The 50,998-nt window shown below is 70.9% G+C and carries 59 protein-coding genes and 1 tRNA gene; 24 read left to right on the forward strand and 36 right to left on the reverse strand.

Annotated elements, in window-relative coordinates; genetic code table 11:
• The 4 genes from VK611_19415 to VK611_19430 form a co-directional block, all read right to left on the reverse strand.
• Positions 1-524: hypothetical protein (locus VK611_19415; protein ID HMG43508.1), on the reverse strand; the 524-nt coding region annotated here is incomplete at its 3' end.
• Positions 511-999: a sigma-70 family RNA polymerase sigma factor gene (locus VK611_19420; protein HMG43509.1), complete on the reverse strand. Its 489-nt coding sequence runs from the start codon at positions 997-999 to the stop codon at positions 511-513. The genes VK611_19415 and VK611_19420, both read right to left, overlap by 14 nt.
• Positions 1,000-1,138: 139 nt before the next feature.
• On the reverse strand, positions 1,139-2,062 hold the full coding sequence (locus VK611_19425; GenBank protein HMG43510.1) for an EamA family transporter: 924 nt from the start codon (positions 2,060-2,062) through the stop codon (positions 1,139-1,141).
• The gene (locus VK611_19430) at positions 2,059-2,205 is read right to left on the reverse strand and encodes a hypothetical protein (GenBank protein HMG43511.1); all 147 of its coding nucleotides are present in this window, start codon (positions 2,203-2,205) and stop codon (positions 2,059-2,061) included. The genes VK611_19425 and VK611_19430 overlap by 4 nt, the downstream gene beginning before the upstream one ends.
• A gap of 81 nt (positions 2,206-2,286) precedes the next feature.
• On the opposite strand from VK611_19430, the gene VK611_19435 reads away from it, so the two are divergent.
• Positions 2,287-3,708: a PLP-dependent aminotransferase family protein gene (locus tag VK611_19435; GenBank protein HMG43512.1), complete on the forward strand. Its 1,422-nt coding sequence runs from the start codon at positions 2,287-2,289 to the stop codon at positions 3,706-3,708.
• A gap of 25 nt (positions 3,709-3,733) precedes the next feature.
• Here the strand turns inward: VK611_19435 and VK611_19440 are convergent, their stop codons facing one another.
• Together VK611_19440 and VK611_19445 are read right to left on the reverse strand one after the other, a co-directional pair.
• Entirely contained in the window at positions 3,734-4,390 is a 657-nt protein-coding gene (locus VK611_19440; protein HMG43513.1) for a sulfur transferase domain-containing protein, read from the reverse strand.
• 70 nt (positions 4,391-4,460) lie between these two features.
• Positions 4,461-4,913, reverse strand: a complete 453-nt coding sequence (locus VK611_19445; protein HMG43514.1) for a hypothetical protein — start codon at positions 4,911-4,913, stop codon at positions 4,461-4,463.
• 221 nt (positions 4,914-5,134) lie between these two features.
• On the opposite strand from VK611_19445, the gene VK611_19450 reads away from it, so the two are divergent.
• Both VK611_19450 and VK611_19455 read left to right on the forward strand, forming a co-directional pair.
• Entirely contained in the window at positions 5,135-5,770 is a 636-nt protein-coding gene (locus VK611_19450; protein HMG43515.1) for a hypothetical protein, read from the forward strand.
• A 138-nt stretch (positions 5,771-5,908) separates the two neighbouring features.
• Positions 5,909-7,741, forward strand: a complete 1,833-nt coding sequence (locus VK611_19455) for a glycosyl hydrolase family 18 protein (GenBank protein HMG43516.1) — start codon at positions 5,909-5,911, stop codon at positions 7,739-7,741.
• On the opposite strand, the gene VK611_19460 is transcribed toward VK611_19455, so the two are convergent.
• A complete protein-coding gene (locus tag VK611_19460; GenBank protein HMG43517.1) occupies positions 7,713-8,372 on the reverse strand; it encodes a zf-HC2 domain-containing protein in 660 nt (219 codons plus the stop codon). The genes VK611_19455 and VK611_19460 overlap by 29 nt on opposite strands.
• A gap of 433 nt (positions 8,373-8,805) precedes the next feature.
• Here VK611_19460 and VK611_19465 point away from each other — a divergent pair, with 433 nt between their 5' ends.
• The 3 genes from VK611_19465 (at position 8,806) to VK611_19475 (ending at position 11,321) form a co-directional block, all read left to right on the forward strand.
• Positions 8,806-9,255, forward strand: coding sequence for a hypothetical protein (locus tag VK611_19465; protein HMG43518.1), 450 nt, complete (start codon positions 8,806-8,808; stop codon positions 9,253-9,255).
• Between the two features lie 420 nt (positions 9,256-9,675).
• The gene (locus VK611_19470) at positions 9,676-10,329 is read left to right on the forward strand and encodes a hypothetical protein (GenBank protein ID HMG43519.1); all 654 of its coding nucleotides are present in this window, start codon (positions 9,676-9,678) and stop codon (positions 10,327-10,329) included.
• Positions 10,326-11,321 carry a hypothetical protein gene (locus VK611_19475; GenBank protein HMG43520.1) on the forward strand — a complete coding sequence of 332 codons (996 nt, stop codon included), beginning with the start codon at positions 10,326-10,328 and terminating at the stop codon, positions 11,319-11,321. The genes VK611_19470 and VK611_19475 overlap by 4 nt, the downstream gene beginning before the upstream one ends.
• Positions 11,322-11,474: 153 nt before the next feature.
• Here VK611_19475 and VK611_19480 read toward each other — a convergent pair whose 3' ends face one another.
• The 3 genes from VK611_19480 to glnII all read right to left on the reverse strand — a co-directional run bounded on the left by VK611_19480 (position 11,475) and on the right by glnII (position 14,922).
• A complete protein-coding gene (locus VK611_19480; protein HMG43521.1) occupies positions 11,475-12,287 on the reverse strand; it encodes a methyltransferase domain-containing protein in 813 nt (270 codons plus the stop codon).
• Between the two features lie 88 nt (positions 12,288-12,375).
• Complete coding sequence (gene glnA / locus VK611_19485) at positions 12,376-13,800, reverse strand: type I glutamate--ammonia ligase (protein ID HMG43522.1); 1,425 nt, start codon at positions 13,798-13,800, stop codon at positions 12,376-12,378.
• Positions 13,801-13,923: 123 nt separating this feature from the next.
• Complete coding sequence (gene glnII, locus VK611_19490; protein HMG43523.1) at positions 13,924-14,922, reverse strand: glutamine synthetase; 999 nt, start codon at positions 14,920-14,922, stop codon at positions 13,924-13,926.
• A 213-nt stretch (positions 14,923-15,135) separates the two neighbouring features.
• Here glnII and glnA (VK611_19495) point away from each other — a divergent pair, with 213 nt between their 5' ends.
• Together glnA (VK611_19495) and VK611_19500 are read left to right on the forward strand one after the other, a co-directional pair.
• Positions 15,136-16,482: a type I glutamate--ammonia ligase gene (gene glnA, locus VK611_19495; protein HMG43524.1), complete on the forward strand. Its 1,347-nt coding sequence runs from the start codon at positions 15,136-15,138 to the stop codon at positions 16,480-16,482.
• Between the two features lie 56 nt (positions 16,483-16,538).
• Positions 16,539-17,219 (forward strand): response regulator transcription factor, encoded by a 681-nt coding sequence (locus VK611_19500; GenBank protein ID HMG43525.1) that lies wholly within the window; start codon positions 16,539-16,541, stop codon positions 17,217-17,219.
• A gap of 49 nt (positions 17,220-17,268) precedes the next feature.
• On the opposite strand, the gene VK611_19505 is transcribed toward VK611_19500, so the two are convergent.
• The 6 genes from VK611_19505 to VK611_19530 all read right to left on the reverse strand — a co-directional run bounded on the left by VK611_19505 (position 17,269) and on the right by VK611_19530 (position 22,049).
• A complete protein-coding gene (locus tag VK611_19505) occupies positions 17,269-17,427 on the reverse strand; it encodes a hypothetical protein (protein ID HMG43526.1) in 159 nt (52 codons plus the stop codon).
• Between the two features lie 4 nt (positions 17,428-17,431).
• Positions 17,432-17,815 (reverse strand): RidA family protein, encoded by a 384-nt coding sequence (locus tag VK611_19510; protein HMG43527.1) that lies wholly within the window; start codon positions 17,813-17,815, stop codon positions 17,432-17,434.
• 23 nt (positions 17,816-17,838) lie between these two features.
• The gene (locus VK611_19515) at positions 17,839-19,398 is read right to left on the reverse strand and encodes a 2Fe-2S iron-sulfur cluster-binding protein (GenBank protein ID HMG43528.1); all 1,560 of its coding nucleotides are present in this window, start codon (positions 19,396-19,398) and stop codon (positions 17,839-17,841) included.
• Positions 19,391-20,905 carry a PQQ-binding-like beta-propeller repeat protein gene (locus VK611_19520; GenBank protein ID HMG43529.1) on the reverse strand — a complete coding sequence of 505 codons (1,515 nt, stop codon included), beginning with the start codon at positions 20,903-20,905 and terminating at the stop codon, positions 19,391-19,393. Before VK611_19520 ends, VK611_19515 begins: the two co-directional genes overlap by 8 nt.
• A gap of 104 nt (positions 20,906-21,009) precedes the next feature.
• The gene (erpA, locus tag VK611_19525) at positions 21,010-21,330 is read right to left on the reverse strand and encodes an iron-sulfur cluster insertion protein ErpA (GenBank protein ID HMG43530.1); all 321 of its coding nucleotides are present in this window, start codon (positions 21,328-21,330) and stop codon (positions 21,010-21,012) included.
• 47 nt (positions 21,331-21,377) lie between these two features.
• Complete coding sequence (locus VK611_19530; GenBank protein ID HMG43531.1) at positions 21,378-22,049, reverse strand: helix-turn-helix domain-containing protein; 672 nt, start codon at positions 22,047-22,049, stop codon at positions 21,378-21,380.
• 60 nt (positions 22,050-22,109) lie between these two features.
• On the opposite strand from VK611_19530, the gene VK611_19535 reads away from it, so the two are divergent.
• Positions 22,110-23,288 carry an Mrp/NBP35 family ATP-binding protein gene (locus tag VK611_19535; protein ID HMG43532.1) on the forward strand — a complete coding sequence of 393 codons (1,179 nt, stop codon included), beginning with the start codon at positions 22,110-22,112 and terminating at the stop codon, positions 23,286-23,288.
• Between the two features lie 24 nt (positions 23,289-23,312).
• Here VK611_19535 and VK611_19540 read toward each other — a convergent pair whose 3' ends face one another.
• From VK611_19540 to VK611_19550, 3 genes are all read right to left on the reverse strand, one after another.
• Positions 23,313-23,696, reverse strand: a complete 384-nt coding sequence (locus VK611_19540; GenBank protein HMG43533.1) for a VOC family protein — start codon at positions 23,694-23,696, stop codon at positions 23,313-23,315.
• A 116-nt stretch (positions 23,697-23,812) separates the two neighbouring features.
• The gene (locus VK611_19545; protein ID HMG43534.1) at positions 23,813-24,685 is read right to left on the reverse strand and encodes an MBL fold metallo-hydrolase; all 873 of its coding nucleotides are present in this window, start codon (positions 24,683-24,685) and stop codon (positions 23,813-23,815) included.
• A complete protein-coding gene (locus tag VK611_19550) occupies positions 24,682-25,167 on the reverse strand; it encodes an FxsA family protein (protein ID HMG43535.1) in 486 nt (161 codons plus the stop codon). The genes VK611_19545 and VK611_19550 overlap by 4 nt, the downstream gene beginning before the upstream one ends.
• A gap of 241 nt (positions 25,168-25,408) precedes the next feature.
• Here VK611_19550 and VK611_19555 point away from each other — a divergent pair, with 241 nt between their 5' ends.
• Entirely contained in the window at positions 25,409-25,705 is a 297-nt protein-coding gene (locus VK611_19555) for a hypothetical protein (GenBank protein HMG43536.1), read from the forward strand.
• Positions 25,706-25,860: 155 nt separating this feature from the next.
• Here the strand turns inward: VK611_19555 and VK611_19560 are convergent, their stop codons facing one another.
• Complete coding sequence (locus VK611_19560) at positions 25,861-26,127, reverse strand: WhiB family transcriptional regulator (protein ID HMG43537.1); 267 nt, start codon at positions 26,125-26,127, stop codon at positions 25,861-25,863.
• 201 nt (positions 26,128-26,328) lie between these two features.
• On the reverse strand, positions 26,329-27,606 hold the full coding sequence (locus tag VK611_19565; GenBank protein HMG43538.1) for an NfeD family protein: 1,278 nt from the start codon (positions 27,604-27,606) through the stop codon (positions 26,329-26,331).
• A gap of 243 nt (positions 27,607-27,849) precedes the next feature.
• On the opposite strand from VK611_19565, the gene VK611_19570 reads away from it, so the two are divergent.
• The 4 genes from VK611_19570 to VK611_19585 all read left to right on the forward strand — a co-directional run bounded on the left by VK611_19570 (position 27,850) and on the right by VK611_19585 (position 29,731).
• On the forward strand, positions 27,850-28,068 hold the full coding sequence (locus VK611_19570; GenBank protein ID HMG43539.1) for a hypothetical protein: 219 nt from the start codon (positions 27,850-27,852) through the stop codon (positions 28,066-28,068).
• Between the two features lie 70 nt (positions 28,069-28,138).
• Positions 28,139-28,813, forward strand: a complete 675-nt coding sequence (locus VK611_19575; protein HMG43540.1) for a Crp/Fnr family transcriptional regulator — start codon at positions 28,139-28,141, stop codon at positions 28,811-28,813.
• 106 nt (positions 28,814-28,919) lie between these two features.
• Positions 28,920-29,060 (forward strand): hypothetical protein, encoded by a 141-nt coding sequence (locus VK611_19580; protein ID HMG43541.1) that lies wholly within the window; start codon positions 28,920-28,922, stop codon positions 29,058-29,060.
• Positions 29,057-29,731 carry a peptidoglycan-binding domain-containing protein gene (locus VK611_19585; protein ID HMG43542.1) on the forward strand — a complete coding sequence of 225 codons (675 nt, stop codon included), beginning with the start codon at positions 29,057-29,059 and terminating at the stop codon, positions 29,729-29,731. The genes VK611_19580 and VK611_19585 overlap by 4 nt, the downstream gene beginning before the upstream one ends.
• Positions 29,732-29,740: 9 nt before the next feature.
• On the opposite strand, the gene VK611_19590 is transcribed toward VK611_19585, so the two are convergent.
• The 3 genes from VK611_19590 to VK611_19600 form a co-directional block, all read right to left on the reverse strand.
• Positions 29,741-30,244, reverse strand: coding sequence for a hypothetical protein (locus tag VK611_19590; GenBank protein ID HMG43543.1), 504 nt, complete (start codon positions 30,242-30,244; stop codon positions 29,741-29,743).
• A 3-nt stretch (positions 30,245-30,247) separates the two neighbouring features.
• The gene (locus VK611_19595; GenBank protein ID HMG43544.1) at positions 30,248-31,123 is read right to left on the reverse strand and encodes a hypothetical protein; all 876 of its coding nucleotides are present in this window, start codon (positions 31,121-31,123) and stop codon (positions 30,248-30,250) included.
• 79 nt (positions 31,124-31,202) lie between these two features.
• Positions 31,203-34,400, reverse strand: a complete 3,198-nt coding sequence (locus VK611_19600; GenBank protein HMG43545.1) for an AAA family ATPase — start codon at positions 34,398-34,400, stop codon at positions 31,203-31,205.
• A 244-nt stretch (positions 34,401-34,644) separates the two neighbouring features.
• Here VK611_19600 and VK611_19605 point away from each other — a divergent pair, with 244 nt between their 5' ends.
• Positions 34,645-35,127: a sigma-70 family RNA polymerase sigma factor gene (locus VK611_19605; protein ID HMG43546.1), complete on the forward strand. Its 483-nt coding sequence runs from the start codon at positions 34,645-34,647 to the stop codon at positions 35,125-35,127.
• Positions 35,128-35,856, forward strand: coding sequence for a hypothetical protein (locus VK611_19610; GenBank protein ID HMG43547.1), 729 nt, complete (start codon positions 35,128-35,130; stop codon positions 35,854-35,856). It abuts the gene before it with no gap.
• 338 nt (positions 35,857-36,194) lie between these two features.
• Here VK611_19610 and VK611_19615 read toward each other — a convergent pair whose 3' ends face one another.
• Together VK611_19615 and VK611_19620 are read right to left on the reverse strand one after the other, a co-directional pair.
• Entirely contained in the window at positions 36,195-36,431 is a 237-nt protein-coding gene (locus tag VK611_19615; protein ID HMG43548.1) for a hypothetical protein, read from the reverse strand.
• Between the two features lie 29 nt (positions 36,432-36,460).
• Positions 36,461-37,051 carry an HD domain-containing protein gene (locus VK611_19620; protein HMG43549.1) on the reverse strand — a complete coding sequence of 197 codons (591 nt, stop codon included), beginning with the start codon at positions 37,049-37,051 and terminating at the stop codon, positions 36,461-36,463.
• A gap of 32 nt (positions 37,052-37,083) precedes the next feature.
• Between VK611_19620 and VK611_19625 the strand changes: the two genes are divergently transcribed.
• On the forward strand, positions 37,084-37,548 hold the full coding sequence (locus tag VK611_19625; GenBank protein ID HMG43550.1) for a hypothetical protein: 465 nt from the start codon (positions 37,084-37,086) through the stop codon (positions 37,546-37,548).
• Here the strand turns inward: VK611_19625 and VK611_19630 are convergent.
• The 8 genes from VK611_19630 to VK611_19665 form a co-directional block, all read right to left on the reverse strand.
• Entirely contained in the window at positions 37,537-38,133 is a 597-nt protein-coding gene (locus tag VK611_19630) for a hypothetical protein (GenBank protein HMG43551.1), read from the reverse strand. The genes VK611_19625 and VK611_19630 overlap by 12 nt on opposite strands.
• 312 nt (positions 38,134-38,445) lie before the next feature.
• Positions 38,446-38,742 (reverse strand): hypothetical protein, encoded by a 297-nt coding sequence (locus VK611_19635; GenBank protein ID HMG43552.1) that lies wholly within the window; start codon positions 38,740-38,742, stop codon positions 38,446-38,448.
• 209 nt (positions 38,743-38,951) lie between these two features.
• Positions 38,952-39,452, reverse strand: a complete 501-nt coding sequence (locus VK611_19640; protein HMG43553.1) for an NUDIX hydrolase — start codon at positions 39,450-39,452, stop codon at positions 38,952-38,954.
• Positions 39,449-40,906, reverse strand: coding sequence for a helix-turn-helix domain-containing protein (locus VK611_19645; protein ID HMG43554.1), 1,458 nt, complete (start codon positions 40,904-40,906; stop codon positions 39,449-39,451). Before VK611_19645 ends, VK611_19640 begins: the two co-directional genes overlap by 4 nt.
• A gap of 138 nt (positions 40,907-41,044) precedes the next feature.
• Positions 41,045-41,662, reverse strand: coding sequence for a hypothetical protein (locus VK611_19650; protein HMG43555.1), 618 nt, complete (start codon positions 41,660-41,662; stop codon positions 41,045-41,047).
• Positions 41,659-43,128: a hypothetical protein gene (locus VK611_19655; protein HMG43556.1), complete on the reverse strand. Its 1,470-nt coding sequence runs from the start codon at positions 43,126-43,128 to the stop codon at positions 41,659-41,661. The genes VK611_19650 and VK611_19655 overlap by 4 nt, the downstream gene beginning before the upstream one ends.
• Before the next feature lie 190 nt (positions 43,129-43,318).
• On the reverse strand, positions 43,319-44,497 hold the full coding sequence (locus VK611_19660; GenBank protein HMG43557.1) for a hypothetical protein: 1,179 nt from the start codon (positions 44,495-44,497) through the stop codon (positions 43,319-43,321).
• Entirely contained in the window at positions 44,436-45,257 is an 822-nt protein-coding gene (locus VK611_19665) for a DUF2637 domain-containing protein (protein ID HMG43558.1), read from the reverse strand. The genes VK611_19660 and VK611_19665 overlap by 62 nt, the downstream gene beginning before the upstream one ends.
• Positions 45,258-45,324: 67 nt before the next feature.
• Here VK611_19665 and VK611_19670 point away from each other — a divergent pair, with 67 nt between their 5' ends.
• The 3 genes from VK611_19670 (at position 45,325) to VK611_19680 (ending at position 47,630) form a co-directional block, all read left to right on the forward strand.
• Complete coding sequence (locus VK611_19670; GenBank protein ID HMG43559.1) at positions 45,325-45,498, forward strand: hypothetical protein; 174 nt, start codon at positions 45,325-45,327, stop codon at positions 45,496-45,498.
• A 69-nt stretch (positions 45,499-45,567) separates the two neighbouring features.
• Positions 45,568-46,515 (forward strand): ArsA-related P-loop ATPase, encoded by a 948-nt coding sequence (locus VK611_19675; protein ID HMG43560.1) that lies wholly within the window; start codon positions 45,568-45,570, stop codon positions 46,513-46,515.
• Entirely contained in the window at positions 46,512-47,630 is a 1,119-nt protein-coding gene (locus VK611_19680) for an ArsA family ATPase (GenBank protein ID HMG43561.1), read from the forward strand. Before VK611_19675 ends, VK611_19680 begins: the two co-directional genes overlap by 4 nt.
• 12 nt (positions 47,631-47,642) lie before the next feature.
• Here VK611_19680 and VK611_19685 read toward each other — a convergent pair whose 3' ends face one another.
• Positions 47,643-47,999, reverse strand: a complete 357-nt coding sequence (locus VK611_19685; protein ID HMG43562.1) for an STAS domain-containing protein — start codon at positions 47,997-47,999, stop codon at positions 47,643-47,645.
• Positions 48,000-48,116: 117 nt separating this feature from the next.
• On the opposite strand from VK611_19685, the gene VK611_19690 reads away from it, so the two are divergent.
• The 4 genes from VK611_19690 (at position 48,117) to VK611_19705 (ending at position 49,915) form a co-directional block, all read left to right on the forward strand.
• A complete protein-coding gene (locus VK611_19690; protein HMG43563.1) occupies positions 48,117-48,521 on the forward strand; it encodes a response regulator in 405 nt (134 codons plus the stop codon).
• A 59-nt stretch (positions 48,522-48,580) separates the two neighbouring features.
• Positions 48,581-48,657 (forward strand) — tRNA-Pro (locus VK611_19695).
• A 55-nt stretch (positions 48,658-48,712) separates the two neighbouring features.
• Positions 48,713-49,612, forward strand: a complete 900-nt coding sequence (locus tag VK611_19700; protein HMG43564.1) for a hypothetical protein — start codon at positions 48,713-48,715, stop codon at positions 49,610-49,612.
• A gap of 21 nt (positions 49,613-49,633) precedes the next feature.
• On the forward strand, positions 49,634-49,915 hold the full coding sequence (locus VK611_19705) for a MazG nucleotide pyrophosphohydrolase domain-containing protein (protein ID HMG43565.1): 282 nt from the start codon (positions 49,634-49,636) through the stop codon (positions 49,913-49,915).
• Positions 49,916-49,983: 68 nt separating this feature from the next.
• Here the strand turns inward: VK611_19705 and VK611_19710 are convergent.
• The coding region (locus tag VK611_19710; protein HMG43566.1) for an aspartate-semialdehyde dehydrogenase at positions 49,984-50,998 on the reverse strand (1,015 nt) is incomplete at its 5' end.

Genomic DNA, 50,998 nt, shown 5'->3' on the forward strand with positions numbered 1-50,998 from the left:
GGGCTGGTGCCGACGAACACCAGCATCACCTCGCCGGTCCAAAAGGCCTTGACCTCCTCGAACGGTAGGGGAGCGTCGGCGATCGTGCGCCACGAGTCGGTGGCGGGGTCGTAGGCGGCGCCGTCGGCCAGCCGCCCGTCGACGTAGTCGCATTGGGCGAGGTCCGGGCAGGGTGGAGCGTCGGTCCCCCCGGCGATCACCATCTCCTCGCCGGTCCACACCGCGGCGGCACCCGACCGGGCCGACAGGGGGCCGTCGGCCAACGGCCGCCAGGTGTCGGGGTCGGCCGGGGCGACGGTGGTGGCGGACCCGGTCTCGACGTCGCTGGGCTCGGCGCCACCCCGGAGGAAGGCCACGGCCCCGGTGACCAGCAGCACGACGACGACGCACGCCGCCGCCAGCGGCAGGTAGCGGCGCTGCCGCTCGGCCGCGGCCCGCTCCCGGATGTCCTCCCAGGCCGCCGTCTCGTCCACCGGCTCCAGCCGCTCGACCAGGGCCTGGCGGATCAGGTCATCGGTGTCCATCGTTGACCTCCAGTTGCGGGGCGAGGGCGCGGCGGGCGTCGTGGAGGTGCGACTTCACCGTGCCCTCCGCGATCCCGAGGATCTCGGCGGCCTCCGCGACGGGCAGGTCGGCGACGTAGAACAGCGCGACCACGGCCCGCTGCTGGCGGGGTAGGCGGCGGAGGGCGGCGTCGAAGTCGACGGCGGGCAGCAGGTCGTCGGCGGCCGCCCGGCGCGGGGCGAGTCGGGGCAGGGCGGCGTCGTGCCGGCGTCGCCCCCGCCGCTGGTTGAGCGCCCGGTTGACCGCCACCCGCCGCAGCCACATCGCCGGGTCGTCGTACGTGCGCACCCGCGCCCAGTGCCGGCTGGCCTGCACGAAGGCGTCCTGCACGGCGTCGGCCGCGGCCTCGGTGCTACCGACGACCACCGACACCGTGTGCACGAGCCTCGTGTACTCGCGACGGAAGAGCCCCTCGAGGCCCTGGTCGTCCGGCATCACGCCCCATTCCACCCCACGACCCCCATCGAGGTTGGGTCGCGGGGTGGGTTCGGCCCCCGGGGTCAGTCGACCTCCGGCGTGTAGCAGAGCAGCACGTTCCCGTTGCCGAACGTGATCGTGCGGTTCAGCTGCAGCTTCACCCGGTCGGTGAGCCCACCAGTGGGTCGGTGCCGACGACGTCGTCTCGACGCGCGCCGGGAGATACCTGGCGGGTCGACAGCCAGGACCCGGCGAGGATCAGCACCAGCCCGGCCAGGGCGCCGACACCTGGGCGCTCGTCGAGGAAGAGGACGCCGAGCGCCACCGCCACCAGCGGGTTGATGTAGGTGACCACCAGCGCCCGTCCGGCGCCCACCGCGGCGACGAGGGCGCCGTAGGCCACCAGGCCGGCGGCGGTGCAGACGAAGCCGAGCACGACGAGGGCCGAGATGGCGGAGCCGGAGGGCGTGGCGTCGGGCGGGTCCAGGGCCGCCGCGGGGATCAGCACGATCGTGGCGACGAGGAGGGCGCCGCCCATCGACGCCCGCGGGTCGAGGTCGGCCAGGTGGCGCTTGAGGATCATGGGCCCGGCGGCGTACCCGAGGGCGGCCAGGACGAGGGCACCGGCGCCGAGCAGCTCGTCGGGCTCGCCCGCCACGTCGACGCCGACCAGCGCCACGACTCCGGCGAGCCCGACCAGCAGCCCGACGAGGCGGCTGCCGCCGACGCGCTCGCTGGCGTCGAAGCGGAGGGCCAGCAGCGCCACGAACAGGGGAGCGGAGGCGATGATGATGGCGGCCAGCGACGAGTCGACGTGCTGCTCGCCGGTCGCGATCAGCGGGAACGGGATCACCAGCTCGGCCAGGGCGAACGCCGCGAGCCACTTCCATCGGCCCACGAGGCTCGGCAGCAGCCCGGCCCGCCACGACAGCCCGAGCAGCGCGGCCGCCCCGATCGTCACCCGCACCCAGGCGAGGAAGGCGGGCGGCACCCCGTCGTCCACCGCCACCTTGATGAACAGGTACGGCAGCCCCCAGATGACGGAGACCGCCACGAACAGCCCCAGGACCTTCCGACTCATGCGCGGTTGTCCCGCCGCTGCGCCCGGGCCGACCGGCGGGAGCGGATGGCCAGCTCACGGGCCGGGCGGAGGTGGGCGTGGTGCCCGGCCATCCGGGTGGTGGCCTCGAAGGCGCTGAAGCTGGTGGTGGAGGTGGTGCTCATGACGTTCTTCCCCTTGCGGTTGCTCACCGTTGTCGGGTGGCAACGTACGACGCAACCGGTATCTCGGTAAGGTCCAATTCCATGCGGGTTGAGTGGGCCGGTTTGAGTCCGGAGCTGCTGCTGCGGCTCGACCGCGACGTCGCCGAGCCGCTGCGGTCGCAGCTGGAGCGGGAGTTGCGGGAGGCGATCCGCTCCGGACGGCTGTCGGCCGACGAGCGCCTGCCGTCGTCGCGGGTGCTGGCCCGGGAGCTCGGTGTGTCCCGCGGCCTGGTGCTCGACTGCTACACGCAGCTCGAGGCCGAGGGCTACCTGACCGCCCGAGGCGGCTCCGGCACCCGGGTGGCGGCCGGCGCGCACATGCCCTCGCCGGCCCCTGCCGTACCTCGGCCCGCCCCCGACCCGGCGCCCCGCATCGACGTCGACTTCCGCCCCGGCCTGCCCGACCTCGGCAGCTTCCCCCGGAGCGACTGGGTGCGGGCGCTGCGCGACGCCGCCCGCGACGCCCCCGACGACGCCTTCGGCTACGGCGACGGCCAGGGCAGCCCTGTGCTGCGGACCGTGCTGGCGTCGTACCTGCGCCGGGTCCGCGGTGCGGCTGCCGATCCCGGGCACGTCGTTGTCTGCAGCGGCTTCCAGCAGGGCTTGAACCTGGCGCTCCGGGCCGTCGCCGCCGAGGGTGTGGAGCGGGTCGCCGTCGAGGACCCGGGCGACGGCGAGCACGCCGTGATCGCCCGTCGCCTGGGCCTGGAGCCGGTCCCGGTGCCCGTCGACGCCGCGGGGATCGACGTCGAGGCGCTCGCTGCCAGCGGTGCCCGGGCCGTGGTGCTCACCCCGGCCCACCAGTCGCCCACCGGCTGCGTGCTCGCCCCCGAACGGCGGCAGGCCCTGGTCGCCTGGGCCGACGCGGCCGACGCCTTCGTCGTGGAGGACGACTACGACGCCGAGTTCCGCTACGACCGCGAGCCCGTCGGGTCGCTGCAGGGCCTGGCGCCCGACCGGGTGGTGTCGATCGGCACGGTCAGCAAGTCGCTGGCCCCGGGGCTGCGGCTGGGCTGGTTGGTCGCCCCGCCGCGGCTCGCGGCGCGGATCGTGGCCGAGAAGCACCTCGACGACCGGGGCTCGCCGGCGCTCGACCAGCTCGCCCTGGCCACGCTGATCGAGTCGGGCCGCTACGACCGGCACCTGCGCCGCATGCGGGCGACGTACGGGCGCCGCCGGGCGACGCTGGTCGACGCGCTCGGCCGCCACGCTCCGCACGTCGGCCTCGAGGGCCTGGCCGCCGGCTTCCACGCGGTTGCCCGCCTGCCTGCGTCGCTCGACGAGGAGGCCGTGGTCGCCGCGGCGCTCGGGCGCTCGGTCGGCCTCTACCCCATGTCCCGGTACCGCTGGCCGGGCCACAGCGGCCCCCCGTCGCTGGTCCTCGGCTTCGGCAACCTCACCGAGAGCGCCATCGAGCGCGGCATCGCCCGGGTGGCGGACCTCTTCGCGGTCCACCGGACGTGAGTCGTCGGTCGCCGGTCGTCAATCGTCAGCCACTGAGGAAGCTGTAGAGGGTGCGGGGGGAGTCGACCACCCGGCTCACCCCGGCGATCACCGGGCTGACCTCGTGCTCGGGGTCGCCCGGGCGCAGCGTGCCGACGAACCAGATCTGCTCGATCGTCGGCGGCCCGACCGCCACCTGCTCCAGCACCGACGGGTCCTGGTCGTGGGCCGCCTCGTACACGGCGGCCAGCGACGTCGACCGGCCCACACCGCCGCTGCAGTGGGCGAACACGCGGCCGTCGGCTTCGTCGACCAGCTCGAGGAAGCGACGGATCCTGCCCGGCGTCGGCGCCTGCCCGTCCTCCAGCGGCAGGGAGAAGTACTCCATGCCGAGCGCCTCGAGGGTCTCGGGGTCGTCCCGGTGGACGCCGTCCTCCCGGACGTCGATCACCGTGGTCACCCCGTGCTCGGCCAGGTCCCGGTAGTCCTGCCGTGAGGGCTGGCCGCCGACGAGCAGCTTGTCGTCGACCATGCGCAGGTGGGTGATGCCCGGCCAACTGTCGCTGCGGAGCTGCGGGTCCTTGCCCGCCCAGCGGGACCCCACGCCGGCCAGCAGGATCACCGCGTTGACGGCGGCGAACAGCGCCAGCCAGCCGCCCACCAGGGCGACCGGGATGCGCAGCAGGCGCGGGATCCGACTCATCCGTCCACGCTACGTGGCGAACGTTCGGGTCCCGTGCCTGCTGGTTGGGGCGGGCGGGTCGTGCCCGGGGCTAGCGCCGCTGTTCGAAGAAGCGGTCGGCCTTGTTGCCGAACAGCACGAACAGGATCAGGCCGGAGATCGCGATCTGCCAGATCGCCGAGAGCGACTCGTTGCGCTGGTCCTCCCAGCTGATCTGCGTGAGGGCGTACACGGCGCCGCCGACGTGCAGCACCATGATGAACGCCACCAGGGCCCGGGCCAGGCGGGAGCCGCGGCCGAGCCCGACGGCCACGAGGGCGGTCAGCACGCCGACGACGATCAGCGCCACCCCGTAGCTGCGCAGCTCCGTCTCGGTCATGCCCAGGTCGTGGCGGACGGAGCGGTCCTCGGCGTTGGCGGCGAAGGCGATGCCGGCGGCGATGTCCGTCACCGCCACGAGCCAGGTCAGGAGCGTGACGATCGTGACGCCGAAGGGCCGCCGCACCGCCGGGGTCAGGGGTGTGGTGGGGAAGGACGTGGCCATGGCCCCAGGATCCTCGGGGTCCCGAGCTACTCCTTCACCCGTCGGGGGTGAACGGCCAAAGCGGCCTGATCGGCGCAACCGGCGTCATGATCCTGCGGTTGCCCACTCTCATGGGGCGTCGCGTCGGGACCGGCGGCGTCCTCGCAGCCCGATATGTGGGGATGGCCCCGGCGCGGCGCCTTCGGGCGGAACCACGTCGGCCCCCGCGGTGTAGGACGGGCATGCGTGCTGCGACGTTCCTGTGCCTGCTCCTGTTGTCGACCGTGCTGGCCGCCGGGCCGGCCGAGGCCAAGGGCGCCCAGTCGGTCACGATCACGGGACCCGGCCTCGACGAGCCGCTCGAGATCGACCTGGCGGGCGGCAACGACGACACACCGTCGTACCTCGTGGTCGCCCTCATGGAACTGGCGAACCCCTACTCCATCAATGCCGGGTTGGACCTCGCTCCAGAGCCTCCGCCTCGACCGCTGAAGGACAGGTACACGCTCACCTGGCAGATGGCCCACCCCACCGACGCCGACCCCTCCGACTCCACAGTGGTCCAGGACGTCTACCCCGACGCCGTCCACAACCCGGTCCTCCACGTCCGCGCCGGCACCTGGCTCGACTCCGACGGCGGCTGGACCGAATCCAGCCCCGCCCTCCGCGACACCCTCGTCGCCCTCGGCGTCCCGTTGTCGGGCGCCCCGTCGCTGGCAGCCACCCGCTCCCCGGCCCCCACGCCCTCCGACACCACGGCGCCGTGGCCCCTCCCGGTCACGACCGCCACCGTCGGCGCTGCCGCCGGCCTCGCCCTCGGCGTCGCCTTCACGAGACGCCGGCTGCGGTCCGGCGCTCAGCTGCCGCCCGGCCGGTAGGTGCCGAGCGTCCAGAGGACGTTCTGCGCCCGTTCCGGGCGAATGTGACCTCCAATCGCACGGATCTATTGACGATGCGTAGGGAACCGCGCTATTTTTGTATGTAAGGAATACTAACAAATGGTTCCGGGGGGAAGCATGGATCGGATCAGGTCGAAGCGACGCCTCGCGGCGGTCGCCCTCTCGCTGCTTCTGGGCTCGTTGGTGGTGGTCTCGTCCGATGCCGACGCCGCGGTCTCGGTGCCGGTCCGGGTCAACGCCAATGGCCCGTCACTCACCGGCAGCGGCGGAGTCGTCTGGTCGGCGGACCAGGCGTACACGTCGGGTAGCTGGGGATACGACAGCCTCTACCACGCCGGATCGACGTCCAGTGCCATCGCCGGCACCACCGACGACGACCTCTACCGGACCTACGACCAGTTCTCCAACGGGGCGGGCTACCGCTTCGACGTGCCCAACGGCTCGTACCAGGTCACCCTGAAGATGGTCGAGGACTGGGCGACGGCCGCGGGCCAGCGTCGGTTCGACGTCCGTCTCGAGGGCACGGTCGTGCTGTCGGCGTTCGACGTCTACGCCTCGTGCGGCCCGCTGACCGCCTGCGATCGCAGCTTCACGACCACGGTGAGCGACGGTCAGCTGAACGTGCAGTTCAGCATGAACGGCGGCGCCGGCTACGCGACGGTGTCCGCCGTCGAGGTCACGGGCACGACCGGCGGCACCACGACCACGTCGACGCCCACCAGCTCCACGTCGTCGTCGACCACGTCGTCGTCGAGCACGTCAACCACGTCGTCCTCGACCACGTCGACGTCGACCTCCTCGACGACCTCGACCACGGTCCCCGGCGGCGGTGGTGGGCGCAACCTCATCGGCTACTTCGCCGAGTGGGGCGTCTACCAGCGGAACTACCACGTCAAGAACATCCACACGAGCGGCTCCGCCGCCAAGCTCACCCACATCCTCTACGCCTTCGGCAACGTGCAGAACGGCCAGTGCACCATCGGCGATCCCTACGCCGACTACGACCGCTTCTACAGCGCCGCCGAGAGCGTCGACGGCGTCGCCGACACCTGGGACGCCGGCGCCCTGCGCGGCAGCTTCAACCAGCTGCGCAAGCTCAAGCAGATGTACCCGAACCTCAAGGTCATCTGGTCCTTCGGCGGGTGGACGTGGTCCGGCGGCTTCAGCCAGGCGGCCCAGAACCCCCAGGCCTTCGCCAACTCCTGCTACCAGCTGGTCGAGGACCCCCGCTGGGCCGACGTGTTCGACGGCATCGACATCGACTGGGAGTACCCGAACGCCTGTGGCCTGAGCTGCGACACCAGCGGCTTCGCCGGCTACCGCAACCTCATGCAGGGCCTGCGGACCAGGTTCGGCTCGGGCAACCTCGTCACGTCGGCCATCACCGCCGACGCCACGTCCGGCGGCAAGATCGACGCCGCCGACTACGGCGGGGCCGCCCAGTACGTCGACTGGTACATGGTGATGACCTACGACTTCTTCGGCGCCTTCGACGCCGACGGGCCCACCGCGCCGCACTCGCCGCTGACGTCGTACCCTGGCATCCCGATCCAGGGCTTCAACAGCGACGCCGCCATCCAGAAGCTCAAGGGCAAGGGCATACCCGGCAGCAAGCTCATGCTCGGCGTGGGCTTCTACGGCCGAGGCTGGACCGGCGTCACGCAATCGGCGCCGGGCGGCACGGCCACCGGCGCCGCACCGGGGACGTACGAAGCCGGGTCCGAGGACTACAAGGTGCTCCGATCCCGCTGCCCGTCCACCGGCACGATCGCCGGCACGGCCTACGCCCACTGCGGCACCCAGTGGTGGAGCTACGACACCCCTGCCACGATCGCCGGGAAGATGACCTACGCGAGGAACCAGGGCCTGCGCGGTTCCTTCTTCTGGGAGCTGAGCGGCGACACGGCGTCCGGCGAGCTGATCACCGCGATGCGCAGCGGCCTGGGCTAGAGCTGAGCGTCAGGCAGCATCGGCCTTCTAGCTGATGCTGCCTGACGCCAGGAAGTCCCCGTCGGGGGTGACGTCGCCGCTCGTCGGCGCCTCGGTGATCGCCAGCTCGGTGATGGTCGCCCACCACCCGGGCCACCGCCTGGCCGCCGTTGTCGGCGAGCGTGGCCAGCACGCCGTCGGGGTCCTCCGTCGCCTGTTGCGCCAGGCTCCCGATGTCCGCGCCGTCGTCCTCGGTGCTCCCCAGCGCGTAGCCGAGGACCCCACCCGTGATGCCCGCGGCCACGAGGCCCGCCGCGGCGACCAGCCACGGACGCCGCGACGGCCGCAGGACGCGTACGTCCGCGACCGGGCCGACGTCCTGCTCGTCCTGCTCGGGCTGCTCGGCCTGCTCGGGCTGCTCGGCCTGCTCGATCGCCACGGCGATCCGCTCCCAGACCGCAGGCGGCGGGGCCTCGTCGGGTGCGAGGACGACGAGGGTCTCGTAGTGGCCGTCGAGCTCGGCTCGGCAGTCGCCACAGCCGGTCAGGTGGTCGTCGACCGCCCGCCGCTCGACGTCCTCGAGCGCGTCGAGCGCGTAGGCGGCGAGGTCGTCCAGCGGATGATCGCCGATCGTGCCGTTGGGACTGCTCACCCGGTCACCCCCTCGGCTTGCAGGGTTTGCCGCAGGTTGAGGAGCCCGCGGCGGAGGCTGCTCTTGACCGTGGCCTCGGTCGTGCCCAGGAGCCGTGCGGTCTCGCGGCAGGAGTGCCCACCGACGTAGGCCAGGAGTACGGCGTCCCGCTCTCCCCATTGCCCACCCCTACTCACCCCAGAAACCCCTACGCCAGGTACCGCCGCAAGTAGAGCGCTCCTCTCGCCGGGTTCCAGACCCCGACTGTCTGGATCACCGAGGCTGAGGCCCCCAGCAACCGACACCCCCGGCTGTTTGAGCTCGAGCTCCCTGCGACAAGCCGGTCGTGGAGCTGATGGGACCCAGATTCGGGCAGCCGTTGCGACCAGTGCCTGACTAGCGGGAATACTCAGTTCTCGATACCCGCAGCGAGACAACGACGTGAGGAGGGGATGTGAGCTGGGACGTGTTCATCATGCGGTTCCCGACCGATCTCTCCGATGCCCGGGACATCCCCAGCGACTGGGAGCCGCCCCGGATCGGCACCAACGCCGAGATCCGCCGGACCTTTCTTCGGCTGCTGCCAGACCTCGTGGTCGACCACGACGGTCACGCACGCTACGAGGGCCCCGGCTTCATCCTCAACGTCGACCTCAGCGGACCCGATGACGAGGTCTCCGAGGCGGTGACCCTTCACTTCTACGGCGGCGGACCCGGCGCCGCCGGCGTGGCCGTGGAGATCACCGAGGCGCTCGCCGCTCGAGCGATCTCCACCGGCGGGGGAGGCTTCCTCGAACGCGCCACAGCCATGGACGATTGGCGGTGGTGGCAGCGCTACCGCGACCACGCGCTCGGCGCCTCCGGTCCGCCTGGGCCCGCGTCAGAGCATGCCGGTGAAGACTGACCGCGCCGGCGCCGGCACGCCGACCGCGGTCATGGGGCCCGGCTGACCGCCAAGGGTCGGCAAACGATCGGCCGCTGGCCGGTCGACGCCACCTGGGGCCGTCGACGAGCTGCTCACCCGGCTCAACGACATCATCGCTGTCGCCGGTCCTGACGGCCGCTACGGCCGCGGCGACGGAACGGTCGCCTGGTACATGTCCCAGCTCCGCAACGCTGGCGTCGTCCTCTCCTCCCGCCCCCTGGTGGACGTGGCGACCGACGTGTCGCTGCAGTTCTGGCCAGGACCAGACGGACACCCGGCCATCACCGGCATCCTCACGTCCTCACCGCCGACGCCGGCCTCGTCCGCGCCTGACCTCCGCCTACAATCCGCGGTTCAGGGACGGCGCAGGTGCATCTCCGAGGGCGAAGGACGGAGCGCATGTCGTGGCGAGCGGTGATGGCGATCGGAGTTGTGGGCCTCCTTCCGTCCGCCGCGTGCGGGGACGGGTCCACGTCCGCCGACGACGCGCTGGGCCCCGGGGTCACGCTGCCGCCCGGGCCCGAGTCGGTGCGGCCCGACATCGAGCGGCTGCTCGACCGCTATGACGCCGTCGTGAACCAGATCGTCGCCGACCCGTCGGTCGCCCGTGACCCGGAGAACCCTCTGATCGAGGAGTACCTCGGGCTGTTCGAGCCCGGCAGTGCCTACGCCGAGGAGCTGATCGACGTGTGGGTCCAGCGGGACGAGGAGGGCCTGGTGACGAAGCCGTTCAGCGACGAGCACCCGGCCAGCACGTCGCGGCTCGACGGGGAGATCCAGGTGCGCTCCGATGAGGAGGTGGCGTTTCCGATCTGTGTGGAGCGCCGCCACCTCGTCTACGACCGCGAGGGCCGACTGCAGCAGCGCACGCCGTACCGGGAGCAGCCCGGTGACGGGGTCGCCGTCCTGGTCGACGGTGATTGGCGGCTCCACGAGCGCGTCGTCTTCAGCGACACCGCCCACTGCGAGACCGAGGGCGAAGGAACCGACGGCACTGAAGGCACCGAAGGCACCGAAGGAACCGAGGACACCGAGGGAGCCGAGGGACCATGAAGATCCGCATCCTCGTCATGGCGCTGATCGCCCTGCTGGGCAGCGCGGTGGGGGTCGTCATGACCACCTCGACGGCGACCGCCGACCACTGCGAGGGCCACACCGGTGGCGACGACTCCGGCACTGACCTCGAGGTCAACTGCCCGCCGGAGGACGACGACCCGCCCGGCGACGACGACCCGCCCGGCGACGACGGTGGTGGTGACGGCGGTGGAGGAGGTGGCTGGACCGCCGAGGCGGTCTGCGCCGAGCAGGCGCCGGGCTGGGCGACCTGCGTGACCGTCGTGCAACTCAACGGCATCCAGCCCAAGGACATGTGCGGCTACGTGCTCCACGAGGACCAGTCGCGGGACACGCTGCTCTACTACCACCCCGACGCTCCCGAGGACGCTGTCCTCATGTACAACATCTGCCCCCGGGACGGCGGCCCGTACTACACGGAGGACACCCAATGGGTGCCGGGCGGCGCGGCGCCACAGCCGCCCACGCCCGCGGAGGTGGCCGAGGAGCTCTGGGGCCACGTCCAGGGTCGACTCGACAACCCCGTGGTCGACGCCTTCCCGGCGGACGGAACGACGGCGATCCTCAACATCCCGACCTTCGTCGTCGTGAACAACTGGCAGGGTTCCATCACGGAGCACGGTGACGCCGGCGGCATCGGCGTCACGCTGACCGCCACCCCGAGCCTGTCGTTCGAGCCCGGCGAGCCCGGCGCGGGCCGGATCACCTGCACGCCTCCGGGCACCCGGTACGACCCGCAGCAGGATCCCCGGGATCTCGCCGGCACACAGGGGGCCTGTGCCCACGCCTACACGCAGCGCACCGACGTTGGCGGCCGCCCGGCGGCGTGGCCCGGCCAGGTGCTCGTCACCTGGACCGCCCACTGGGAGGCCGACAACGGCGAGACCGACGACTTCGACCCGGTCGTGCTGGCCGACGACGTCCCCCGCGCGGTGACCGAGGTGCAGGCGGTCGTGGTCGACTCCGACTGAGACACCGCCTCTTGGGGTCCACCGCCGTCGGGTTCTGTGACCCGGACGTGGAGCGCGCTGGCGCGCTCGAACAGGTGTGACCACAGCCCGGCCGGGATACTGCTGCGCCGCGGGTACACCTGGACGATCTCGGTCGATGGATCGATCAGGGGTTCAGGGCCGGCAGACCATCAGCAGATGGCTGCTGGCGCCGAGGAGCGAGGGCTCCGATTCGATCGCTCGGGCTGCGAACAGGATGGTCTCGCGGTCGGCGGGGTCGTGCCATCGGTCGAAGATGTTGGGCAGCCAGCCGGCGGGGCCTTCGACGCCGAGGACCTCGACGACCTTGAGGCCCACGGCGGTGGCTTCCTGGCGAAGTTCGTCGGGGTCGTGGAAATAGGCGGTCGTGAACCAGTGCGTTCGCCGTTCTGGGTTCCGGTGCTGGCCGTCTTGCAGGTCTTGCTCAACGATGTGGCGGAAGGCCGGATCGAAGAGGAACTCGCGGCCGAGGCCGTCGATCAGCGAGGCGAACCGGGAGATCGCAGCGACGAAGGCGAGACCTCCGGGCCGCAGTGCACGCCGGGCCTCTTTGAGCGCTCGGTGCCGGTCGTCCCGTTCGGTGAGGTGGTAGAGCGGTCCCAACAGGAGCACGGCGTCAGCGCTGTCGGTGTCGACTGGCAAGGCCCGCGCGTCTCCGGTCTCAGCGGTGATGTGTCGCTGCGGGCCCGCAAGCCGCTGGACCTCGGCTACGTGGTGGTCCATCGGGTCGATGACGTGGACCTCGTGGCCGTCGTCCGCGAGCCAGGCGGCGTGCACACCCGTGGCGCCGCCGATGTCCAAGATCCGCAGAGTGCCGGGCGGCAGGTGTCGGCGGATGATCTCCTGTGTGCGCGCGAATTCGAGACGCCCGGCGCCTCGGGTCAGGCGCTCGCTCTCGACGATTTCGTGTTCGTAGTGGTTTCGGATCTCTTCGGGCAGGTCGACCACCGGCGCAGTGTACGAACGCGGACCTCGCGCTCACGCTGGAGTTTGGAGTCAGGACCAGGGCGTATGTCCGGGTGCCCTGGGGGCCGGGTCAGATGTCGTAATAGAGGTTGAACTCCCACGGGTGGGGGCGGAGGCGGATCGCGTCGATCTCGTTGATTCGCTTGTAGTCGAGCCAGGTGGAGATCAGGTCGTCGGTGAAGACGCCGCCGGCACGCAGGAAGGCGTTGTCGGCCTCCAGGGCGGCCAGGGACTCGTCCAAGGAGCCGGGGACCTGGGGGACCGCCGCCAACGCCTCAGGGGGGAGGTCGTAGAGGTCCTTGTCGACCGGGTCGGGCGGCTCGATGCGGTTCTGGATCCCGTCGAGGCCGGCCATCAGCATCGCCGAGAACGCCAGGTACGGGTTGCACGACGGGTCCGGGCAGCGGAACTCCAGCCGCTTCGCCTTGGGTGACTGCGAGTACAAGGGGATCCGCACGGCCGCCGACCGGTTCCGCTGCGAGTACACCAGGTTCACCGGCGCCTCGTAGCCCGGCACCAGGCGCTTGTACGAGTTCGTCGTCGGAGCGGCGAAGGCCAGCACCGCGGGCGCATGCCGCAAGAGCCCTCCGATGTACCACCGCGCCATGTCCGACAGCCCGGCGTACCCCGTCTCGTCGTAGAACAGCGGCTCCCCGCCCTTCCACAGCGACTGGTGGCAGTGCATGCCCGACCCGTTGTCCTGGAAGATCGGCTTCGGCATGAACGTCGCCGACTTGCCGGCCGCCCACGCCACGTTCTTCACCACGTACTTGTAGAGCATCAGCTTGTCGGCCATGCGGAGCATCGAGTCGAACCGCATGTCGATCTCGGCCTGCCCCGCGGTGCCCACCTCGTGGTGGTGGATCTCGATGGCGACCCCCAGCCGCTCGAGCGTCAGGATCATCTCCGACCGCAGGTCCTGGTAGTGGTCCATCGGCGGGACGGGGAAGTAGCCCTCCTTGTACCGCGGCTTGTAGCCGAGGTTGGGCCCCTCGTCCCGGGCGGTGTTCCAGGCCGCCTCGACGGAGTCGACCGAGTAGAACGCCGAGTGCTCGTCCTGCCCGAACCGCACGTCGTCGAAGATGAAGAACTCGGCCTCGGGCCCGAAGTAGATCGTGTCGGCCAGGCCGGTCGACACCACGTAGTCCTCGGCCTTCCGGGCGACGTAGCGGGGGTCACGGGAGTACGACTCGCCGGTCACCGGGTCCTGCACGAAGCAGTTGAGGTTCAGCGTCTTGTGCTGGGTGAACGGGTCGATGACGGCGGTGTTCGGGTCGGGCACCAGGATCATGTCCGACTCCTGGATCTCCTGGAACCCCCGGATCGACGAGCCGTCGAAGCCCGAACCCTCCTCGAAGACGTCCGCGGTGAGCTCCGAAGCCGGCATCGAGAAGTGCTGCATGAGGCCCGGGAGGTCGCAGAACCGCAGGTCGACGATCTCCACCCCCTCGTCGCGAATCAGCCCCAGCACATCTTCGGGCGTGCGGTCTTCCACGGTGGCCACCTCCGGGATTCGTGGGCCATGCGGCCCTCAGAGCCGAAAAAGCAGTGCGCCCCGAGAGGGGGCTCTCGGGGCGCGGAACCTAGTCGAGTCGGCTAGGCGTTTGTTGGAAAAGGGTTATGCAAGGGCGGAGCAGATCGTCTCGATCATCAGCTGCGTGACCTTGTAGGGATCCATGTTGGCGTTGGGCCGACGGTCCTCGATGTAGCCACGCTTGTCGACCTCGACCTGCCACGGGATGCGCACCGACGCTCCACGGTTGGAGACGCCGTAGCTGTACTCGTTCCACGGGGCGGTCTCGTGCTCGCCGGTGAGGCGGTCGGCGATGCCGTGCCCGTAGTTCTCGACGTGCAGCAGCGCCCGGGTGCCGAGTGCCTCGGCGGCGGCGACCACGGCGTCGTAGTCCTCGCGCATCCTGTTGGTCGAGAAGTTGGTGTGCGCACCGGCGCCGTTCCAGTCGCCCTTGATCGGCTTGGGGTCGATCGTGGCGGCGATGCCGAAGTCCTCGGCGACGCGGTAGAGCAGCCAACGGGCGATCCACAGCTCGTCGGCCACCTGGGGGGAGCCCACCGGGCCCACCTGGAACTCCCACTGGCCGGGCATGACCTCGGCGTTGATGCCCGAGATGTTGAGACCGGCGGTGAGGCAGGCGTCGAGGTGCGCCTCGACGACGTCGCGCCCGAAGATCTCGTCGGCGCCGACGCCGCAGTAGTAGCCGCCCTGGGGGGCCGGGAAGCCGAACGGCGGGAAGCCGAGGGGGCGACCCTCCTTGAACAGGTTGTACTCCTGCTCGATGCCGAAGATGGACTCCTGGTCCTTGAACTTCTCCGCCGTCTCGACGCACGCGGCACGCGTGTTCGTCGGGTGGGGAGTCATGTCGGTGAGCAGCACCTCGCTGAGCACGAGGACGTCGTCGCCGCCCCGGATCGGGTCGGGACAGGTGAACACGGGCTGCAGCACACAGTCGGACGCCTCGCCGGGCGCCTGGTTCGTGCTCGAACCGTCGAAGCCCCAGATGGGCAGCTCGCCGCCGTCGGGGACGATCTTGGTCTTCGAGCGCAGCTTGGCGGTGGGCTCGGTGCCGTCGATCCAGATGTACTCGGCCTTGTAGACCATCGAGGAAGGGCCTCCGGTTGCGCGGATGTTGGGGTCAGATGCCGGGGCCGACGGACGCAGAACTCGTGGTACGAGGTCGATCTCCGCCGCGCCGTTTTACCGGTCGCAAGGCTCTCAGCAGGGCGTTTCTCTCCTGTTGCTCGGATGTGAACGCTGTGTGAACCGAAACATGGGAACTTGCAGGCCAGCCGTGGTGCACGCAGGATGCGACTCATGGAGAGCACCGAACGGCAACGCGAGTACGTGCTGCGCACGGTCGAGGAGCGCGGCGTGCGCATGGTGCGACTGTGGTTCACGGATGTTCTCGGCCAGCTCAAGTCGTTCGCCATCTCGCCGGCTGAGCTGGAGAACGCGTTCGACGACGGCATGCGCTTCGACGGCTCGTCGATCGACGGTTTCAGCCGAGTCCAGGAAGCCGACGTCCTCGCCAAGCCCGACCCGAACAGCTTCGAACTGCTCCCCTGGGCCGACCATCTGGGCATCTCGGCCCGTATGTTCTGCGACATCGTCAACCTCGACGGATCCCCCTTCAGCGGTGACCCGCGGCAGGTCCTCCGGCGCAACCTCGACAAGGCCCGCGCCCGGGGCTTCAGCTTCTATGCGGCGCCCGAGATGGAGTTCTTCTACTTCGCCAACGGCGACCCCACGAACGGTGTCCCGGAGCCACTGGACCGGGCGTCGTACTTCGACCTGACGACGGCCGACGTGGCCACCGACATGCGGCAACGCACCATCCACACGCTGGAGGCGATGGGGATCCCGGTGGAGTACAGCCACCACGAGGACGCACCCAGCCAGCACGAGATCGACCTCCGCTACACCGACGCCCTGACCATGGCCGACAACGTCATGACCTTCCGGCTGGTGGTGAAGGAGGTCGCCCTCGAGAAGGGCGTCCACGCCACGTTCATGCCCAAGCCCCTCACGGGCGAACAGGGCTCCGGCATGCACACCCACTTCTCGTTGTTCGAGGGCGACACCAACGCCTTCTACGACCCGGGCGACGAGCAGCACCTGTCGAAGATCGGTCGTTCGTTCATCGCCGGTGTGCTGACCCATGCCAAGGAGATCACCGCCGTCACAAACCAGTGGGTGAACTCCTACAAGCGCTTGGTCATCGGCTACGAGGCGCCCGTCTACGTCTCGTGGGCCCGCAACAACCGTTCGGTCATCGTCAACATCCCGCCGATCAAGCGGGGCAGTGCCGACGGCGCCCGCATCGAATACCGGGCCCCCGACCCGGCCTGCAACCCGTACCTCGCCTTCTCGGTGATACTCGCCGCCGGACTCAAGGGCGTCGAGGAGGGATACGACCTCCGACCCGAGACCGGCGTGAACCTCTACCAGCTCACGGACGAGGAGCGCATGGCAGAGGGCATCGAGCTCCTCCCTCAGTCCCTGTCCGAGGCTCTCGACGCGATGGAGCGCTCCGAGCTCGTGGCCGACGCGCTGGGAGAGCATGTGTTCGAGTGGTTCATTCGCAACAAACGGGTGGAGTGGATGGAATACAAGGCGCAAGTGACGCAGTTCGAGCTCGACCGGTACCTCACCCGCTTGTGAACATGTCGGCGGTAGACAATCTGCGTGGACCGACTCCTGGCCGCGCACTTGCCGTGATGGATCCCCTGCTCCTCTTCCCCGATCCCGCGCCTCCCGAGCTGGCCCAGGCGCTGGACCTCGCCGGTTACCCCTGGAAGGCGGTGTCCGACGAGCGGTCGGCCAGCAAGGCCGAGCCGGAGGACGGCTGGGCGGGAGCGCTGGTCGTGGCCGCGATCGACCCGGAGGGAGCGTTCGCCCTCTGTCGGGCGTTGCGCAAACGGGACGTCCCCCTGGAGCCGTTGCTCCTGCTCGTCTCGGGGGCCCAGCTGGGCGACCTGGAGCTCCGTGACGAGCTGTTCGACGACTTCTGCCTCTACCCGTTCCAACCGCTGGAGCTCGAGGCCCGCATCAAGCACCTGTTCTGGCGGACGGGTCGGGGCACCCAGCCGGAGCTGGTCGAGTACGGGGCGCTGGTCCTCAACCTGGAGACCTACCAGGCGGCGATCGACGGTCGGCCGCTCGACCTGACCTACATGGAGTACGAGCTGCTGAAGTTCCTGGCCGCGCACCCGGGCCGCGTCTTCACCCGCGAGACGCTGCTGAGCCGGGTGTGGGGCTACGAGTACTACGGGGGAGCGCGGACGGTCGACGTCCACATCCGTCGTCTGCGGGCGAAGCTCGGCGAGGAGCACGCCAACCTGATCCAGACGGTCCGGTCGGTGGGCTACCGCTTCGGCCAGTCCCGCTGGGGCACCTGAGCCTGTCGCCTGGTCGGCAACGGCGCCGACCGGACAGCGCCACCTACCCCTATTTGTTGAGCGCGATCAGTTCGCTGCCCTCGTTGCGGGATTCGGCATCGAGGGTGAGGGCCTGGCCGAGGATCGCGGCGACGATCGAGGTGGACATCAGGAACCCGACCGGGATCCCGACGACCAGGACGGCTACGAGGATGATGGCGCCGAGCATGACGTCAGCTTTCCGTGTCCGGGGTCGTCGTACCAACCCAGGCCCAGGCCTCGATCTCGATCAGGGCCCCGATCGGCAGCTCCGCGACGCCGACGGCCGAGCGGGCCGGGCGGTGGTCGCCGAAGCATTCGACGTAGGTCTCGTTCATCACCGAGTAGTCGCTCATGTGGCGCAGGAAGACCGTGGTCTTCACCACCTGGTCGAGCCGCGCGCCCTGGGTGGCCAGCTGGGCCTCGAGGTTGGCGATCGCCTGGCGCAGCTCGCCGCCGGTGCCGCCACCCGCCATCTGACCCCCGCCGGTGATGCCGACCTGGCCGGACACCACCAGCCACTCGCCGGCTCGGACGATGGGCGTGTAGGCCCCGACGGCCTTGGGCGCTTGGCTCATGCCGGAGGAACCTAGACCAACGGTCAGGGGCGAGGGTGTAGGCCGGTGGGCCACGCGGGCGGGGTGCCCTGGGCGATCCAGGTGGCGGCGGCGACGGCAGCGAACACGGCGTCGGAGCCGTTGACGGGCGGGCGGCCCGGGTCGGGTTCGACGGTCACCTCGATCGGCGGGGTGTCGATCGCCCGCAGGATGCCGAAGCTGCGGATGGTCAGGTCGTGCACCTCGCCGTGCTCGTCGACGGCCAACCCCTCGCTGCACACCCAGCTCAGCGCCATGTGGGCCGCGCCGACGCAGTAGGACCGCAGCACCACCTCGTCCAACGGCTCCCCGCACCGCACGTTCACGGCGATGCGCGGCTCCTCGCCCAGCACGACCTCCGCCGTGGCGACGGCGCCGTGGGGCGATGTGATCTCGACCGGTCCCTTCTCGCCGGACTTGGCTGCCAGGAGGGCCAGGGCCTCGGCCCAGCCCGCGGCCCGCAGGTCGGCGGAGGTGGTGGGGCCGAGGACGTCGATCTCCTCGACGACCAGGTCCGGGGCCACCGAGGCGATCGCGGCGGCGATGCCCGGCGTGCGGGCCACCCGGACGACGCCGGTGCCGTCCCGGAGCAGGCCGGCGGCGATCGGGGGACGCTTGGGGCCGAGCCGCACCGTGTCCTCGCGGGACAGCACGACCCGCACGGGCCGGTCGTGCTCGTCGGCCAGCTGCCGGGCCGCGGCCGCCGCTGGCGAGGCGACCTTCCCGCCGAACGCCCCGCCGTTGGCCAACGGTGTCACCGGCTCGCCGCCCGGGAGGCACCACGAGGCGTCGGTCTCCAGGTAGGCGGGCTCCACCCAGCTGGTGCGCAGCGTGACGTCCCAGTCGCCCGGCGGCAGCTCCAGGGGCGGCACGACGTCGGCGGTGGTCCGTCGCCCCTGCACCTTCCCCGACGCTGCCCGGGCCTCGGCCAGCGTCTCGCCCACGGCCCAGCCCTCGCCGGCCGCGGGGACGGCGACCAGGGCGCCCGGAGGTGCGGTGTCGTCGGCGAAGCCGCCCTCGCCCAAGGCCACCGCCGGCCCGACCGACTGCGGCGAGCGGCCCTCGATCGTCGCCCGCTCCGAGGCGGCGAGGCCTGACGTTGCCGGCGGGCCGTCCCGGAGCGACCAGGCGTCGAGGATCGTGCGCCAGCCGGTGCAGCGGCACAGGTGGGCCAGCAGGGCCTGCTCGACGTCGTCGCCGCCCTTGGCACGCAACGATTCCAGCCGCAGGACGATCCCCGGCGTGCAGAAGCCGCACTGGCTCCCGCCCGCGGCACAGAACGCCGACCCCCACGCCGCCGACGACTCCGGCGGCAACCCCTCCAGCGTCGTTATCGAGCGTCCCCGCACCCGGCGGGCCGGGGTCACGCAGGCCACGCGGGCCTGGCCGTCGACCAGCACCGTGCAGCACCCGCACTGCCCCTGCGGGCTGCAGCCGTCCTTCACCGACCGGATGCCGAGCTGCTCCCGCAGGACGTCCAGCAAGGTCGACCCCGAGTCCGGGACCTCGACCTGCTGCCCGTTGACCTCGAACTGGAGCAGCGCCGCTCCGCGAACCTCAGTCACCGATCGCGACGAAGCGCCCGCCGCGGGTGCCGACGAACAGGCGCCCGTTCCACACGGCCGGCGTCGACTCGACGCACCCCACCACCTGCACGTTCCACATCTCGGGCGGCTTCACCGTGGTGTCCGACACGTCGAAGGCGTGGATGCCCCCGGCGCAGTCGCCCTGGATCCACACGTCGTCGACCACCACCGGCGACGACCACGTCGGCCCCGGCAGCACCGTCGTCCAGCGCACCTCGCCGGTGGCCCGGTCGACGCCGTAGGTCGTGCCGTCGTCGCTGGGGGCGATCACGAGGTCGTCGTGGAGAGCCGGCGTCGCCCAGAACCCCCGGGAGTCGTGCACCGACCACACCAGCGGGTCGTCGGGCTTCGAGGGGTCGAGCTTGATCAGCTGACCGACCTCCTCGGCCCGTGGGGAGTCCCGCTCCACCTGCGACGCCACGTAGAGCATCCCCTCCTCGTCGATCACCACCGAGGCGTCGATGTCGTCGCCGTTCCAGAAGCGGAACACCCGCCCGGGTGGGGAGGCGCCCTCCTGCCCGAGGCCCGACACGTCCCAGCCCTGCACCAGCCCGCCCGAGTTGGCGAAGTAGATCACGCCGTCGTGGTAGGCGACGGAGTTCTCGATCGACACGTCGTCGGTGCGCTCCGGGTCGATCTTGGCGAGCTCCTCGAGCAGCCCTGCGTCCCAGCCCGGCGTGTTGTAGACGAGCTCCGGGGCGACCTGCACCGCGTCGTTCTCGTCGTAGGAGCGGTTGAGCTTCACGATGTGGAACTGCGAGTTCTCCCCGCCCTCGTAGAGGTAGTCGCCCATCACCAGCGGCGAGCCGTCCCAGTCGTCGTTCCACTTGACGGGCGTCACGGCGTCGGCCGGCAGCTTCCACAGCGGCCGGGGCTCGGGGCCGTCGATGGCGATCATGTGCACGAAGTTGTCGCGGCTCCCCGAGTAGACGATCGGGTAGCCGTCGGGGTCGATCGTGACCGACCCCTTGATGATGTCGCCGGTCTCGTACGGCGGGATGATGTCCTCGCCGGTCTCCCAGTCGACGAAGTGGACCTTCTTGTCGTAGGCACCGAAGACCACCCACGTGCGGCCGTCGCGTTCGAACACCGCCGGCTGACCGGTCCAGCCCGAGCCGCACCAGAAGAACTCGCCCGCGTGCTCGCCTCTGGGGACTTCGGACTCGGCGCACATCCGCTCGCTGTCGCCCGGGTAGGTCCAGACGACCTTGGGGTTCTGCGGGATCGGGCCCTCGCCGTAGTAGCTCCGGCTTGGGCTCCCCCGGAACGTGAGCAGGCCGGGGGTGGTGAAGCCGGACGCGGGATCGGGGAGGTTCTCGGGCACGTCGGGACTGGCCGACGCCTCGGGCAGCACCCGTTGCACCGCCAGCGCCCCGACCGCGACCACCACCAGGGCGACCAACAGGAAGACCAGGCGGGGGCCGTCGCCCCGCTCGCCGCCGCTCAGGTGCCGTGGGCGTCGCTCCAACGGTTCGACCCACGGCATGTCGCCGTGGGTCGGAGGGGGTGGAGGCGCCGCTGCGGACGGTGGCGGGAGGTCGAAGCGATCACGCGGCGACCCCGGAGCGGGGAACCGCGACCGCTCTCGGTTCAACTGAAGCTCTGGCCGCAGCCGCAGGTGCGCTGTGCGTTGGGGTTGTCGATCGCGAAGCCGGCGCCCTGGAGGCCGTCCTTGTAGTCGAGCGTCGCGCCCTCGAGGAGCATGGCGCTCGACGGGTCGACCACGACCTGCACACCGTTGAAGTCGACGGTGAGGTCGTCGTCGGCGCGGTCGGCGTCGAAGAACATCTCGTAGCTGTAGCCGGAACAGCCGCCAGGCCGGACGGCGACACGCAGCGCAAGCTCCTGGACGCCCTCGGCCTCGATGAGGGTGCGGACCTTGTCGGCAGCGGTATCGGTAAGGGCGATCACGTTCGAGGGCCTCCTGATCGGGACACGATTCAGCCTATAGGGGGTGGTCAGGTCGGAGCGAGAGCCAGCGACACCTGGCAGGGGGTCCGACTGAGCAAAGTGTGGAAGGTGGTGACGGTGGCTCCGCCCGAGCAGTCGACGAAGCCTTCGACCAGGCCCCGGTGCAGGCCGCAGACGACGTCGGGGTCGGCCTCGGCGAGGTCGCGGAAGGGGCAGTGGGTGAAGGCGACGGTGGCGGACTTCTCGTCGCTGGCCACCGCGGGGTCGAAGCCGAGCGAGTCGAGCCGGACCACCAGGCCGCCGAGCACGTCGTCGGCCGCGTCGGCCTGGTCGGCCGCGGCGTAGGCCTCGCCCTGGTCGCGGCCGGCCTCGATCGCCTCGTCGGCGCCCAGGCGGGCCGAGCCGGCGAGGCGGAGCAGCATCCGCGACAGCACCTGGAACGTGGGGGGTTCGAGCCCGAGCGACGGTGCGTCGGCGGCCACCGAGTAGCGGTGCTGCGGTCGGCCGACGGCACCCCGGGCCTCGGTCTCGAGGTCGAGGAGGCCGACCTCGCGCATGCGCTCCAGGTGGGGGCGCACGGTGTTGGGGTGGAGGTCGAGCGTCTCGGCGATCTCGGCGGTGGCGAGCGGGCGCGGCGAACGCGCCAGCTCCAGGTAGATGGCGTAGCGGGTGTTGTCGCCCAGGGCCTTCAAGACCGCGAGCCGAGCCGCAGTGCTCACGCCGGTGAGCCTAACGGCACACGTCGAGTTTCACCGGGCGAGACCGGTAGAATCCGCGGCGTGCGTGGCACCCTTCCGACCTCCGACGACGTGGTGCAGGTGCTGCGAGGCGTCGTCGATCCCGAGCTGGGCAGCGACATCGTCGACCTGGGCATGGTCCGGTCGGCCGTCGTCGACGACGCGGGCACCGTCACCGTCACGATCGCCCTGACCACCGCCGGCTGCCCGCTGCGGTCCCAGATCCAGCGCGACATCAAGTCCCGCGTCCAGTCGGTCCCCGGCGTCGGCGCGGTCGAGCTGCGCTGGGACGAGATGACCGACGAGGAGCGGACGGGCGTCATGGCCAAGGCCCGTTTCAACATCACCCAGCGCCCCGAGGACACGTCGGTCCCGCTCACCGCCAACGTCATCCTGGTGGCGTCGGGGAAGGGTGGCGTCGGCAAGTCGTCGGTCACGGTGAACCTGGCCGCCGCGCTGGCCGCCAAGGGCATGACCGTCGGCGTGCTCGACGCCGACATCTGGGGCTTCTCCGTGCCCCGCATGCTGGGCGTGGAGGGTCGGCTGGGCTCGGTGAGCCACGACGGCAAGGCCTACATCGCCCCGCAGGAGCGCAAGGTCGGCCCGGGCGTGCTGCGGGTGGTGTCGATGGGCCTGCTGGTCGACGGCGAGGAGACCGCCCTCATGTGGCGGGGCCTGATGCTCAACCGCGGCGTGCAGCACTTCCTGCAGGACGTGTGGTGGGGCGACGACCTCGACTACCTGCTGATCGACATGCCCCCCGGCACCGGCGACGTGCAGATGGGCGTGGCCAAGCTGCTGCCCCGCTCCGAGGTGCTGGTGGTGACGACGCCGGCCCGCGCCGCCCAGAAGGTGGCCGTGCGGGTGGTGGGCATGGCCCGCAAGAGCTTCCTGCGGGTGGCCGGCGTGATCGAGAACATGAGCAGCTTCCGCAGCAACGACGGCGAGGAGCACGCCCTGTTCGGCAGCGGCGGGGGCCTGGAGCTGGCGCAGGACGCCGGCGTGCCGCTGCTCGGGTCCGTGCCGCTCGAGCCGGCGGTGTCGGCCGGGGGCGACGACGGGCAGCCGGTGGTGCTGCTGGGCACGGGCCGGGCGGCCGAGGCGTTCCAGGCGATCGCCGACCGCATCGTCGACGAGGCGATCCCGCCATCGGCGATGGCCGGGTGCAGCGCCCGCATGCTCGACGCCGCCGTCGCCGCGCTCGACAAGGCCGAGATCTAGCTACAGCCGCTCGGACCGCGCCGGCTACTCCGGTGTCGGCCCGTAGGGGTGGGTGAACACCTCCATGATGTGACCGTCGGGGTCGTGGAAGTAGACCCCACGGCCGCCGTAGAGGTGGTTGATCTCACCGGGCCGGTGCAGGAAGGGGTCGGCGTAGAACGTCACGCCGGCCGCCTGGATGCGGGCGAAGACGGCGTCGAAGTCTTCGTCGCCGATCAGGAAGGCGTAGTGCTGCGGGTGTACCTCGGCGCTGTCGAGGTACTCGAGGATCACGCCGTTGGTGAGGGGGACCGGCTGGAACGGGCCCCAGGGGTCCGCCGTCGGGATCCCCAGGATCTCGGTGACGAACTGGGCGGACGCCCGCTTGTCGGTCGTGTGGACGATGGTGTGGTTCAGCTCGACCTTCATGACCCCATCGTCCTGCCGACCGGGCCGCGCGTCGTCGTCCGCTCGGTGGCAGTGGGGCTACTGCGGTGGGCGCAACCCGTGCGCCGAGGAACTACGCCCGCGGTGGTAGGCGGGGTTCAGGCCGCGGCGGACCAGGGGCCTTCGAGGCTGTCGCCCTTGGCGACGCCGTCGTCGGCCAGCTTGCGGAGGTGCGCCCACACCGACAGCGCCGCCCACCCGTGCATCTCGCTGGGCACGTCGGTGTAGATGGTCTCCACCAGCTCGGGGATCGTGGCGGTGTGGGCCGTGCGGAGCGCGGTGAGCACCTGCTGCTCGCGCTCGAGCCGGTGGTGGATGTACTCGTCGATCACCTCGATGGGGTTCTCGATGAGGTGACCGTGGCCCGGGGCGATGGTGCGCAGCCGGGGCTTGATCTGCTTGAGCCGCTCGAGCGACGCCAGGTAGGCCGTCATGTCGCCGTCGGGCGGGGCGATCACCACCGTCGACCCCTGCATGATGTGGTCGCCGGTGAACAGCGTCCGCTCCTCGGGCAGCAGGTAGCAGAGGTGGTTCGACGCGTGGCCCGGCGTGTGCAGCACCCGGAGGTGGTACTCGGTGGCCTCGATCACGTCGCCGTCGCGGAGGGTGCCGTCGAGCGGCGGGTACTCGTCCTCGTCTCGGCCGGGGCCGAAGGCGAGCAGCTCGGCGCCGGTGCGCTCCCGCAGGGCCGCGGCGCCGGGCGAGTGGTCGGGGTGCGTGTGGGTGAGCAGGATCCAGCGGATGCGGTCGCCGCCGCAGCCGGCGATGGCGTCGAGGTGCTGCTGGTCCTCGGGGCCGGGGTCGATCACGGCGATCTCGTCGATGCCCACGAGGTAGGTGTTGGTGCCGGGGCCGGTCATCGACGACGGGTTCTCGCACACGATCCGCCGCACCATCGGCGACAGGGCGCTGGCCACGCCGTAGACGATCGGCTTGGGGTGCTCGGGAGGAGCCTGGGCCGCGTCGCTCATGGGCCACCCCCTCCCAGCTCGCCGCGGGAGGGCGGGTCCTCCCAGCTGTCGACGTCCCAGACGCCGTCGGGGTCGTCGGCCCGGTCGGCGGGGCCGCCGGTGGAGCCGACCACCACGATCTGCGAGGACGTCCGGATGCGTCGCAGGGCCAGCGTGCGCACGCCGATGCGGACCGGTGGGATCAGCAGCAGGATGCCGACGGCGTCGGTCACGAAGCCCGGGAACACCAGCAGCACGGCTGCGAGCAGGATGAGCGCTCCGTCCATCAGCTCACGGCTGGGCACCTCGCCGTCGGCCTGGGTGCGACGCATGCGGGCGATGACGCCGAGGCCGGCCCGCTTCGCCAGCCACACGCCCACCATCGACACGACGATGAGCAGTCCGATCGTGTTGAAGGCGCCGATCTCGCTCCCGACCTGGATGAGCACGGCCAGCTCGACGAGGGGGAGAGCGATCAGCAGGAGGAGGATCAACAGCGCCATGCCAACGTCAACTACCAGGTCGAATGGTCGCGTCGGCGGGCGATGTCCACATCGGCAGCCTACCCCTCGTCAGGTTCCTGTAGGCCGCCGGCCCTCGTGGTCGCGGACGCGAACACGTGCTTGCCACTGTGACCCTCTTCACAGCGGACCTACCGCGTAGTAACATGCGCTTCGCACACGGGGGTGGGGTCCCTCGTGCCGGCGCCGAGGCGTCACGACCACAACCGGGGGGAGGTAGCACATGATGCAGAAGCTGGCACCTGGTGTCGGCGCTGGGGGCGTCGTGTTGCTGCTGTTGGTCGTCACGTCCCTGCTGCCGATTGGAGCCGCCGGCGAGCGCTTTGCGCTCGCCGGCATGCTCTCCGCCGCATGGCTCACCATGTCGGGGGCTGTCCGCAGCGTGACCGAAGTGGGCGAACTGGTCAGCTGCGCATCGTCCGCTTCGTCGCAGCGCCAGCGGTTCCCCCGGCTATCAGGCACGCGCGCAGTGACAGGGGCGCGCCGTGCCGGGCCGGCGCTCCGCCCCCACGGTCGCTGAGCCCCCCGGTCGCTCCCGTCGCCCGGCTGGTCGATCCCATTGGCGATCCCGGCCTTCGATCTCGTCGATCTCACCAGATAACGCAACCGGGGCACCGGCTGAGCCGATGCCCCGGATGTCGTTTGCGCGTGGGTGTAGCCCAGCCGGCGGCCGACCTAGTTGTGGATAGCCACCATCGCTCGGCGTTCGGCCTCACTGAGGCCGCCCCAGATGCCGTGCGGTTCACGAATCCGCAACGCGTATTGGAGGCACGGTTCACGCACCACACACGTTGCACAGATCGCTTTCGCCTGCTCTTCGCGCTGAAGCTTGTCGCTCTTCCTTTCAAAATGACTTGGCGGGAAGAACACGACGGCTTGCGGACCTCGACATGCGGCCCGTACATGCCATGTTTCCTCGACACGCTGTGCACTCACAGGCATCCCCCCTTTTCAGCGATTTACCATAACTCCTGACTTTCGGTCAGAACAAGGGAAACTTTCGTAAGCAAAGCGCTTGCTAGCTGCAAACTTGCCAGCGTGTGAACCCACTCCACACGGCGGATGTCGAATCTCGCGACGAATTCTGACGGACCAACAATGTGCCAATGGCGAGCCAACGAAGTTCGTCGGGGCCGGCAAATGTCAGGTGCGTTGTTTGGCCCGCTCCCGGTAGTCGATCGCCCCACCCGACTCGGGCTCGACTTCCAGCACCAGACCCTCGATGGAGACGACGCGCACCGGCTCGTCCTTCTCTATGGGCGTGGCACGGTTGGTGCGTGCCCGCCAAGGAGCATCCCGCACCACGACCACGCCGTCGGGCGAGATGGCGGTACGCGCCCGACCCATTTCACCGACCATCCACTGCCGTCCGATCGTCGGCGTGGAGAAGCGGCTCCGCACCATCGTAGGCATGCCCGAGAGCATGGCCAGACTGATCCCGCCGATTGCTACGACCAATGTGATCCAGCTCAGCGACACCCCGTCGAAGAGCATCAACGAGCCCAGCGCGAACGAGCCCACGGCGATGCCGCTCCACACCCGCGGCACGCCGGTCTGCACGTCGACGGCGAAGCCGAACATGGCCAGCAGCAGCAGCACGACGCCCACCGGCTGCACCGGCAGGCTCGCCAGCCCGTAGCAGCCCAGCAGCAGCGACCCGGCCCCCACCGAGCCCGCCAGGCCCACGCCCGCGGTGAACAGCTCGAACACCAGCAGCGCCAGGCCGATCACGAACAGCAGGTAGGCGACCGCGGGGCTCGACACCGTGTGCATCAGCTGGCCGAGCAGCGGCAGCTTGGTGAAGGTGGCCGTCGTGACCGGCTCCCGGCGGCCGTCGTCGTTGACCCTGGTCTCGACGCCCGGCAGCTCGATGACGAAGTCACCGATGGCGGCGGCGTCGTTGTCGACCAGGCCCAGCTCGACGGCCCGCTCGGCGTTCACCCGGTCGCCCACGTCGGTCGAACCCAGGGCCGTCGGCTCGACGTCGCGTGCCCGCAGCAGGCCCGGTGTGACCTGGATGCTGGCGCCCGGACGGGCCACGCCGGTGACGTCGGCCGCGGCCAGGAGGTCGGCGGCGGCGCCGGTCGCCCGGTAGCCCGTCGGGCCGACCCACACGGCGACCGGGACGGGCGATTCGTCGATGGTCTCCACCAGCTCGTCGACACCGCCCTCGTTGCCGACCGCGCCGTTGCTGTTCAGCTGGAGGACGACGGCGAGCGCGCACGTGCCCTCGGCGTCGCTGATCTCCGACGTCACGTAGTCGACCAGCACCGGGTCGAGACGGCCGTTGACCTGCACCACCGACACGAACTCGTCGTCGGCGGTACAGCGTTCGGCCGCCTGCGCGCCGGCCGGCGGCGTGCCGCCGAGCGCGCTCGCGCCGAGGACGACCGTGCCTGCGACGAGAGCAGTCAGGCCCACCTTCCGTCGGTGGCGGTCAACGAAGGTGCGGGGGTGATGGCTCACGGTCTGGCTCACATCGGGTCGGCGGTCACAGGGGTAAGGAGCCATCGAAGCAGGCAGCCACCCCGGCGGCCAAGGCGGACGGTCGCCCGGCGGCGAAATCGGGTCCCGTGTGTCATCTGACGCTGTGGGGGATGGCGTCGCGGGGTGACAGTGGCGGCACCTACGACGACATCCCGTGGAGGGAAGGAGGCGGACGACATGATCGTGCGGACCGAGCCGGCCCTGGTGACAGGGCTGCTGCAAGCGCTGATCGCCGTGGCCGTGAGCTTCGGCCTCGGCCTGAGCCCGGAGCAGGTGGGGGCCATCGTGGCGCTCACCGCGGCGGCAGGGGCGGTGTTCGTCCGCCGGCAGGTCACACCGGTGCAGGCGGAGCCGGCGCCCCGACCGGTGGCCGGCCCCCAACCGGCGGAGACCTGACCGCCAAGGCGGAGGATCGTCGGCGCCACCCGGCCCCGTGGCGCCGACGGCGGGCGTAACGTCAGGAGCGGTGGGTGAGCTTCGGGCGGTCGGCGGGTTCCTGTCCTCGTTGGGGTCGGACGACCGCGCCGCGCTCGGCGCCCTGGGCCGCGACCGCAGGTTCCCGCGGGGCGGCCGCCTGTTCCTCGAAGGCGACCGGGCCGACGCCGTCTACGTCCTGATCGAGGGCCAGGCCCGCATCTACACCGTGACCGCCGAGGGGAACGAGGTCACGCTCAGCGTGCGGGGGCCCGGCGACCTGATCGGCGAGATGGGCGCGCTGGACCTCGGCAGCGTCCGCTCGGCCAGCGTGGTCGCCCTCGACGCGCTGCACTGCCGGGTGATCGCCGCGGCCGACCTGCACGCCTTCCTCGCGACCCACCCCGCCGCCACTCTGGTGCTGCTGCGGCTGCTCGTCGGGCGGCTGCGCGACTCCGACCGGCGGCGCACGGAGTTCGGGTCGTACACCACCACCCGGCGGCTGGCCCGGCTCCTGGTGGAGGAGGCGGCGGACGACGCGGCCGCACCGCCGACGGTGCCGATCGGCCTGGCGCTCTCGCAGCACGAGCTCGCCGGCCTCATCGGTGCGTCCCGGGAGTCCGTCGCCCGGGCGCTCGCCGAGCTGCGGGGCCGGGGCCTGGTGGCGACGGGGCGGCGGACCATCACCATCCGGGACCCCGCCGGGCTCCGTCACTACGCCCGCTGACGGCCACGCTGTGGCGTAGGTCACGGCGCTTCCGTGTCAGATGGCGACGAATCGGGGGCCGAGGTCGGCGCACGATCGCCCGGACGCCAGACACCGGGAGGACCCCATGGCCGACACACCCACCGATCCCGCCGACGGCCCGGTCGCGAAAGTGACCGAGGACGACATCGACGACGAGGCCGCCATCGGCGCGCCGCTCGACGACGGGGACTACCTCGTCCGCCTGAGCCAGGAGGCGGACTCGTGAGCTGGCGACTCGCGAAGTCGCTGGAGGGCCTGCGCGACCAGGTGAACGACCACGCTCCGGGTCGGCGCAAGCAGACCGACGGCACCATCGGCAACGAGGAGCACCAGAAGGGGCACAGCCGCCACAACCCCAACGACGCCGGTGTCGTGTGCGCGCTCGACCTCACCGACGACCCCACCAACGGCTGTCCCATCCACGAGATCGCCGACAGCGTCGTGGCCAACCCCCACCCTGCCCTCGCCTACGTGATCTCCAACCGCCGCGTCGCCCGGCGGAGCACCGGCTGGGCATGGCACACGTACACGGGGGCCAGCCCGCACGTCAGCCACGCGCACTTCGCCGTGGGAGTCGGGACCGACCCCCGCCCCGGCGAGCCGACACCCAAGCCGCCCTACGACGACACCACGAAGTGGCACATCACCGGAGCGCCGCGGCCCAGCGGCAACCCGCCCCCGAAGCTGCGCCGGGGATCGAGGGGCGAGCAGGTGCGCGGCCTGCAACGGATCCTCATCGGCGCCGGGGAGCTGCCCGCCGGCAGCGCCGACGGCGTGTTCGGGGCGGCCACCGAGGCCGCCGTCCGCCGGTTCCAGCGCCGACTGGGCGTGACGTCGGACGGCGTCGTCGGCGAAGACACCCACGCCGCCATCGCCCGGCTCCTCCGCATCCTGTAGGCGGTCCAGCTAGGGGCTCGGGTCCGGCCCGGTCACAGGGATGCGCCAGTTGACGGTCAGGCCCAGCTGGGCCAGGACCGCGGTCCAGTCGACCCAGCGGCGGACCACGAGCGTCCCCCGGACCGGGCTGAAGCCGACGACCGTGTAGCCCTGCACGACGACGCTCCGGCCGGTGGGCGGGATGCCGTTGAAGCGGCCGTGGGTGTCGTCGTGCGTCGTCTCGAACGTCCACGCCACGCCGAAGGAGGCCTCCCCGAGCGGGCCCGACTGCTCGGCCTCCGACGACCACGTGCCGGGGGCGTCGCTGAACAGCGGTGCCAGCTGGTCGACGGTGTCGCACTCGACCAGCGCCACGCCGAGGTCCGGGTCGTCGCGCACCTCGGCCATCAGCCGGCCGGGGTCGCCGGTGTCGGGGTCCATCAGCCGGTCGAACCGGTCGGCGCGGTCGTCGCCCAGACGCTCCCGGCAGCCCGGGCTCAGGACGGGCCGCAGCGGCTGCTTGGGTGCGTCCATCGCTCACACGTTCCCGTCGTGCTTCACGCCGCCGGCCGCCATCGACGGCGACACGACCACGATGTCGCCCGTGCCCTCGTAGCGGCAGAACTGGGGGATGCCCCAGTCGCCGAAGTCGGTCGGGCCGACGTTGTTGGTCGCCGTGAGGCTGGCGACCGGCACCACCTCGGCGGACCGGTGCTGCCGGTGGGTCACCACCCAGGTGCCGTAGCGCCGCTCGATCGCCTCCACCGGGTGCAGGGGCTTCGGGTCTCCGGGATCGGCCCCGACCAGGATCTGGTAGTCGTCCTGGGTGCTGGGGACCGGATGGCTCGCACCCGCCGCCAGCGTGGTGGGGGAGCTGGCGATCGGGCTCTCCGCGATGTTGGAGCCCTTGTGGCCGGGCGTGAGGAGGAACACGCTGACCAGACCTGTGGGGCCGACCGGTCGGTGGACCACCCAGGTCTCGAACCACTGCGACATGCACTTCCAGAAGAGCTCGATCTGCCACGGCTCGTCGCGCCCGGGGCCGTCGCCGTCCGGTGGGACCCCGAGCGCCAGTTCGTGCGCCCAGCGCAGTGCCGCGCGCACGATCCGGTCGGGCTTGCCCCGGTAGCCCAGCCAGAAGCCGGTGTCGACGGTGTCCTGCCAGACCCAGGCGCCGTCGACCTGCTGGTAGCCGAACCAGTCCCGCTTGATGTGGTCCTCCGGTGGCGGCTGGCCGGGCGGGCGGCGGTCGAAGGCCGGGTCGTCCCACAGCCCGGGGACCGCGTCGACCCAGCTCACGTCGTGGAGGCCCGGGGTGGTCCGCTCCGCCTCCTCGGAGGCTCGCAGCCGGTCGAGCATGGCCCGCATCTCCGCCCGGGTCCCGTTGAGGTGCTGCTCGACCACGCGCAGCACCGGCCCCTTCTCCAACTGGTATGGCATACCGCCCGCCATGACACCGCCCTACGTCTTGTCCGCTGGACGACACTATGCGTCACGTAGGCCGCAAACGGAAGACCTCGATCGCGGCCGGCAGGCCCCGCAGCGGGCTCGGTCCGAGGCTCTCGACCCGCACGTCCGGGGCGTCGAGTCCCTCGACCACATCCGCGGTGGCCAGGACCTCCCCGGGTGCGGCCTGCGCGCACAGTCGGGCCGCCTGCGACTGGACCAGCCCGAAGAAGTCGCCTCCCGACGGGATGAGCCGGCCCCGCGCCAGCCCGCAGCGGATCTCCAGCGCCAGCTCGGGCTCGTCGGCACGCCAGCGGCGGATGTCGTCGAGGGTGGCCAGCGCGCACCGGACCGCGTCGTGCGGGTCGTCGAAGGCCACGTTCACGCCGTCGCCCGTGTGCTTGATCTCCAGGCCGCGGTGCTCCCGCAGCCGGGCCCGGACGATGCGGTCGTGGATGCGGAGCTGCTCCAGGTAGAGCGCGTCGCCGAGCTGGGCGTTCGCCGCGGTCGACCCCACCACGTCGTCGGTGAGGATCGTCCGCTCCCGAGCCGGGCCCTCCACGCCGGTGACCTGCACGCCGAGCGACTGCGCCAGCTCGTCGCAGCGGGCCACCCAGCCGGTCATCGACTGGCGCGCGAAGGCCCGGGCCGCGGCGACGAGGTCGACCGCGACGGTGGTGGTGGGTGCGGGTGCTCCGGGGCCTCCGAGGTTCTCGGCGGCGGCGACCCGGGCCCGCTCCAGCAGGACCCGGCCGCGCTCCGGCTCGAGGCGCTCCCGGTCGACCAGCGCCTGTGCGTGGTCGAGGAGGCGGCGGGCCTCGCCCAGGTCGCCTCGGTGGCGGGCCACAACCGCCAGCAGGCGCGGGACCAGCGCCGGCCAGCCCACCACGACCAGGGCCCCGCGGGCGTACATCTGCTCCAGCGCTGGCGCGGCGGACTCGACGAGCCCGGCGTCGCCGACGAGGTCGCCCACCTCGACGAGCGCGACCGCGATCGCCCCGTTGTCCTGGCTCACCGGCCCTCGGAACCCCGTGCGCCACCTCGCCGAGGTGAGCTGCGCCCGGGCCGCGATCCGGTCGTGGGCCTCGACGGCGGCGAGAGCGGCCATCGCGGTCGTCATCGGCAGCTGGTCGCCGCCGGGCAGCGAGGGTAGCGACGGGCGCGAGCGGTCGGAGCCGAGGCCCCGGGTGCGCCCGGCCAGCGCATGGACCGCCGGCGCCAGCGCGGCAGCGATGTAGGTGAACCGTGTCCAGCGCCAGTGGCCGTTCGCCCGCTCGATCGCGGCGACGGCCGTGGCGTCGTCACCCGTCAACGTCGCCACCAGGGAGCGGAACGCGGCCGCCAGGCCCAGCTCGGCCCAGAAGCGCTCGGCCGCGGCCAGGGACTCCACCCGGACGAGCTCGTCGCGGGCGCGACCGACCTCGCCCGCCATGAGCCACGACAGCGCCAGCCGCGACCGGGCGTGCACCTCGCTCAACCGGTCGCCCGCCGCGACGGCGTGGGCGCGGCCCCGCTCCAGGCAGTCGGCCGCGGCGCCCGGCTCCAGCCGCGCCAGTCGATGGATGCCCTCGGCGAACTCGACACGGGCCAGCGCCGCCGCGACGCCCGGGTCGCCGGGCCCGCGCCGCGCTGCGCCGCGGGCCGCCTCGACGAGCGCCAGCGCCCGGTCGGTCTCGCCGGATATCAGCAGCGCCTCGGCCAGCGTGGCCCGGGCCTGTGCCAGCAGGTCGACCGTCACGTCCGGGTCGCCGCGCAGGGCGTTCTCCAGCTCGGCGGCGTCGATCCGCCGGCCCAGCTCCACCTGGCCGCCCACACGGAAGCGGACGAGGAAGGTTGCGGCGGCCAACCGGGTCGACCCGTCCCCGGCCCGGCGGGCCGCCTGCGCCGCCCGGGTCAGCAGCCGTTCGCCCAGTGCCCGGTCGTGGTCGAGGTAGGCGGCGCGCCCCGCCTCGAGGAACCGGTGTGCCGACCGACCGTCGTCGTTCCTGCCCTCCTCGGCGGCGACGGACAGGAACCGGGATGCCTGGTGCCATGCCCCCCACCTCAGCGCCACCCGGCCGGCGCGGCCCACCACATCGACCACCGCCGCGGCGCGGTCGCCGGGGTGACCCCGGAGCAGGTGGTCGGCCCGGCGGAGCAGCCACTCGTCCGCGTCGGCGTCGCTGTCCCCGTCGTCACGGTCCTCGGCGGTCGCCGGCGAGGACGCGGCGAGGCGTTCGGCGATCGCGCGGTGGCGGGCCTGCTGCTCGTCCTCGCCCATCCGGTCGAGCAGCTCCGAGCGGACGAGCGGATGGGCGAAGCGCATCCCGTCCGGCTCCCGGCGCACCAGCCCGGCGTCGGCGGCCCGGGCGACCGCCGTGGCCACCTCCTCCCGAGGCCGGCCGGTCACCCGCGCCAGCTGGTCGATCTCCCAGGGCTCGCCCGCCAGTGCCGCGTGGCCGAGCACCTCCCGCAGTTCGCCGTCGAGGTCGGCGATCCGCCGGCCGATGGCCTCGCCCAACGTGACGACCCGGGGTGTCGACCTCGGGACGGACGCCGTGGCCCCGCCGGGCCCGGGCCTCGGGCCGCCCGTCATCGCGCTCTCGACGAGCAACGGCAGCCCGCCGGTGTCCTCGACCAGCTGACGGGCCCGCGACCGGTCGGGTGGGAGTCCCCAGGTGGCGAGCAGGTCCATTACCTCGTGTTCGTCCAGGCCGCGCAGTGCGAGGGGAGTGGCGGCTCCGAGGCGCGACAGGCGTTCGGCCAACCCGTCGGGCTCGACGGGTCCGCGGGCGGTGACGGCGGCGACGAGGTGGAGGTCGTGCCGGCTGCCGGCGTCGTCGAGGGCCAGCAGCAGCTCGTCGATGCAGGCGAGCGACTCCGGCTCGAGGTCGTGGACGTCGTCGAGCAGCACCATCAGCAGCCGGCGCCGGGCCCGGGCGATCAGCCGCTCCGCAGCCAGCCGGGCCAGGTCGGGGCCGGGTGCCGCGGCGCCGATGTCCGGCAGCGGTCCCAGCAGCCGGCGGACGGTCGCGAACGGCAGGGTCGTGCCCGACGCCGTCGCCCGCAGGACGAAGGCGCCGCGGGCTGCACCTTCTGCTGTCAGCCAGCTCAGCAGGGTGGTTTTGCCGATGCCCGGCGGCCCGGTGATCACGGCCACCACCGGCCGGCCGTCGAGTGCCTGCCCCAGGAGATGGCTCAGGACGGCCCGCTCCCCCTGCCGGCCCACGAAGGCCCCGCCGTCGGCTCCGCCCGCCCTCACCACGCCCGCATTCTGTCGGCCGCGAGTTGGTTCCGACGGTGACGGGGACGAGGGACTTCGATCCTGTCGTCGTTCCTGACGGCCACATGTTCCTGCTCGGCGACAACCCTGCGCAGCTCCGCCAGCGAGGCGATGGCGACACAGCCCGGCGACTGAGGGGAGGTAGACGTCCTGGTCGTCGCTCAGGTAGGCGGGCGTGAATGCGGATCTGGGCAAACCGAACCTCGCCGTAGCGTGTCCTCATGGCGTGGGGGTGCGGTTGACCGACGACGATCTTCGATCGTTCTACAACACCCACTACGGCCGGGTGCTGGGTGTCGTCACGATGGTGACCGGGAGTCGGGCGGCAGCGGAGGATGTCGTGCACGAGGCTTTGGCTCGGGCCTGGGAGCGCGGCGACAGCATCGAGCAGCTCGACCGCTGGGTGCTCACGGTGGCCTTGAACCTGGCTCGGAACCGCTGGCGCAAGATCCGACGTGAGATCGGGGGCCGTGCGGTCGACCGCCCGGTGCCCGCCGAGGACGGCCAGTCGGTCGACCTGCAGCGGGCTCTGCGCGACCTGCCGGGGCGCCAGCGGGAGGTCGTGGTCCTGTATTACCTGCTGGACCTGCCGGTCGCCGAGGTGGCGGACCTACTCGGGCTGAGTGCGGGCGGGGTCAAGCACGCGCTGTTCCGGGCCCGGCGGTCGCTGGCCGGTGCCCTTGCCGTCGTCGACCAGGAGGTGACCTAGATGGCGATCGACCTCGACGAGCTGCTGCGCACGCAGTTCGGGGATCTCATTGACGAGTCTCGGGGGCCGCTGGAGGACGTGGAGCAGGACGTGCTGCGCCGGGTCGGCCGCCGTCGTCGTCGCCGCCGGGTGGGGGCCGGCTGCGGTGTGCTGGCGATGCTGGCGCTCGTCGTCGCCGCACCCACGGTGATGGGCGGTAGGTCGTCGCCGGACGTGAGCACCAAGCGAGAGGCGCCGGCGACGACCGACGCGCCGCTGGCACCGGCCCGGCCGGTCGGTGTCGAGCGGATCGACGCGTACGGCGGCCGGACCGGCACGGCGCTCGTCGTGGTCCACTTCGACGCCCCCGTGCCCACCGACGCACCCATGTACGTGGACGACATCGAGCATCCCGATGCCCCCGGTATCGCCTACACGACACAACGCCCCGACCGGGTCAAGGTGTGCGAGAACACGCACTGGTTCCCAGGCGACGAGGGCACCGTCGACGTCCTCATCCCCGTCGCATGGCTCAAGCCCGGGACCAGGGGTTCGGACATCCCACTGGATACCCACGGCTCCTCGGCGAAGGTCCCCGTGTGCGGCGGACCCGACGACGTCTGGCCCCTCGACAACCACATCCAGATCGCGATCTGGGGCCCCGAGTCCGACGACCCCGACGCCGTCACCGCCACCATCAGCCCCGACGGCACCGAGCTGGTCGTCGAGATCCAACCCACGACGCCATGACAGGTAGCGGGTTCGGGTGAGAGACCACCAACGATGAGCGGCAGCCGTGTCGATGCGTGATCCGCCTCGACGACCTGCGGGCGCTCCTCGGCGCCGAGGCGTCGTCGTCTCCGACCGATCGGCGAGCGTCGCTGAGTGCGTACCCGACATCCCGGCGGCATTTCAGCACCTCGCCACCGTGCATCGTCGCCGCAGCAGTGCCGAGGTGGGCCCAGCACAGGTTGAGGCTGGCCTGTACCGGGGTTCGTCATTGGGGCCGCAGATGCCTCGGCCGGCGCCTGAGCTGCCACCACCCTGGTGTCGTGTTGGTCGCGGATCGCGGCGAAGCCGGTCCCGATCTAGGAGAGCTGGGCGGCGACGTGGTCGAGGCGGGTTTCGACGCCATCGAAGCGGCGGTCCATGCTCCGCAGTTGGGAGTCGACACGGGCGCCGAGGGCGTCACAGCGTCGGTCGGTCTGGTTGATCCGGTCTCCCATCGCTGCGAAGCGACCGTCGTGCAGGACGATGCGGGCCTTGATCTCCTGGAAGCGGGCGTCGAACCGTTCTTCGAGCCGTCGCAGGTCGTCCCTCGTCACGGGGTCGGCGCCGCCCCCGGGAGGCAGGTTCACGACAGTGGGCCGGCCGGCCGAGTGGGTGTGGCGGCAGCGACGGCTCGGTCGACCAGGTCGCCCAGCTCCGCGGTCATCGTCGACGGCAGGACGTGCTCGGCGGCTGCGGTGAAGGCGCGGAAGTAGGGGAGCGCGGCGACGAAGCCCGACCGGGTCGACCAGTAGGCGGATGGGTCGTCGGTGCGTGCGCGTTCCAGCACGGTGGCGATGCTGACGATCTTGTCCGCGGCGCTGGCCTGCATCGTGGCCGAGTCGTCCGCTGGTGGTCGCGGCACGGTGCCGGCGCTGAGTCCGTCGTGTTCGTGCTGGAGCGCTTCGACCAGTCGGGCGACCTCGGGCGATAGGAGCGTGACGAGGACGGCGTGAAGGTCAAGCCCTGGTGGGGCAAGTTCAGGGCTGTCGTGCAGCAACGCTGCGGCGATCACCTCGGGGGCGGCGTCGGGCACGTGCCGGCGGAGCACGTCGACGACCTGGAGGGCGTGGGTGAGGGCGTCCTGGGGGCCGATCCGCTGGCCGTCGCACCAGAGTCGGGCGAGCTGGAGAGCCGCAGAGATCGTCGAGTGATCATCGAGGCCGAGTTCGGTCATGGCCGCTGCCGGCGCCTTCCTATGCTTCGTGGGTGTCGGATCAGCGGGCGCCCCTGCCGGAGTGGGCGGACAGGACATGTCTCGTCTGTCCTGCTCAGCGGCTCGGACCGGGGTGCTTCGACGTGGTCGACCAGCCCGGCCCCCGCTATCGCCTGGACGGCCAGGTGGGACACCGGATCGACGCGGAGTCCGGCGTCGCGGTGTGCGTCCATCCGTTCCGGGTCGGGATGGCTCCCGGGGCCTACGCCAGCTCGGGACTGGACCCGCGGCTGGCGGCCGAAGGAGGAGCGGTGTTCACTCCCACGGCCGACCAGCTCGCGCTCCCCAGCGATGTCGACGATCTGGAGGCGTGGTTGATCGCCATGCTCCGCACGGCCGAGCCCGAGCAGATGGCCTCGGCTCTCTCCCAGGCGGAGGCTGCAGCGTCGCGATGCTTCGCCCCGGAGGAGATCGTCACCGCTCTGCGGAGGGTGCTGGCGCACGGGCTACCCGGGTAACGCCGCCGGCTCGGCGTCGAAGTCGATCGACACGCGGCGACCGCCGCCGGTCACGCCGATGCTGCGGTACCGCGCGTCCAGGACGCGCATCCGGCGGGCAGTCTCCTCGGCGCCGATCCAATACCGGGCGGGCGGGTCACCCCAGCCCGCGGCCCGATAGCACTGCTCGGTGTAGTCGCCCGCCATCCAGCCGAAGCGCTCCCGGTCGGTCATGTGCACGAACTCGATCCCGAGGCGCAGCTGCACCTGCACCACCAGCGTGTGCTGCGCCAACACGGCGTGCACCATCTCGTCGACCGGGGCGGACACGACCAGCTCGGCCGCGTCCTCATCGCCGTCGGTCAACTCGTAGATGGCGGCCTTCAACGCCAGCACCTTCAAGGCCTCGGCGAACAGCGGCGCGGTGTCCGTGTCCAGATCGAACTCGCACACGATCGGGTAGCCCGTAAACGTGCTCCAGCACGACGCGTACAAGCTCGTCGAGCTGGTCAGCCGCTCGAAATCGAGATCGGAACGGCTCGCAGCGAGGATCGCGGCAGCGCGGCCGCCGACCGACTGCGGATCGGGATGGACGATGTGGCTCATAGGGGTCTTTCCTCCTGTGGTTGACGAACTCGATCACCGGCCAGAAGCCCGCCACCGGCCAGAAGCCCGCTTGGGATGCCGCAGGAGGCACGACCGCAGCACGCAGAGCACGGTGCAGTCATGCCGCATGTCTTCCGACCACCAGCACCTCGGCTCCCGCACGACGCCGCATAGCGCCCACCCGCACCAAGCGGCTGCACCCCGGACACCACACCTGTCCAGGGCCAACCTGGCAGGTGGGCCTGAGACAGGCTCCCGACCCCTCACAGGCCGGGGTCGTCAGCCAGCGAATCGAACCGACGGCGAACACGGTCACCCTTGCTCACCGACCGCCGAAGGCCCGGCCGCCCGCTGACCCATCAACTGGTCCGACGCCATCCGCAGCTCCACCGCCGCTTCTGCCGACGTCTGCTCCAGCCCAAGAAGGCGTCGGTCCAGCGACTCCGTCATGTTTTCGTGTGCCGCTCGGTAGCCGGTGACCTCGCGGCGGAGCGCCGCCATCTCGCCTTCGATCCGGCCTAACGCAACATTGCAACGTCGCCAACAGCCGGCCAGGAACGCCAGCACAACCGCAGACGTCAGGCCCAGAGAGACCGCCTCGAGCGTCACGAGACCCGCTCAGGTCGGCCGTCCTCGGACCCAGGCTCACAGAGGTGCGGAAGACTCGGCCACATGCCCAGCAGGGTCTGCCGTCGGACGCCTTCACGTCCATTGCCCCAGCTAAGGAGCTGTATCGCTGGTGCTATCCAAGCGTGCGGCCACGATCAGAGCTGCACTCCGAAACACATTCGCGTCGGACGTCAGCCCAGGACGTGGACCTACCGACGCAGCATCTCGTCGTAGTCGACGGTCCCGGCCTCTCGCGCTTCGCTGGCTCGTCGGAGACGATCGGCGACGTCGGGACGTAGCCGTCGCTTGGCGACGTCGGGTTCAGCGAATTCGAATGCAGTGATCTCGGGATCGCTGATCCTCATGGCAGCGATGTCGACCTCGCTGAGGGTTCCGCCGTCGAAGATGAAGACGAGTTGGTCGTCCCAAGGATCGCGTGGACCAACCCAGTCGATCAGCAAGAGCCGGCCGACAGCGATGCGGAGGTTCAGCTCCTCGCGCAGCTCGCGCTCGGCCGCGGTCCGGGGCGGCTCGTTGGCTTCGGCCATACCGCCGGGAAGATCCCAATGCTCCTTGTAGCTCGGGTTGACCAACAGCACCCGACCGGCTTGGTCGCGAATGAGCACATCAGCGGCGACCCGCTTGCGAGCTTGTCGAGCGTTCCCCTCGGCCAGGTACGCGTACCGGGCCGGATCGTCGGGATCGGTCACGTCGGCCACAACGTGCTGCTGTCGTCAGGGGCCTGCTTGCCGCGGACGGAGGTGAGCTCGGAGAGGAACGCTGTCACGTCCGGGACATTCTGGTGTGGCTGGAGCCGATGCCCGAGCTTGTCGAGGCGGCGACACACCTGGTCAGAAGCCAGGGACGCGGCGAGGCCACAGGCAGCGAGCCCCAGCACCGCTGCCTCGTCCAACCGTCCGGCATCGGCGAGCACGCCGGCCAGAGTGAGCTGGGCCAAGGCACGGCTCCGGGCACGGTCCTTGCCCCGCAGCCCGAGCGCACGGCGGGCCGCATCCTCGGCCGCAGCCAGCTCCCCGAGCGCCGCGAGGCACGCCGCCGCCTCGCTGGCCAGCGAGCCCTCGTCGAAGGGCGACAGCCACTCGGTCTCGCCTGTGGTGCTGTTCGAGTCGGCCAGACTCCGTTCCGCGCTCCTCAACGTCGATAGGCATTCCTGCTTTGCCCCCTGACGAGCCAGGGCTGCGGCACGCATGGCCAGCAAGCGGGCCACGAGCGGCGCGATGTTGGGTCCCTGACGTGCGTTGTCGAGGCCGAGGTCGGCCAGGCGGAGAGCGTGGTCGTGCTCGTCGAGCTGCCCGGCCAGGTGCGACATCGAGGCACAGACGTTGCCGACGAGTGCAGGGCTCCCGGCCGACGACGCCAGGCGGAAGGCGTGTGCCAGGTGCTTCCGGGCCCGAGTGTCGTCCCCTGCTTCGTGCGCCATCCAGCCGGCAGCCTCCGTGAGGGATGCCGCGGCCGCGAAGAGCTGCGGTTGCGTCGATCCCCCGACGGCAGCGAGCAGCCCCGGTGCGACCTCGTCTCGGAGGTAGCGGGAGACGGGCCCGTACAGGCGGCCGCCGCCGACCTGCCGGTCAGCCACCTGGAACGCCGTCGCCATCGCCCGGATGGCGCCAATGTCGACCACCGTCGTGCTGCTCTCCGTCATCGCCGGGCTCGCCCACAGCGCAACCTGTGCCACGTCGTTCACCGTTGGCGGACGGTCGGCGGTCCCGCCCCGAGCTGATCCGACCGGTTCATCACCTGGCAATGCAGGTGCCTGAGTACGACGACTCGGCAGAGGAAGGAGCTCGGCGGGGGTTTCGAGACCGTCGAGGAACTCGATGATCCTGTTGACGTTCGTCAGCTGGCGGTCGCCGGACTCGAGCTGCGAGAGGAACCCTTGGCTGAGCCCGGTCATGTGGGCCAGATCCTCCTGGCGCAACCCGGCCCGCTGCCGCAGAAGCCGCGCCACCACGCCGAAGTCCCAGCTGGCGAGCGCTTCCCGCAGCTCGGCGTCGGTCCAGACCTCAGAGGAGACGGCCGGCGAGTTCCTCCGCAGGTCGCGGAGCGACCGGCGACAGGTGGAGCAGCAGTTCCCGCCGTTGTAGCGGCTCAGGGCGCAGCCACAGCCCTCGCAGGCGCGCTCGGGTGTCCGGTGATCAGCCATGACGCCCTCCAGGTATTCGACCTGCCTCAACGTACTGCGCCCGCCACGACCTGGGACCAAGGCGACCTGGGCTGACCGGTGGGAAGGTAATCGAGCCCCACTACCTCGCCGCTTAGGGCGTCGAGAGGTCCGGCCCGATCAGGGCGACCGTGTCCCGGTCACGCGGGACCGGATGTACGCCACTCGCTCGGACCGGCTCCAAGCGGCGCGGTCGATGGTTAGGAGCACCAGGTCCCAATATCGTCCCCCGGCCCAGATCATCTCCAGGAGACGACCTTCGATCTGGAAGACGTCGCCGATCCCGCTCTCGAGACGGCTGAGGTTGAACTCCGGTACCTCCATGACGAGCTTCCGGAAGGGCCAGCAGTCGAACAGGTGCTCCACGAAGATCCACGACGCCTCCATGAACGAGAGGTCGAGGCTGGTCGCAGGAGAAAATCGTCCGGCCGACAGAAACGCCGTCCCTGAGGCCTGATCGGCGTTGTAGCACTGGAACCAGGCCAAGGGTTGCCCCTCGGGGCGATTCAACGCCAGGTATTGGCACAGCACGCCGGCCCAGACTGACGAAGCGAACGTCTCCGGCGACCTCACCGCTCCTCGATGGCGCCATGTGGCGCCCAGCAGGTTGACCTCGGCCCGTCGCAGGAACTCGTAGTGGCTCGGGCTGACCGGATCGAGGACGATCCTCTCAGTCTTCAGCGGGGCCGGCTTCCAGCTGTCGCCAGCCGCAAAGCCAGCGTGGGCATCAGCACTCACTGGCCGTCGAACGATAGGTAGCTGTTCACGAGCCGATGATCGGAGCAGAACACGACTGTCCCTGGGCAGTCGGCTCCTCCGGGGAACGGTTCGCCATCTGCCGGTAGGAGGTGCACGTCCTTCAGCAGCGGGTGACCGATGCTGGACATCACGTGGTCCACCTGGCGCCCTGTGCCTCCGCCGTCTATCCAGGTCTCTCCCTCCGCAGGGTCGGCGTCGCGGAAGTCGGCCCAGAACGACCGTCCTCTCTTCAGGACGGACAGGAACTCCATCTCATTGCGGTCGAGATACAGGTCGCCGGCGAAGTTCACGGGTTCTCCCGTGGCCGCCTGCGCGAACCGGACGATGTCCGTGTACTCCACGAACTGGTTGTGGCTGGGATGCGTGCCGTCGTCTCTCAGGTGCTGCAGGTGCGTCGAGCACGCATAGCCCTTGGTCCCGAACAAGCCTGCCGTCATGCAGACTGCGCCGCGCCCCTCGGCATCCGGAGTCTGCTCTTGGTAGCGCCACCCGCATTGGCTGCCGACCCCGTCGTTGTAGCAGTTGGCCGACGCTTCGTGGCCGGCACCGATCGTGACCACCGCTGTCCCGTAGTCGGTCGAGCCGCTGGCGCCACACTCTCCGATCTCCCGGGCGTGGACGAACATCGCGTACGAATACTCGACGCCGTAGGTGAAGGAGAGCCACTCCACGAGGGCCTCGACCTGACCCCGGCAGGCTTCGTTGATGCTGAAGGCGATCGGGAAGCCGAAGTCCAGCACTTCGGCCTCCAGCGGCTCGATCGCGCTCATGGCTTGACCGTTGTTGATGATGCTGCCGGAGATGTTGTGGTGGATCACCTGTGGCATGAAGGTGTGGGCGACCTCCACATCGATTGAGCCCGTGCCGGGAGGCAAGCCAGTGGAGGCGACGGAGAGCTGGTACGTGCCTGTCTCGTCCAGCTCACCGAGGTCATACGACAGGTTCCCGCAGTTACCCACTCGGATCGCTTGGCTGTCCGGCGTGAAGATGTGGACGACACAGCTCCCCGGGATCGAGTTGTTGCTCGCCCTGACTGTCAGCGCTTGTCCCTCGAGACCCTGGAACGTGACACGGGGTTGATGGCCTGGTGCTTCAACCGCGATCGAGACCGGCCCGTCACCTGGAGCGATCGAGCCGATCAGGTTCTCCGGCACGTCGTACGCCTGCAGGGTGACCGAGCCGAAGGCGTTCTCGTCGATCGGCTGGACGCTGAGGGTCAGCGTCCCGTCGCGGAACCGGTCGAACAACAGCGGTGGGTCGACAAACCGTTCACATTCCCCGACGAAGACGCCGAAGCCGCCGTTTCCACCAGTCACGAGGGGCCCCGAGACGGAGAACGTACAGTCACCGGGAATCGTGGCGGCCGAGAGAAGGACCGACACACGCCGGCCGGGGGCCTTCTGTAGCGTGACAGTGGCGGGATCGAAGGGTTCGTCGATCGTCACGGTCCTCGGAGGGCCTCCAGGGATCAACTGGCCCTGGGGCGAGGCCGGAGAGGCCGACGCAGTCGCCTCTGCGGGAGAAGGACGTGCCGTTCCCCAAGCGATCGGCGCTAGTGGCAGGGCCAAGGCCACGACACCGGCTGCCGTCTGGCGGCGAGCCGCCGTTCGCCGGTCCTTGTTCCTGCGTGCCGCTCTATTCGACATCGACCGCTCCGGTGTCGTTGTCGACCACCAGCAGACCGTCACCCACCAGGACCGCACCTCCGTCGGATGCCTCGGCGTCGACGTCGCCGGCTTGAGCGACACTCCCGTCGGCGCCCAGAGCGAACACCTGGTCGTTCGATCGGATGAGCACATCGCCGTTGGGCTGCGCGCCGACGATGTCGGGAAGTGTGCTCACGATCTGGTTCTCCCCGCCCTTCAGTCCAGCGACGACGTCGGCGAGAGGTGAGAGACCGAGCGACTCCTGGTCGACGCTGGCGATGACCGGGTCGGCGCCGGTCACGTAGATGGAGACGAGCGGGTCTCTCTCCTGCAGACAAGCCAGGTCCATCGTGCCGACGCTCCGGTGAGCGGAAAGATCGCCGAGCCTCGCACGCGGTCCCTCTTCCCATCGCCCGTCTGGCTGCAGTCGCGCCAAGCTGACTTCCTCGGCCTCGAGTTGATCGCCTGCCGGATCCAAGGAATGCGACCGAGCGTGTAGCACCGCCCCGTCGGCGTCGACGCAGAACGGCGTAGCCGAAAGTGACAGAGAGCTGGCCAGCCCGTCCCCGAGCACCGAGAACTCGTCAGATCCGGGATCGAACGTGCCGAATCGGATCCGTCCGCCGCCGCTCAGAGCGAGCACGGCGCGATCGTTGACGGAGCCGAACACCTGTAGCTCGCCCCCACCCGTAACCGTGTCCCCAGACCAGGCCACGCCGTCGAGGAAGTCCTCAGGGAAGGGATGAGCTTCCCACTCCGAGTCGCCCTCGCTCTTCGTCCACATCGTCGGAACGCGGGCACCGCACAAGAGCATCTCGCCGCCGCCGAAGGTGCAGTCCTGACCACCGAGGACGAGCGTCTCTCCTACCTGAACCCCGGACAGGCCTTCGACGATGCCGTCAGCGGGGAGGGCCGGAAGCTGGATCGGCTGCCTGTTGTCGCCGATGGTCCACATCTCGTAGACGGGACTGTACGAACCATCCCCGTTCGGAGTGGCGCCGCCTCCGACGACCACGATGTCGTCCGAGATCGGAACGGCGCGGCGACCTTCAGCTTTCGGAAGATCGCTCACCTGTTGGGCGGCCCCGGTCTCGATCGCCGGATCGTCATTGGCCGAGCAGCCGCTGACGACAGCGACAGCGATGACTGCGGCCAGACTCGCGCACACGAACCGACGATCCGCCTGTCTGACCCCAGCCCGCCTCATATGTCGCCATCCTGAACGCGCCGGTGGAAAAGTCAAACCTCCGTTGGTCTGTTCGTAGCCTCGCCTTTAGGTCAGCCGACTGCCTTGACGGCTCGGCTGAGAGTGGATGAGGCGGTGGGTGCCGACGAGGGCGAGAGGGGGCCAGGCGGCCTTCGATCGTGGGGTCGGCGGCGGCGACGTTGGCGGCGATGGAGACGGCGATACCGAGGGCGAGCCACCAGCGGCCTTCTGGGCCGCCGAGGCGGAGGGCGATGAAGACGACGCCGTCGACGGTGATCGGGAACATGCGGGCGATCCAGATGCTCTCGCCGGCCGTCGTCGCCACCTCCAGCATGTGGCCGTAGGACGCAGCTAGCGCGACCAGGGCGACGACGAGCATCGCCAGCGTGTCGAGCTTCGACCGGCCTGTCGTCATCCGATCGGTCGGGTCGGGCGTTCCGGCCGGGACGTGGCCGACTCCCGTTCCGGGCGGAACGGAGACGACGTTCCGGGGCGTTGGCGCGGTGGTCGTGCCGGGCGCTGGTCCTTCGTCTGTCCTTCGGGCGAGGGAGATCTGCTTCCGGCCCCAGCGGTCGGTCCGGCCGAAGCGGCGGCCGACGTCGGCGCCGCACAAGGACTCGCCGGCGGAGTCGGCCTGGCGCACCAGGTCCTGGGCGGCTGCCCGCGCCTCGGCGTCGGTCAGGTCGTGGCCGTTCGTCCGGGCCAGGTCAGTCACGGTCATGGCCGACCCCCTTTGCGAGCGGGGGGCGGGCTCGGCCCGTGCACCGGCCGTCGTCACTGTGCAGGAGGTGGAGGAGGTGCTGCCGCAGCTCGACGAAGTCACGACCGCCGAACGGGCCGTAGCCATGGGACTCGACGACCTTGGCCACGTCGAGGATCAGGCCCACCGTGAAGCGGCGGGTGGACGCTGGGGCCGGATCGCTGGGTTCCTCTACGGTGTCGCTGTCCATGTCGGGGAGTGATCCTTTCGAGTGATTGGCTCACAGGAATGGCTCACATGGACGACGTTTGGCCTGCTCAGAGGGTGATTCTTGGATCCTGCTCAGTTCTTCGCTGCATCTCGGCTGGTCGTCGTGGCCGGCAAGGGCGGGGTCGGCAAGACGACGGTCAGCGCAGCGCTGGCCCGAGCCGCCGCCCTCGTCGGTTTGTCGACCCTCGTGGTCGAGGTGGAGGGGCGTTCGGGGCTGCCCGCGATGTTCGGAAAGCCGGACCTCACCTACGACGAGATCGTGCTCGCCGAGGGGGTCCGGGCCCGCACGATCACGCCTGACCAGGCGCTGCTCGAGTACCTGCGGGACCACGGGCTGTCGCGCATCTCCAAGCGGCTGGTCGCCTCGGGCGCGCTCGACGTGGTGGCGACGGCGGCTCCGGGGATCAAGGACATCCTGCTGCTGGGCAAGGTGAAGCAGCTCGAGCGTTCCGGGACGGCCGACCTGATCGTGCTCGACGCGCCCGCGGCCGGGCACGCCGTCACCTTCCTGCAGTCGGCGCGGGGATTGCTCGACGCGGTGAGCGTCGGGCCCATCAACACCCAGGCCCGCGACGTGCTCGACCTGCTGGAGGACCACCGGCGCTGCCAGGTGGTGCTGGTCACCATCCCGGAGGAGACGCCGGTCAACGAGGCGGTCGACACGGCGTACCTGCTGGAGGACCGGGTCGGCGTGAGCCTCGGGCCGATCGTGGTCAACGGCCTCTACCCGGAGCTCGCCGGCATCGGGGCCGACCCGCTGGCTGCGGCGGCTGCCGCTGATGTGGCGCTGCGGGACGGCGAGGCGTCGGCCCTGGCCGCAGCCGCCGACTTCCGGCGTCGGCGCACCGCCCTCCAGGACGAGCAGGTGGGTCGGCTGGCCGCCGATCTGCCGCTGCCGCAGCTGCGCATGCCGTTCCTCTTCACCGCCGCCATCGGTCCCGCCGAGGTCGACGCGCTGGCCCACGGTCTGCTGGCCGAGATCCGGACGCTGACCGAGCTACCGGCATGACGACGGGTCCCTCCGAGTCGCAACAGCAGCTGCTCCGGCTGGTGACGGACCGGCAGATCGTCGTGTGCTGCGGCTCCGGCGGGGTGGGCAAGACCACCACGGCGGCCGTCGTCGCCCTGCAGGCGGCCCGGTTGGGACGGCGGACCGTCGTCGTCACCATCGATCCCGCCAAGCGCCTCGCCGACGCCCTCGGCCTCGACGGCCTCACCGGCGAGCCCAGCCGCATCGACGGCGACTGGCCCGGCGAGCTGTGGGCGATGATGCTCGACACCAAGTCGACCTTCGACGCCCTCGTCGTCAACTACGCCACCGACCCGGCGCAGGCCGAGCGCATCCTGGCCAACCGCTTCTACCGCAACATCTCCGAGGCGCTGTCGGGCACCCAGGAGTACATGGCGATGGAGAAGCTCTACGAGCTCCACGGCGACGCCGACTACGACCTCGTGGTGGTCGACACCCCGCCCACCCGCCACGCCCTCGACTTCCTCGACGCCCCGCGCCGGCTGTCGCACTTCCTGGAGCACCGGCTGTTCCGGCTGCTGGTGTCGCCGAAGAGCGGGCTGGTGCGGGCGGTCAACGTGGCGGCGCAGACGTTCCTGCGATCCGTGTCGCGGGTGGTGGGCGGCGACGTGATCGACGACGCCGTCGCGTTCTTCCAGGCGTTCGAGGGCATGGAGGAGGGGTTCCGCGAGCGGGCCGACCGGGTCAACGCGCTGCTGTCGGCATCGGGGACGACGGCGTTCCTGCTGGTCGCGTCGGCCCGGCGCGACACCCTGCAGGAGGCGCAGTTCTTCGCCGACCGGCTCCACGAGGCCGGCATCGGGGTGGAGGGCCTGGTCGTCAACCGGGTGCACCCGTCGTTCGGTGACGGGCTGGCGGAGGCGACGCGCTCACGGGCGTCGACGCTGGCCGGGACGCCGCTGGGCGACCTCTACGCCAACCTCGCCGACTTCCAGGCCGTGGCCGCCCGCGAGCGCGAGCACCTGGCGGGCCTGGAGGGGGCGGTGGCGTCGGCGCCCGTGGTGTGGGTGCCGTTCCTGGGTCAGGACGTCCACGACCTCGACGGCATGGCCGAGGTCGCCGGCCTCCTGTTCGGCGACGGGCGCGAGCGCTAGTCCTCCGGGCCCTCAGTCCTCGATGCTGGTGGCGGCCTCGCGCAGGGCCGCAGCGGCGGCGTCGACGGTCTCGGTGACGGGGACGATGCGGTCGAAGCCCGTGGTGTGCAGCAGGCGCGTGAGGGTGGGGCGGCTGCATGCCACCGCCACGTCACCGCCGGCTTCGCGGGCGCGGCGGATGCCGCCGATCAGGGCACCGAGCCCGGCCGAGTCCATGAACGGCACAGACGAGAGATCGATGAGCAAGTAACGCTGATCCGCCAGCTTCGCCAATGAGTCACGGAACTGTCCGACCGTGTAGGCGTCGAGCTCACCCACCGGCCGGCAGACCGTGTGGTCAGGTGTGTCCTCCACCTGTATGTCGAGCACTGCTTTCCTCCCGGGGTCGCCCGGCGATGCTAGCGGGGTGTGCTCGGCAGGTCGGCAGCACGCCCGCTGGTGCCGGTGCTGGCACGAGACCGTTCCCGGCCTTTAGCCTCCCCAACCGTGTCAGACGTGTTGATCGCCACAGATGCGGACTGGATCCATGCCGACGTCGATGCTGCGTTGGCCGACAGGTCGACCACCGTGCGTCGGGTTCGCTCGGGGCGGGAGGTCGCCGATGCGGTGCGTGAGCACAAGCCGGCCCTGGTCGTGCTCGACCTCCAGATCGGCAACATGGGCGGCGTGGCGACGTACCTGTTCCTGGAGCAGGAGATGGAGGCCCGTCGGTTGCCGGCGGCGCCCGTGCTGCTGCTGCTCGACCGTCCGGCCGACGTGCCGATGGCCCGCCGGGTCGACGTCGACGGGTGGCTGGTCAAGCCGCTCGACTCGCTCCGCCTGCGCAAGGCCGCCGAGGCGTTGATGAGGTGGGACACCTACCACGAGCCTTCCGGGCTGGCGACCGCCTGACTCTCCGTTAGTGGTTCGAGTGGCTCTGCGGAGGGAGCTAAGCTCGTCTCTCCGGTCAACGGGATGTGGCTCAGTTTGGTAGAGCACCGCGTTCGGGACGCGGGGGTCGTGGGTTCAAATCCCGCCATCCCGACCAGGAAGGCGATGTCGGCGGGCAGTCGTAGCATCGGTGGGTGGTCGATGTTGCAAGCATGGAGATGCGACGGCGGTTGGTCGCGCATCTGCGGCGGCGGGGGTACCTGCGGGATCGGCGGATCGGGCGGGCGTTCTTGGAGGTGCCGCGTGAGGCCTTCCTGCCCGACGAGCTGAGCAAGGTCGGGCTCCCCGGCGTGTATCGAGACGACGCCATCGTCACCCGCCGTGACCCCGCCACCCGGCAGCCGACGTCGTCGTCGTCGCAGCCGGCGATCATGGCCGTGATGCTGGAGATGCTCGACGTGCAGCCCGGGCACCGGGTGCTCGAGATCGGCGCCGGCACCGGCTACAACGCCGCCCTCCTCCGGCACCTGGCCGATCCGGACGGCCTCGTCGTGACCGTCGACCTCGACGTCGACGCGGCTGTCGCCGCCGCCCGGGCGCTGCGGGGGCTCCACGCGCGGGTCCATGTCGTGGTGGCCGACGGCACCCGCGGCCTGCCGGGCATGGCTCCCGTCGACCGCCTGGAGGTGACGGCGTCGAGCGACGTCGTGCCCCGGGCGTGGTACGAGCAACTCGCCGTCGGCGCCCGGCTGGTGATGCCGCTGCGCCTCAGCGAGGCCGCCGACCGGGTGCACGCGGTCACGGCGTTCGTGAAGGTCGACGGCGGGTTCGACTCGGTGGCCGTCACGTCGGGCGGGTTCATGCCGCTCCGGCGACCCGCGGCCGAGTCGCCGGAGCCCGAGAGGGACGTGACCACCGCCCCGCCGCTGACCATCACCCCCGTGTGGCCCGTGCCCGAGCAGCCCCTCCGGCGGGGCCCGTGGACCGACATCGCCCGCGACGACGTCAGCCGCCTCCGCATCGTCGTCCGCTACGAGGAGCGTCGCCCCCGCACCCGCTGGGCCGTCCGCCGCGACGACCACTGGATCGGCATCGACAAGCTGCTGGCCTAGTCACGCCCTAGCGTCGCCGGGATGGACCTGCGGAGCTTCCAGCGCAACATGGCCGACACCTACGGCGTGCGGGACGGCGAGCGGGGCGTGCCGGCGACCGTGGCGTGGCTCACCGAGGAGCTGGGCGAGCTGGCCCAGGCCGTGCGCAAGGGCACCCGGGAGCAGCAGCTCCACGAGCTGGGCGACGTGCTGGCCTGGCTGGCGTCGCTGGCCGAGCAGCTCGAGCTCAGCCTCGACGATGCGGCCGCCCGCTACGCCGACGGCTGCCCGGCCTGCGGCGGGCGCCCCTGCACCTGCCCCTGAGCCGCCCGGTGGCGCCACGTCTTTGAAGAGAAATGGCCCTATTGGGGGCGGTTTCCTTCAAAGAGCGTCTAGCCGCGGGTGGCGAGGAGCTCGGCGATCTGGACGGCGTTGAGGGCGGCGCCCTTGCGCAGGTTGTCGTTGGACACGAACAGGGCGAGGCCGTGCTCGACGGTCTCGTCGCGGCGCACCCGGCCCACGTAGGACGGGTCCTTGCCGGCGGCCATCAGCGGCGTCGGCACGTCGACCACCGCGACGCCGGGCGCGCTCCGCAGCAGCTCGACGGCGTCCGAGGGGGACAGCGGCCGGTCGAACTCGGCGTTGATCGACAGCGAGTGGCCCGTGAACACCGGTACCCGGACGCAGGTCGCCGACACCGGCAGGTCCGGGATGGCGAGGATCTTGCGGCTCTCGTTGCGGAGCTTCTGCTCCTCGTCGGTCTCGCCCCTGCCGTCGTCGACCCACGAGCCGGCCAGCGGCAGCACGTTGAACGCCAACGGGGCGGCGAACACGGCGGGCTCGGGGAACTCCACGGCCGAGCCGTCGAAGGTGAGGGCGCTGGCCCGGTCGGCCACCTTGCGGGCCTGCTCGTCGAGCTCGGCGACGCCGGCCAGCCCGCCACCCGACACGGCCTGGTAGGTGCTGACCACCAGTCGCTTCAGCCCGGCGGCCCGGTGCAGGGGCGCCATGACCGGCATGAACGCCATCGTGGTGCAGTTCGGGTTGGCCACGATGCCCTTGGGGATGTGGTCGAGGGCGTCCGGGTTGACCTCGGAGACGACGAGGGGCACGTCGGGGTCCATCCGCCAGGCCGACGAGTTGTCGACCACGATCGCCCCGCTGTCGACGAAACGGGGCGCCAGCTCCTTGGACGCCCCCTTGCCGACGGAGAAGAGGGCGAGGTCGAGGCCCGTGTAGTCGGCGGTGGCGGCGTCCTCGATGACGACCTCGTCGCCCTTCCACGGCAGCGTCTGGCCGGCGGACCGGGCCGAGGCGAAGTACCTGATCTGGTCGACCGGGAAGTCCCGCTCGGCCAGCACATCCCGCATGACGCCACCGACCTGGCCGGTGGCTCCGACGACTCCT

It is taken from the genome of Acidimicrobiales bacterium (assembly GCA_035316325.1).
Taxonomy (GTDB): domain Bacteria; phylum Actinomycetota; class Acidimicrobiia; order Acidimicrobiales; family VFJN01; genus DASXTK01.

Excerpts from the sequence above, each read along its gene's own strand:
- VK611_19420 (HMG43509.1), bottom strand. The coding sequence starts at position 999 with ATGCCGGACGACCAGGGCCTCGAGGGGCTCTTCCGTCGCGAGTACACG.
- VK611_19425 (HMG43510.1), bottom strand. The coding sequence starts at position 2,062 with ATGAGTCGGAAGGTCCTGGGGCTGTTCGTGGCGGTCTCCGTCATCTGG.
- VK611_19430 (HMG43511.1), bottom strand. The coding sequence starts at position 2,205 with ATGAGCACCACCTCCACCACCAGCTTCAGCGCCTTCGAGGCCACCACC.
- VK611_19435 (HMG43512.1), top strand. The coding sequence starts at position 2,287 with ATGCGGGTTGAGTGGGCCGGTTTGAGTCCGGAGCTGCTGCTGCGGCTC.
- VK611_19440 (HMG43513.1), bottom strand. The coding sequence starts at position 4,390 with ATGAGTCGGATCCCGCGCCTGCTGCGCATCCCGGTCGCCCTGGTGGGC.
- VK611_19445 (HMG43514.1), bottom strand. The coding sequence starts at position 4,913 with ATGGCCACGTCCTTCCCCACCACACCCCTGACCCCGGCGGTGCGGCGG.
- VK611_19450 (HMG43515.1), top strand. The coding sequence starts at position 5,135 with ATGCGTGCTGCGACGTTCCTGTGCCTGCTCCTGTTGTCGACCGTGCTG.
- VK611_19455 (HMG43516.1), top strand. The coding sequence starts at position 5,909 with ATGGATCGGATCAGGTCGAAGCGACGCCTCGCGGCGGTCGCCCTCTCG.
- VK611_19470 (HMG43519.1), top strand. The coding sequence starts at position 9,676 with ATGTCGTGGCGAGCGGTGATGGCGATCGGAGTTGTGGGCCTCCTTCCG.
- VK611_19475 (HMG43520.1), top strand. The coding sequence starts at position 10,326 with ATGAAGATCCGCATCCTCGTCATGGCGCTGATCGCCCTGCTGGGCAGC.
- glnII (HMG43523.1), bottom strand. The coding sequence starts at position 14,922 with ATGGTCTACAAGGCCGAGTACATCTGGATCGACGGCACCGAGCCCACC.
- glnA (HMG43524.1), top strand. The coding sequence starts at position 15,136 with ATGGAGAGCACCGAACGGCAACGCGAGTACGTGCTGCGCACGGTCGAG.
- VK611_19500 (HMG43525.1), top strand. The coding sequence starts at position 16,539 with ATGGATCCCCTGCTCCTCTTCCCCGATCCCGCGCCTCCCGAGCTGGCC.
- VK611_19505 (HMG43526.1), bottom strand. The coding sequence starts at position 17,427 with ATGCTCGGCGCCATCATCCTCGTAGCCGTCCTGGTCGTCGGGATCCCG.
- VK611_19510 (HMG43527.1), bottom strand. The coding sequence starts at position 17,815 with ATGAGCCAAGCGCCCAAGGCCGTCGGGGCCTACACGCCCATCGTCCGA.
- VK611_19520 (HMG43529.1), bottom strand. The coding sequence starts at position 20,905 with ATGCCGTGGGTCGAACCGTTGGAGCGACGCCCACGGCACCTGAGCGGC.
- VK611_19540 (HMG43533.1), bottom strand. The coding sequence starts at position 23,696 with ATGAAGGTCGAGCTGAACCACACCATCGTCCACACGACCGACAAGCGG.
- VK611_19545 (HMG43534.1), bottom strand. The coding sequence starts at position 24,685 with ATGAGCGACGCGGCCCAGGCTCCTCCCGAGCACCCCAAGCCGATCGTC.
- VK611_19550 (HMG43535.1), bottom strand. The coding sequence starts at position 25,167 with ATGGCGCTGTTGATCCTCCTCCTGCTGATCGCTCTCCCCCTCGTCGAG.
- VK611_19555 (HMG43536.1), top strand. The coding sequence starts at position 25,409 with ATGATGCAGAAGCTGGCACCTGGTGTCGGCGCTGGGGGCGTCGTGTTG.
- VK611_19560 (HMG43537.1), bottom strand. The coding sequence starts at position 26,127 with ATGCCTGTGAGTGCACAGCGTGTCGAGGAAACATGGCATGTACGGGCC.
- VK611_19570 (HMG43539.1), top strand. The coding sequence starts at position 27,850 with ATGATCGTGCGGACCGAGCCGGCCCTGGTGACAGGGCTGCTGCAAGCG.
- VK611_19580 (HMG43541.1), top strand. The coding sequence starts at position 28,920 with ATGGCCGACACACCCACCGATCCCGCCGACGGCCCGGTCGCGAAAGTG.
- VK611_19590 (HMG43543.1), bottom strand. The coding sequence starts at position 30,244 with ATGGACGCACCCAAGCAGCCGCTGCGGCCCGTCCTGAGCCCGGGCTGC.
- VK611_19610 (HMG43547.1), top strand. The coding sequence starts at position 35,128 with ATGGCGATCGACCTCGACGAGCTGCTGCGCACGCAGTTCGGGGATCTC.
- VK611_19620 (HMG43549.1), bottom strand. The coding sequence starts at position 37,051 with ATGACCGAACTCGGCCTCGATGATCACTCGACGATCTCTGCGGCTCTC.
- VK611_19630 (HMG43551.1), bottom strand. The coding sequence starts at position 38,133 with ATGAGCCACATCGTCCATCCCGATCCGCAGTCGGTCGGCGGCCGCGCT.
- VK611_19645 (HMG43554.1), bottom strand. The coding sequence starts at position 40,906 with ATGGCTGATCACCGGACACCCGAGCGCGCCTGCGAGGGCTGTGGCTGC.
- VK611_19665 (HMG43558.1), bottom strand. The coding sequence starts at position 45,257 with ATGACCGTGACTGACCTGGCCCGGACGAACGGCCACGACCTGACCGAC.
- VK611_19680 (HMG43561.1), top strand. The coding sequence starts at position 46,512 with ATGACGACGGGTCCCTCCGAGTCGCAACAGCAGCTGCTCCGGCTGGTG.
- VK611_19700 (HMG43564.1), top strand. The coding sequence starts at position 48,713 with ATGGAGATGCGACGGCGGTTGGTCGCGCATCTGCGGCGGCGGGGGTAC.
- VK611_19705 (HMG43565.1), top strand. The coding sequence starts at position 49,634 with ATGGACCTGCGGAGCTTCCAGCGCAACATGGCCGACACCTACGGCGTG.